The 57,671-nt window shown below is 71.5% G+C and carries 45 protein-coding genes and 3 pseudogenes (2 of these 48 running past the window's edge); 33 read left to right on the top strand and 15 right to left on the bottom strand.

All coding sequences use genetic code 11. The features are described 5' to 3' along the window. Window positions 1-217 carry the beginning of a LysR family transcriptional regulator gene (locus CP981_RS36165; RefSeq protein ID WP_085926063.1) on the bottom strand. It extends 737 nt beyond the left edge of the window, so 217 of the gene's 954 nt are visible here — the first part of the coding sequence; its start codon is at window positions 215-217; its stop codon lies off the left edge, out of view. Between the two features lie 71 nt (window positions 218-288). Here CP981_RS36165 and CP981_RS36160 point away from each other — a divergent pair, with 71 nt between their 5' ends. Beyond that, window positions 289-1,203, top strand: a complete 915-nt coding sequence (locus CP981_RS36160) for a 4-hydroxy-tetrahydrodipicolinate synthase family protein (protein WP_085926064.1) — start codon at window positions 289-291, stop codon at window positions 1,201-1,203. 124 nt (window positions 1,204-1,327) lie between these two features. On the opposite strand, the gene CP981_RS36155 is transcribed toward CP981_RS36160, so the two are convergent. Then, on the bottom strand, window positions 1,328-2,068 hold the full coding sequence (locus tag CP981_RS36155) for a class I SAM-dependent DNA methyltransferase (RefSeq protein ID WP_167536187.1): 741 nt from the start codon (window positions 2,066-2,068) through the stop codon (window positions 1,328-1,330). A 107-nt stretch (window positions 2,069-2,175) separates the two neighbouring features. On the opposite strand from CP981_RS36155, the gene CP981_RS36150 reads away from it, so the two are divergent. After that, complete coding sequence (locus tag CP981_RS36150; protein WP_085926066.1) at window positions 2,176-2,724, top strand: GNAT family N-acetyltransferase; 549 nt, start codon at window positions 2,176-2,178, stop codon at window positions 2,722-2,724. Between the two features lie 317 nt (window positions 2,725-3,041). Here the strand turns inward: CP981_RS36150 and CP981_RS36145 are convergent, their stop codons facing one another. Then, window positions 3,042-5,315, bottom strand: coding sequence for an MMPL family transporter (locus CP981_RS36145; protein WP_085926067.1), 2,274 nt, complete (start codon window positions 5,313-5,315; stop codon window positions 3,042-3,044). A gap of 114 nt (window positions 5,316-5,429) precedes the next feature. Next, complete coding sequence (locus CP981_RS36140) at window positions 5,430-6,005, bottom strand: TetR/AcrR family transcriptional regulator (RefSeq protein WP_085926068.1); 576 nt, start codon at window positions 6,003-6,005, stop codon at window positions 5,430-5,432. Between the two features lie 502 nt (window positions 6,006-6,507). On the opposite strand from CP981_RS36140, the gene CP981_RS36135 reads away from it, so the two are divergent. Further along, window positions 6,508-6,729 carry a DUF7489 domain-containing protein gene (locus CP981_RS36135; protein WP_143658940.1) on the top strand — a complete coding sequence of 74 codons (222 nt, stop codon included), beginning with the start codon at window positions 6,508-6,510 and terminating at the stop codon, window positions 6,727-6,729. A gap of 84 nt (window positions 6,730-6,813) precedes the next feature. On the opposite strand, the pseudogene CP981_RS36130 reads toward CP981_RS36135, so the two are convergent. From CP981_RS36130 to CP981_RS36120, 3 genes and pseudogenes are all read right to left on the bottom strand, one after another. Continuing rightward, window positions 6,814-7,643, bottom strand: a pseudogene (locus CP981_RS36130) (IS5 family transposase). A 44-nt stretch (window positions 7,644-7,687) separates the two neighbouring features. After that, window positions 7,688-8,437 (bottom strand): DsbA family protein, encoded by a 750-nt coding sequence (locus tag CP981_RS36125; protein WP_244329952.1) that lies wholly within the window; start codon window positions 8,435-8,437, stop codon window positions 7,688-7,690. Window positions 8,438-8,829: 392 nt separating this feature from the next. After that, window positions 8,830-9,063, bottom strand: a complete 234-nt coding sequence (locus tag CP981_RS36120; protein WP_085926602.1) for a hypothetical protein — start codon at window positions 9,061-9,063, stop codon at window positions 8,830-8,832. Window positions 9,064-9,872: 809 nt separating this feature from the next. On the opposite strand from CP981_RS36120, the gene CP981_RS36115 reads away from it, so the two are divergent. From CP981_RS36115 to CP981_RS36095, 5 genes and pseudogenes are all read left to right on the top strand, one after another. Next, window positions 9,873-11,738, top strand: a complete 1,866-nt coding sequence (locus CP981_RS36115; protein ID WP_085926601.1) for an ABC transporter ATP-binding protein — start codon at window positions 9,873-9,875, stop codon at window positions 11,736-11,738. Between the two features lie 282 nt (window positions 11,739-12,020). Further along, complete coding sequence (locus CP981_RS36110) at window positions 12,021-12,461, top strand: catabolite repressor/activator (protein WP_244329951.1); 441 nt, start codon at window positions 12,021-12,023, stop codon at window positions 12,459-12,461. A gap of 231 nt (window positions 12,462-12,692) precedes the next feature. Further along, window positions 12,693-13,067: pseudogene (locus CP981_RS36105) on the top strand (MerR family transcriptional regulator); the annotation flags it as partial. Window positions 13,068-13,075: 8 nt separating this feature from the next. Next, window positions 13,076-13,915 (top strand): hypothetical protein, encoded by an 840-nt coding sequence (locus CP981_RS36100; protein ID WP_085926610.1) that lies wholly within the window; start codon window positions 13,076-13,078, stop codon window positions 13,913-13,915. Window positions 13,916-14,759: 844 nt separating this feature from the next. Next, on the top strand, window positions 14,760-16,097 hold the full coding sequence (locus CP981_RS36095; RefSeq protein WP_085926609.1) for a sugar transferase: 1,338 nt from the start codon (window positions 14,760-14,762) through the stop codon (window positions 16,095-16,097). A gap of 70 nt (window positions 16,098-16,167) precedes the next feature. On the opposite strand, the gene CP981_RS36090 is transcribed toward CP981_RS36095, so the two are convergent. Then, a complete protein-coding gene (locus tag CP981_RS36090) occupies window positions 16,168-17,112 on the bottom strand; it encodes a GDP-L-fucose synthase family protein (protein WP_085926600.1) in 945 nt (314 codons plus the stop codon). A 178-nt stretch (window positions 17,113-17,290) separates the two neighbouring features. Here CP981_RS36090 and gmd point away from each other — a divergent pair, with 178 nt between their 5' ends. Genes gmd through CP981_RS36075 form a run of 3 tightly spaced genes read left to right on the top strand, consistent with a single transcriptional unit; the run spans window position 17,291 to window position 19,958 of the window. Further along, window positions 17,291-18,304, top strand: coding sequence for a GDP-mannose 4,6-dehydratase (gmd, locus tag CP981_RS36085; protein WP_085926599.1), 1,014 nt, complete (start codon window positions 17,291-17,293; stop codon window positions 18,302-18,304). Beyond that, on the top strand, window positions 18,301-18,837 hold the full coding sequence (locus tag CP981_RS36080) for a DapH/DapD/GlmU-related protein (protein WP_085926598.1): 537 nt from the start codon (window positions 18,301-18,303) through the stop codon (window positions 18,835-18,837). The genes gmd and CP981_RS36080 overlap by 4 nt, the downstream gene beginning before the upstream one ends. Next, on the top strand, window positions 18,834-19,958 hold the full coding sequence (locus tag CP981_RS36075; RefSeq protein WP_244329950.1) for a glycosyltransferase: 1,125 nt from the start codon (window positions 18,834-18,836) through the stop codon (window positions 19,956-19,958). Before CP981_RS36080 ends, CP981_RS36075 begins: the two co-directional genes overlap by 4 nt. Window positions 19,959-19,995: 37 nt before the next feature. Here CP981_RS36075 and CP981_RS36070 read toward each other — a convergent pair whose 3' ends face one another. Continuing rightward, entirely contained in the window at window positions 19,996-21,240 is a 1,245-nt protein-coding gene (locus tag CP981_RS36070; RefSeq protein ID WP_425282194.1) for a glycosyltransferase, read from the bottom strand. A 153-nt stretch (window positions 21,241-21,393) separates the two neighbouring features. Between CP981_RS36070 and CP981_RS36065 the strand changes: the two genes are divergently transcribed. From CP981_RS36065 to CP981_RS36045, 5 genes are all read left to right on the top strand, one after another. Continuing rightward, entirely contained in the window at window positions 21,394-22,899 is a 1,506-nt protein-coding gene (locus CP981_RS36065; RefSeq protein WP_085926597.1) for a hypothetical protein, read from the top strand. Continuing rightward, window positions 22,896-24,572 carry a polysaccharide biosynthesis tyrosine autokinase gene (locus CP981_RS36060; RefSeq protein WP_085926596.1) on the top strand — a complete coding sequence of 559 codons (1,677 nt, stop codon included), beginning with the start codon at window positions 22,896-22,898 and terminating at the stop codon, window positions 24,570-24,572. Before CP981_RS36065 ends, CP981_RS36060 begins: the two co-directional genes overlap by 4 nt. Next, a complete protein-coding gene (locus tag CP981_RS36055; protein ID WP_085926595.1) occupies window positions 24,569-26,140 on the top strand; it encodes an oligosaccharide flippase family protein in 1,572 nt (523 codons plus the stop codon). Before CP981_RS36060 ends, CP981_RS36055 begins: the two co-directional genes overlap by 4 nt. A 118-nt stretch (window positions 26,141-26,258) precedes the next feature. Next, a complete protein-coding gene (locus tag CP981_RS36050) occupies window positions 26,259-27,767 on the top strand; it encodes a hypothetical protein (protein WP_085926594.1) in 1,509 nt (502 codons plus the stop codon). Window positions 27,768-27,789: 22 nt separating this feature from the next. Continuing rightward, window positions 27,790-28,218 (top strand): FAD synthase family protein, encoded by a 429-nt coding sequence (locus CP981_RS36045; protein ID WP_042158396.1) that lies wholly within the window; start codon window positions 27,790-27,792, stop codon window positions 28,216-28,218. Window positions 28,219-28,262: 44 nt separating this feature from the next. Here CP981_RS36045 and CP981_RS36040 read toward each other — a convergent pair whose 3' ends face one another. Next, window positions 28,263-28,994 carry a CDP-alcohol phosphatidyltransferase family protein gene (locus CP981_RS36040; RefSeq protein WP_085926593.1) on the bottom strand — a complete coding sequence of 244 codons (732 nt, stop codon included), beginning with the start codon at window positions 28,992-28,994 and terminating at the stop codon, window positions 28,263-28,265. A 40-nt stretch (window positions 28,995-29,034) separates the two neighbouring features. Here CP981_RS36040 and CP981_RS36035 point away from each other — a divergent pair, with 40 nt between their 5' ends. The 4 genes from CP981_RS36035 (at window position 29,035) to CP981_RS36020 (ending at window position 33,020) form a co-directional block, all read left to right on the top strand. Next, a complete protein-coding gene (locus CP981_RS36035; protein WP_244329949.1) occupies window positions 29,035-30,333 on the top strand; it encodes a glycoside hydrolase family 55 protein in 1,299 nt (432 codons plus the stop codon). Window positions 30,334-30,535: 202 nt separating this feature from the next. Continuing rightward, window positions 30,536-31,597, top strand: a complete 1,062-nt coding sequence (locus tag CP981_RS36030) for an HpcH/HpaI aldolase/citrate lyase family protein (protein ID WP_085926591.1) — start codon at window positions 30,536-30,538, stop codon at window positions 31,595-31,597. 5 nt (window positions 31,598-31,602) lie between these two features. Next, a complete protein-coding gene (locus tag CP981_RS36025; RefSeq protein WP_268256974.1) occupies window positions 31,603-32,475 on the top strand; it encodes an HpcH/HpaI aldolase/citrate lyase family protein in 873 nt (290 codons plus the stop codon). Between the two features lie 176 nt (window positions 32,476-32,651). Next, a complete protein-coding gene (locus CP981_RS36020) occupies window positions 32,652-33,020 on the top strand; it encodes a hypothetical protein (RefSeq protein ID WP_085926590.1) in 369 nt (122 codons plus the stop codon). 81 nt (window positions 33,021-33,101) lie between these two features. Here the strand turns inward: CP981_RS36020 and CP981_RS36015 are convergent, their stop codons facing one another. Together CP981_RS36015 and CP981_RS36010 are read right to left on the bottom strand one after the other, a co-directional pair. Continuing rightward, a complete protein-coding gene (locus tag CP981_RS36015; RefSeq protein WP_085926589.1) occupies window positions 33,102-33,503 on the bottom strand; it encodes a hypothetical protein in 402 nt (133 codons plus the stop codon). A gap of 164 nt (window positions 33,504-33,667) precedes the next feature. Next, window positions 33,668-34,951 (bottom strand): PAS domain-containing protein, encoded by a 1,284-nt coding sequence (locus CP981_RS36010; RefSeq protein WP_085926588.1) that lies wholly within the window; start codon window positions 34,949-34,951, stop codon window positions 33,668-33,670. A gap of 341 nt (window positions 34,952-35,292) precedes the next feature. Here CP981_RS36010 and CP981_RS36005 point away from each other — a divergent pair, with 341 nt between their 5' ends. From CP981_RS36005 to CP981_RS35990, 4 genes are read left to right on the top strand one after another with little or no spacing between them, the layout of a single operon-like run. Next, a complete protein-coding gene (locus CP981_RS36005) occupies window positions 35,293-36,669 on the top strand; it encodes an ATP-grasp domain-containing protein (RefSeq protein WP_085926587.1) in 1,377 nt (458 codons plus the stop codon). Further along, window positions 36,666-38,681: a PEP/pyruvate-binding domain-containing protein gene (locus CP981_RS36000; RefSeq protein ID WP_085926586.1), complete on the top strand. Its 2,016-nt coding sequence runs from the start codon at window positions 36,666-36,668 to the stop codon at window positions 38,679-38,681. Before CP981_RS36005 ends, CP981_RS36000 begins: the two co-directional genes overlap by 4 nt. Further along, window positions 38,678-40,009, top strand: coding sequence for an MFS transporter (locus CP981_RS35995; protein WP_085926585.1), 1,332 nt, complete (start codon window positions 38,678-38,680; stop codon window positions 40,007-40,009). Before CP981_RS36000 ends, CP981_RS35995 begins: the two co-directional genes overlap by 4 nt. Window positions 40,010-40,031: 22 nt before the next feature. Next, window positions 40,032-40,853 (top strand): class I SAM-dependent methyltransferase, encoded by an 822-nt coding sequence (locus CP981_RS35990; RefSeq protein WP_085926584.1) that lies wholly within the window; start codon window positions 40,032-40,034, stop codon window positions 40,851-40,853. Between the two features lie 86 nt (window positions 40,854-40,939). Here CP981_RS35990 and CP981_RS35985 read toward each other — a convergent pair. After that, window positions 40,940-41,104, bottom strand: a pseudogene (locus tag CP981_RS35985) (agmatine deiminase family protein); the annotation flags it as partial. Between the two features lie 541 nt (window positions 41,105-41,645). On the opposite strand from CP981_RS35985, the gene CP981_RS35975 reads away from it, so the two are divergent. From CP981_RS35975 to CP981_RS35945, 7 genes are all read left to right on the top strand, one after another. Next, window positions 41,646-42,953, top strand: coding sequence for an MFS transporter (locus CP981_RS35975; protein WP_085926583.1), 1,308 nt, complete (start codon window positions 41,646-41,648; stop codon window positions 42,951-42,953). A 104-nt stretch (window positions 42,954-43,057) separates the two neighbouring features. Next, window positions 43,058-44,353: a condensation domain-containing protein gene (locus CP981_RS35970; protein WP_085926582.1), complete on the top strand. Its 1,296-nt coding sequence runs from the start codon at window positions 43,058-43,060 to the stop codon at window positions 44,351-44,353. 143 nt (window positions 44,354-44,496) lie between these two features. Further along, a complete protein-coding gene (locus tag CP981_RS35965) occupies window positions 44,497-47,697 on the top strand; it encodes a non-ribosomal peptide synthetase (protein WP_085926581.1) in 3,201 nt (1,066 codons plus the stop codon). Further along, the gene (locus tag CP981_RS35960) at window positions 47,694-49,619 is read left to right on the top strand and encodes a non-ribosomal peptide synthetase (RefSeq protein WP_085926580.1); all 1,926 of its coding nucleotides are present in this window, start codon (window positions 47,694-47,696) and stop codon (window positions 49,617-49,619) included. The genes CP981_RS35965 and CP981_RS35960 overlap by 4 nt, the downstream gene beginning before the upstream one ends. A gap of 58 nt (window positions 49,620-49,677) precedes the next feature. Then, window positions 49,678-51,534, top strand: coding sequence for a non-ribosomal peptide synthetase (locus CP981_RS35955; protein WP_244329948.1), 1,857 nt, complete (start codon window positions 49,678-49,680; stop codon window positions 51,532-51,534). Next, window positions 51,524-54,376, top strand: a complete 2,853-nt coding sequence (locus CP981_RS35950) for a condensation domain-containing protein (protein WP_085926579.1) — start codon at window positions 51,524-51,526, stop codon at window positions 54,374-54,376. Before CP981_RS35955 ends, CP981_RS35950 begins: the two co-directional genes overlap by 11 nt. A gap of 195 nt (window positions 54,377-54,571) precedes the next feature. Then, window positions 54,572-55,081: a mycothiol transferase gene (locus CP981_RS35945; protein WP_085926578.1), complete on the top strand. Its 510-nt coding sequence runs from the start codon at window positions 54,572-54,574 to the stop codon at window positions 55,079-55,081. A 28-nt stretch (window positions 55,082-55,109) separates the two neighbouring features. Here CP981_RS35945 and CP981_RS35940 read toward each other — a convergent pair whose 3' ends face one another. Next, complete coding sequence (locus CP981_RS35940) at window positions 55,110-55,613, bottom strand: metallophosphoesterase family protein (protein ID WP_085926577.1); 504 nt, start codon at window positions 55,611-55,613, stop codon at window positions 55,110-55,112. Window positions 55,614-55,955: 342 nt separating this feature from the next. Here CP981_RS35940 and CP981_RS35935 point away from each other — a divergent pair, with 342 nt between their 5' ends. Both CP981_RS35935 and CP981_RS35930 read left to right on the top strand, forming a co-directional pair. Next, entirely contained in the window at window positions 55,956-56,459 is a 504-nt protein-coding gene (locus tag CP981_RS35935; RefSeq protein WP_085926576.1) for a C40 family peptidase, read from the top strand. A 92-nt stretch (window positions 56,460-56,551) separates the two neighbouring features. Further along, window positions 56,552-56,944: a thiol-disulfide oxidoreductase DCC family protein gene (locus CP981_RS35930; protein WP_085926575.1), complete on the top strand. Its 393-nt coding sequence runs from the start codon at window positions 56,552-56,554 to the stop codon at window positions 56,942-56,944. A gap of 7 nt (window positions 56,945-56,951) precedes the next feature. Here the strand turns inward: CP981_RS35930 and CP981_RS35925 are convergent, their stop codons facing one another. Continuing rightward, window positions 56,952-57,671 carry the 3' portion of a L,D-transpeptidase family protein gene (locus CP981_RS35925; protein ID WP_085926574.1) on the bottom strand. It continues 12 nt past the right edge of the window, so only the last 720 of its 732 coding nucleotides appear in the window; the start codon falls outside the window, past its right edge — the gene reads right to left on this strand; it ends in the stop codon at window positions 56,952-56,954.

Genomic DNA, 57,671 nt, shown 5'->3' with positions numbered 1-57,671 from the left:
GTACGGCGTCGGCGTGTGCGACGAGGGACCGGCCCGCAGGCGTGAGGATCACCCGCCTGCCGCTGCGTTCCAGCAAGGCCACGCCTGCCTCGCGTTCCAGCACACCCAACTGCTGGGAGACGGCGGACGCGGTGAAGGTCAGCGCCTCGGCCACGGCCGCGATCGTGCCCCGCCGGTCCAGCTCGCGCAGCAGGTGAAGACGACGAACATCAAGCATTAGCTCAGCTTAGCTATACAGGTAGAAATCAGAAATGGATCTACCGGATCAGTGTGAGCCAGGGTGGGACCATGAAGCCCAACCCCCTCTTCAACGGCCTGTACGTCCCCTTGGTGACTCCGTTCACCAACGACCTGCGCCTGGCCCCCGATGCGCTGGCCCGACTCGCCGACGAGGCACTGTCGGCCGGCGCCTCCGGACTCGTCGCCCTCGGTACCACCGCGGAATCAGCCACGCTGACCGCGGAGGAGAAGCGGACTGTGGTGCGCATCTGCTCGGCCGCCTGCCGGGCACACGCCGCCCCGCTGATCGTCGGGGTCGGCACCAACGACACCGCCGCCGCCATCACGTCGCTGCGCGAACTGGCGGCCACCGGCGACGTAGCCGCGGCGCTGGTTCCCGCACCGCCCTACATCCGACCCGGTGAAGCGGGGACACTCGCGCATTTCACCGCGCTGGCCGAAGACGGTGGCCTACCGCTGATCGTGTACGACATCCCCTACCGCACCGGCCAAACTCTCAGCGCCGACGCGGTCGCCGCACTCGGCCGCCTACCAGGGATCGTCGGGATCAAGCACGCGACCGGCGCGATCGACGCGACCACGATGGAGTTGCTCGGCTCCCCACCACCCGGCTTCGCCGTGCTCGGCGGCGACGACGTCGTCATCTCACCGCTCGTCGCGGCGGGCGCTCACGGCGGAATTGTCGCCTCGGCAAACGTCCGCACCGCCGACTACGCCGAACTGATCTCGCTGTGGCATCTCGGCTCCGCCGCCCCCGCCCGCAAGCTCGGAGCCGAGCTGGCGCGGTTGTCGGCTGCCCTGTTCGCCGAACCGAACCCAACAGTGATCAAGGGAGTACTGCACGCCCAGGACCGCATCCCCAGCCCCGCCGTCCGGATGCCACTGCTGGCCGCCTCCACCAGTACGGTCCACCGAGCAGCCCTCCTGGCCAACAGCCGTGTACGGCAAGCGTCCACGACCTGACCGGCGCTGCTCCCGGCGGCCGTCGAGATCGTCTGGTACCCCCAGCCAGTGATGTTCGGATCGCGCTCGACCAGCTCGGCGATGCCGGGCACGACGTACGTTGACGGCGGCCCGGTGGTCAGCCTCAGGCTGGCTTGCGCCACACGGAGACGTGCTTCGCGGAGTCCTGGGTGAACGGCGCCCCGTCCCAGCCCGCGACGCGACGTTCCAGCTCGAGCCCGGCGATCCGTGCCATCAGGTCGAGCTCTGACGGCCAGGCGTACCGGTGCCGGGAGTTGCCGCGGCGGTAGCGGCCGTCGTCGCCGTCGCGGGTGAAGTGGTGCGAGACGAGAATCTGCTCGACCAGGTCGAAGGTGTCGAAGCCGAGATGGTGCTCGGAGACGTCGAATGGCACCGCGACCTGGCCGGGGGGCAGGAACCGCAGCGGCGGCACGCCCAGCTCGATGACGAATCGGCCGCCGGGCCCCAGATGACGTGCCGCGTTGCGGAAGCACTCGACCTGCTCGTCCTGCGTGAGCAGGTTGGTGATGGTGTTGTAGACGAGATAGACCAGGGTGAACTCACCGGGGACGACGGTGGTGGCCATGTCCCCGATGGCCACGGGAAGCGCATCCTCGTCGATCTTGCGCCGCAGGACCGCTGCCATGTGCTCGGACAGTTCGATGCCCACGACCGGAACGCCGCGCTCCCGCAGCGGAACACCCACTCGTCCGGTTCCGATGGCGAACTCCAGCGCCCGGCCCTCTCCGGCAAGCTCGGCGAGGAAGGTGAGAGTCGGATCGAGAACGGCGGCCGAGGACATCTCGCTCTCCTCGGCGTCATAGCGGTCGGCGGTCGCATGGGTCCACAGCTCACTACTCGTCACGGGCAGCCACTGTGCCGGGTGTTGAAGGTGCTGTCGACGCATTTACCTTCCACCGGCTCGGAACACACTTCGGATTACTCTCACGGGCGCGCGATAGGTTGCCCGGCATGACCGAACTCGGCCCCGTCGCCTGGCCACCTGCCCCGATCAGAACCGAGCGGCTCGTGCTCCGTGAGCCCGAGGCCCGAGATCGTGCAGCGTTCATCGAACTGCTCGCCTCACCGGAGGTGCATACCTACCTCGGTGGCCCTCGACCGCGTGATGAGCTCGAGCGCGCGGTGCCCGAGATATCCGGACGGCGGCCTGGCCTTTTCGTGATCGATCTTGACGGAGCGATGATCGGCATGGTCAGGCTCGATCGGCACGACGCGGAGAGTCCAGGGCACGTCCGTCCGGATGTCGGGGACACCGAGCTCGGCTACCTCCTCCTGCCGGAGGCGTGGGGACGCGGGTACGGCAGCGAGGCGTGCACAGCGGCACTCGGCTGGTTCGCCGACGCGCTTCCCGGCGAGCCGGTGGTGCTGCGGACCCAGACCGCCAATGAGCGCTCGATGCGCCTCGCGGCGAAGCTGGGGTTCACCGAGGTGGAGCGGTTCGAGGCCTACGGCGCCGAGCAGTGGTTCGGCGTGTGGTCCTCCGTCACGCCGCCCGGTTGAGCCGGCCGTTTCTGTGCCGCCGCAAGGGGGGTAAGAACGCGGGAACGAAGCTCACACCCAGCCGCGCCGTGCGCCCCGAGGCCCGGCGCCCTCACACGCACCGGGCCCGGCGACGGCCCCGTCCCCACGGGAGGCCGTCGCCGGGCCCTTGGTGCGCCGATCCCGTCCCCACGGGCGGGCACCGGCTCCGGGCTGCCGCTCCGCTCATACAGCGGTCCCGGAGGTCTTGGTGCAGCGGCCGACGACACAGAGGCCGGAGGCCGGTGTGGTGGCCGAGAGCCGGTGCGGTGGCCGGCGCTCGACCAGGTGACGGACCGTCAGACGTCCGCCGGTTCACGTGCGTTGTCCGCGTCCGCCGCTCCGTCGGCGGCATGAGTGTCGGCGAGCTGCGTACGCAGGCCCTCGCCCTCGACATCCACGTTCGGCAGGAGCTTCTGGAGCCACCGCGGGAGCCACCAGGCGGAGCGGCCCAGCAGTGCCAGGACCGCGGGGACGATGGCCATGCGGACGAGGAAGGCGTCGAAGAAGACGGCGATGGCGAGGCCGAAGCCGATCATCTTGATCATCGAGTCCGAGGAGCCGATGAAGCCGGCGAAGACGCTGATCATGATGACCGCGGCGGCGGTGACCACCCGCGCTCCGTGCCGGAACCCGGTGACGACGGCCTCTCCCGGGCGCTCCCCGTGGACGAAGGCCTCGCGCATCCGTGTGACGAGGAAGACCTCGTAGTCCATCGCCAGGCCGAAGACCACGCCCACCATGAAGATCGGCATCATGCTCATGATCGGGCCGGTCTGCTCGACGCCGAACACGCTGCTCAGCCAGCCCCATTGGAAGACCGCGACGACCGCGCCGAGGGCCGCCACCACCGACAGCAGGAAGCCGAGTGCCGCCTTGAGCGGGACGAGCACCGAGCGGAAGACGACCATCAGCAGGAGGAAGGCCAGGCCGACGACCAGCGCCAGGTAGGGCACCAGCGCGTCGTTCAGCTTCTGCGAGACATCGACGTTCATCGCGGTGGTGCCGGTGACCAGGGTCTTTGCCCCGGTGTCCTGGGCGATGCCGTGCGTCGTGGACCGGATGTCGTGCACCAGGTCCTCGGTCTCGACACTGCTGGGCTTCGACTTCGGGACGACGTTCAGCATCGCGGTGTCGCGGGCCTTGTTGAAGGTGGGCGGGGTGACGACGGCGACATCGTCCAGCCCGCCGACCTTCTTGGCGACCCGCGCCGCGGCGGCCTTGACGCTCTCCCCGGCGTGGGCGTCCCGGCCGTCGACGACCAGCATCAACGGGCCGTTGACGCCGGCGCCGAAGCCGTCCGACAGCAGGTCGTAGGCCTTGCGCTGGGTGGTGTCGGTGGGCTGGGAGCCGTCGTCCGGCAGGCCCAGCTCCAGCGAGGTGGCGGGGATCGCGACGACACCGAGGCCGATCACGGCCGTGAGGAGTACGGCGACGGGGCGGCGCAGCACGAAGTGCGCCCAGCGGGTGCCCATGTTGGGCCGCTCCCCGGCACCGGCCTGCCGGCCGTGCACCTGGTCGGTCTCGCTCCCCTTACGGGCCTTAGGGGCCTTTCGGGCCTTACGGGGCAGCGCCCGCGCCCCCGCGAAGCCGAGCAGCGCCGGAATGAGGGTGAGCGCGATGAGCACGGCGATGACGACGGTGCCGGCCGCGGCCAGGCCCATCTTCGTCAGCATCGGGATGTTGACGACGGTGAGGCCGACCAGTGCGATCACCACGGTGAGGCCCGCGAAGACCACCGCGGAGCCCGCGGTGCCGACCGCGCGTCCGGCGGCCTCCTCGCGTTCGCGGCCCTCGGTGATCTCGGCGCGGTAGCGGGAGACGATGAACAGGGCGTAGTCGATGCCGACGGCGAGGCCGATCATCGTGGCCAGCGTCGAGGTGGTGCTGGAGAGATCGAGTGTGCTGCTCAGCGCGGTGATGGTGGAGACACCGATACCCACGCCGATCAGCGCGGTCAGCAGCGGCAGTCCGGCCGCGATCAGCGCGCCGAAGGTGATGACGAGGACCACTGCGGAGATCGCGATACCGATGACCTCGGTCGCACCGGTCTCGGGGATGGCCTGGAGTGCGTTGCCGCCGGTCTCGACGGTCAGCCCGGCGTCCCGGCCGTCCTCGGCCGCGTCCTTGAGTGCGTCCTTGGAGGCGTCGCTCAGCTCGAAGCCGGTGACCTTGTAGGAGACCTGGGCGTAGGCGGTGCGGCCGTCCTTGCTGAGGGCCTTGGCGGCGTACGGGTCGGCGACCCGGTCGACCTGCGAGGAGCCCGATCGCAGGGCGTGGACGGTGCGTTCGACGGCCGCCTTGTTCGCCGGGTCCTTCATCGTCTCGCCCTCGGGGGCCCTGAAGACCACCCGGGCCGTGGCGCCGTCGGCGTTCGCGCCGGGGAAGCGCTGGTCGAGGAGGTCGAAGGCGCGCTGGGCCTCCGTGCCGGGGATCGAGAAGGAGTCGGCGGCAGGTGCGGAGGCGGTGGCGGCCCCGACGCCGGCAACGGCCAGCAGGGCGACCCATATCAGGGCGACGAAGCGGCGTCGCCGGAAGGCGAAGCGTCCGAGTTTGTAGAGGAAAGTGGCCATGAGACCGGGGGCTCCCGTCGAATGTGGGACGTACAGGGGCGTGCGCCATCGCCCCGGCGACGAGGCGGCGTTCCGGGTACGAGGGCTCGGATGAAGGGGAGTCGGGCGGGCGGATCAGACGCCGAGGGCGGGGAAGACCACGGCGTCGAGATAGTCGGAGAGGAACGCGGCATCGGCGCAGCGGTCCTCGATGAGCTGCCGGGCGACGTACGCGCCGACGAGCAGGTGCGGGATGTACCGGAGTGCGGGACAGTCGGCCGCGATCTCGCCACGGTCGATACCGCGCCGCAGCATCGCGTTCAGTCCACTCACCTCGGGGTCGAGGAGGACTTCGCGGAGAGCCTGGTGAAGATCGGGGTTGGTGTGGATGGCCATCCCCAGGCCCCGCATCAGGGCAGCGTCCTTCGCCATCTGACCCTCGTCGTCGGCCCGGCGCACCAGCTCGGCGAAGTCGCCGCGCAGGCTGCCGGTGTCGACGTCCGCGGTACTGACCGGCTTGCAGTGCCGCAGCGCCCTCGCCACCAGCTGCGGCTTGCCCTGCCACTGGCGGTAGAGGGTGGCCTTGCTGGAGTGGGTACGGGCGGCGACGGCGTCCATGGTCAACGCGTCGTAGCCGACCTCACGCAGCAGATCGAGCACGGCATCGAAGAGCTCGGCCTCCCGCTCGGGAGTCAGCCGGCTGCGTCCCATGACACGCACCTCCTGGTTGGACCGTACGGACGCTGCCACCCTACCGGCAGTAGCGAACGAAACGGTTTCGTACACCTCGAAGCTAAGGGTACGCCGAGCGAAACGGAAGCGTTTCGATGGTGGTCTGCGTCACGCGTCGCGGGGCCCGTCGTCGGCAGGGCGACGGTGAGCCGTTATGCGATGCGGCAGGGCGGCGCCAGGATCCAGCCCTCCGGCGGGCGGAGCTCTGGGGCCGCCCCCGGCTTGGGCCGCACTACGTACACCAAGGGCCTGCACCCAATAGCCCTGAGCGGAACATGCAGGCTGCCCCTGGGGCATCACCGGCACCAGAGCGGGTCGATTGGGCGACATTCCACCCGTCTCACCGGATCACGCCGAGTGTGGCCGCCTGCCGATAGCCCCGCACCAAGGCCGCTGAGCGCCCCGGCAGGACATATGTCATCCCCAGACGGTGACTCACGGCTCTGCACGGTCGACTGCCGGCCCTCGTAGGCTCCACACCATGTTCACATCTCACAAAGCCGGACGAGATGATTCCTGGGAAGGCGTCGTCATCGATAAGTCCCGGGGCATGCTCGACGGCTCGAATATGTATCACTTCGTCGAGGTCCGTCTTGCCGACGGCGAATCCGTGAAGGTCCGGATCAGCCGCCGGCTCTGGAAGTCGATCGCGGTCGACGATCGGATCGTCAAGCGACCGGGAGCCGACCCGGCCAGGGAGTAACCCTTCTGATCGACCTCGCCGCCGCCCTCATCCGACTCGACACGTGATCGACAGGGCGCGCGCCCTAGGAGTTGTCTTCAAATGTCACGCCCACATCAGAAGCGATGCGAGGGCGACGGCTGCTTGGTAGGACTCGGCGGTCTTGTCGTAGCGGGTGGCGATGCCGCGCCACTGTTTCAACCGGTTGAAGCAGCGTTCCACCACGTTGCGCTGCTTGTAGAGCTGCTTGTCGAAAGCCGGCGGGCGTCCGCCGCGGCTGCCGCGGCGGAGCCGGTTGCGGATCTGGTCGGCTCGTTCGGGGATGGTGTGGCTGACGCCCCGCCGCCTGAGCCAGGTGCGGATGGCCTTGGAGCTGTAGCCCTTGTCGCCCAGGACATGGGCCGGCCGGACCCGGGGATGTCCCGGGCCGATACGCGGCACCCGTATCGACTCCATCACGGTGGTGAACTGGGTGCAGTCGTTGGTGTTCCCGCCGGTGACAGTGAAGGCGAGCGGGCGGCCCGCCGCGTCGCAGGCGAGATGAATCTTGCTGGTCAGGCCGCCCCGGGAGCGTCCGAGTCCGGGGCTGCGGATCCCCTTTTTCGGGCTCCGGCGGCGTGCTGGTGGGCGCGGACGACGGTGGAGTCGACCGACACCAGCCAGTCGATGTCCCCGACCGCGTCTGCCTGCGCCTGGGCGGCCCTGAGTATCCGCTCGAAAGTGCCGTCCAGTGCCCAGCGCCGGAAGCGGGTGTGCAGCGTGGCCCACGGGCCGTACCTCTCGGGCACATCCCGCCAGGCCGTGCCAGTACGGAACTTCCACACGATTCCGTTGAGCACGGTGCGGTCATCCAACCGCTTCCGGCCCCGCGAGGACTCGGGCAGCAGCGGCCGGACGAAATCCCACTCAGCATCGGACAGTTCATGGCGACGTATCACCCCACCATGATCCACCACGCAAGATCATTTGAAGACACCCCCTAGGACGGCCATTGCCCCGGCTGATACCTCATCAGCCGGAGGAACCGGGTGAACGCCTTCCGGTCGAAGAGCATCCCGAAGTACTCCTCGGGCATCTGCACGCCGTTGATCACTGCGGCGGGCGTGCCGAGGCCGCGGGGGGTATCTGCACCGGCCCGATCGTAGGCCCGCTCGGATCGGTCGACGAACTCGCGGTACTTCATGGTCTTGACAGCGGAGTCGAATGCCGGGCCACGCAGTCCTGCCACCTTGCCGGCAAGCTTCAGCAGCAACGCGTTGGTGTAGCCGTCAACGGCTTCGGCCGGCTGGTGCCGGTAGAGCACGGCGTGGTACTCGGCGAACTTTCCGGCTTCCAGCGCGGCGCGCAGCGCGTTGACGGCCCTCTTCGAGCCGCCGCCACCCACTTTCCCGTCAAGGAAGGACGCGAAGGTGTACTCGGTCTTCGTCTCACGCCGCTGGGTCAGGGCGCGGAGGGCCGGTCCACCACCGGTCACCTCGAACTCCTGGCAGACGGGGCAGCGCGGGTCCTCGTAGAGATGCACCGTGACCGGGGCCTTCGGATCCCCGACGACGATGGTGGTGCCGTCCACGTCAAGCTTCTCGGGCGGCTTCGCCGGGCCGTCATACGCGGCCTTCTTCGGCGACGGCTGCCGTGGGGTGCGTTCACCGCATCCGCTCGACAACAGCCCCGGCAGAACCAGCATCAACGCTAAGGCGGCCAGCCGTCTTCGGCCACGTCCCACTCTCATGTATCCCTCCCCGGATCAGGGAGACATTAGAATAAAAGTACGAGGACGGCAGGAAATTACCCGCATTGGTGGAGTCCGCACGGAAATCCCAGGCCGGCCCACCCTTCGCACCGACCTCGGCCGCGCAGTCGCTCCTGAATCCACTGACGGCCCGTCACGCTGTCGGCTCCGGAGCAGGAGGGAGACACGCGCTCACACAGCCTCGTAGTCCTTGGCACATCCGCCGCGGCGCACTGATCTGGACCAGCCCACGCATGCCGTCGATCAGCTGCCGCCGCATACGCATCGGCGACCGCCCCGGCTTCCCCACTCGCGGCGGCCACGGCACATCACACCCCTGATTGCCCGTCAGATATCCGCACCCAAGGCTCTTGCCCGTCCACGGACTTGATCTACTTTCGCGACAAGCCCTGGCCCTGCCCTTCCATCCGCTTGATCCAGGAGCACGACCATGAGTGATACCGGTCCGGATGCCTGTACGGCTTGCCGCGTGCGCTGTCGGTGGTCGGATGCGGTTCTGCTGCCATCGCGCGCAGCCGGGCCTCCAGCGCGTGCGCCTCGGCGTCGGTGAGCCAGAGGTGACGCAGCGCGGTGTGCGAGAGGTGGTCGGGCCGGCTCGGCAGCATCTCGCCGAGCGCGGCGTTGTGCCCGCGTCCTTTTGCACGCCGGCTCGCGCAAGCGCACGCCAACCGTGCACGAGATGCCGGTGCTGCCCACAACTGCCCCCGGCCCACTACCGATCCGGTAGCCTCATCGTCGTCCGCGCCGCGGAAACCCGGCAGCGCCCCGGCCTGTGGCGCACCGGAGCCACCGTGCATGACATCGACTCGCCCACCGCCCAGGCCGACTCCCTCACGGCCTTCGCAGCACTGCGCGAGGGCCTGCACCTGGACACTGAGCAGACCACCGGCTCGGGGAGGGTTGTATCGGCCTCCCGCCCGCCCCCGACCTCTACCGCTCCGTACCGCTGGATCGCTTCGTCTGCGGCGGAGCTCTCTCTACGTACTAGGGCCACGCTTGGGCGAGGACGAGGGAGCCGAGGCGGCAACAGGGCAGATTTTGGACGCCCAAGCGGCAGAGCAATGGCTCTGGTTCCACCCGACCAGCAGTGTGCCTCTAGAGCATCAGTCCACTTCGCCACCCACACGGAGGACGCCATTCATCCCGCTCCCCCGGACCAGCCCCGTGGAAACGAACGGCAACTCACCACGACCGTACACAGCGTTCGCGGCACCGGCAGCTCAGCACGACCGGATACGAGGTGGGCGGCATGAGCGAGCCCACCGATACATCAGCTGACCACATCCCGGAGCCGCGCACCGCCGCGTCGCCGCCCCCGCCCGCGGCACCCACCGCCGGGTCGATGAACAGACCGGGCATCCCCCTTGGCGCCGAGTCGGGCGCCGCCGGAGACGTGAACGCTCCCGGCGCGCAGATGCGATATGTGGACCTGACCGGCAGCCGCGAGGCGGCCGGCCGCTCGATCCGGCTGCGTGACATGGCCAGACGCCTACCGCGGTTGGTACGCCGATCGCTGGCTCTGGCCTGGCAGGTCGACCGGTCAGCGACCGTCGGCCTCCTGCTGTGCCAGCTCGTCGCCGGCGTGATGCAGGCCCTGGGCCTGGTCGCGGTCAGCGGCACCCTGACCGCGCTGCTGACCAGCGGGGACGTCTACCAGCGGCTCCTGCAAGCGTGGCCGTCCGTGGCTCTGCTGGCGGGGGCATCCGGCGTGCGCGCCCTCCTGGGGATCACCGTCAACTGGCTCTCCTCCCGACTGGGCCCGCTGATGACGCGGGAGGCCGAGCAGATGTTGCTGACCGGCTGCGCCGAGGTGGAGTTGTGTGCCTACGACGAACCGGACTTCAACCGCGACCGCGAGGCCGCCGACCGCGGAGCAACGGTCACCGGAGACCTGATCGACGAGGGGCAGGACCTGATCGCGTCGTCGGCGTCCTTCCTCGCCGGAGCCGTCGTGCTGGCCGGGGTGCACCCGCTGCTCCTGCCGCTTCTGGTGGCCGCCAGTCTTCCGCAGGCGCTGGCTCAGGTCAGCGCCGCGCGGGTGCGCTACCTGGCGAACCTTCGAAGCAACGGTGACAACCGGATGCTGTCGGTGCTGCGATGGCACATCTACACGAGAGAAGCCGCCGACCAGATCCGTGCCGGCACCATGGCCGCTTTCCTGTCCGGCCGGTACCGGCAGACGGTCGCCCGGATCAACCGCGAGGACCGGGCCGCAGCCGACAAGGGAGCCCGCATGTCCCTGGCCGGCGCGCTGTGCGGCGGGCTGGGGTCGGCGGTCGTATGGGCGGCGGTCGTGTGGCTGCTGGCCACTGGCCGCATCAGCGTCGGGCTCGCGGGGACGGCCGTCTTCGCGTTGCAGACGGCGGGGCAGTCGGTCCGCGGCCTGGTGGCCGTGGGAGCGCGGGCCGTACGCACGGGGTTGTATATGGACGACTGGAGCGGATTCCTGGACAAAGCCGGCGGGTTCCGCATGCGCCGCGGCCCGCACTGTCCCGAGCCGCCGAAGACGATCGAGATCAAGTCGGTCTCTCATCGCTACGCGGGCAAGGACCACGATGCGCTGTCCGACGTCTCGCTCACCTTGCGACGGGGTGAGGTCACCGCCCTGGTTGGCTTCAACGGCTCGGGGAAGTCGACGCTGTCGAAAGTGGTCAGCGGTCTGTACCTACCCACTGACGGACAGGTGTTGTGGGATGGCACCCCCACCGGTGACGCCGACCCTCAGGCGCTGTGGCAGCAGGTGGCTCTGGTGCCACAGGACTACGCACACTGGCCGCTGACAGTGCGCGAGAACATCACCCTCGGACAGCCCTCGCCGCGTGGTGATGCGGCGGTACGCGAAGCGTGCGAGGCCGCCGGCGCCGACGAAGTCGTCGACAAGCTCGGCGCCGGCCTGGACACCCTTCTGGCCCGGGAGTGGCTCAACGGCGAGGAGCTGAGCGGCGGTCAGTGGCAGCGCATCGCCCTGGGGCGCGCGTTTTTCCGCCAGGCCGGACTGCTGGTCCTAGACGAGCCGACCGCGAACCTCGATCCCCGTGCCGAGTACCGGATCTTTCAGCGGCTGCGGGACCTGGCCCGGGACCGGGTGGTGCTGCTGGTGACCCACCGCATCACCAACGTCGCCGTGGCCGACCGGATCGTGGTCCTCGACGAAGGCGTCATCGTGCAGGAGGGCACATACACACAGCTCGCCCAACAGCCGGGCCTGTTCCAGCAGTTACTGTCCTATCAGGTGGCCACCTCCAAGACGGGCGGCAAGCAACACGGGACAAGCGCATGAGCCGCCCCGTAAACGGCTTCGCCGCCGGGCGGCCGCTCACGTGCTCAGGCGGCTGTTCATTCGCTCCCACGGGGGTCGGGAGCCTCGGTTTCGGCGTCTTCCAGGGTGGGAGGCAGCCGGCGAACGCGGGGCGACCGGGACTGGCGACTCGCACGCCCCTCACACGGTTCTCCTGCGGCTGGTCCTCCCCCACACACAGAGGACTCCGGTAGGCACTGTCCTGGCGATCATCCCGTAGGGCACATCGATGGTACTTTCGCCGGAATCGTGTGAGGGGGACAGGTGGACACTGACCTGCGGCATGCAGTTGTCGTGGCACTAGGCGATCTCGGGCGAAGTCATGATTACCGTGACCGGGCGGATGCCGGTCACGGCCTGGCCGCGTTCGCCGAGATGCAGGAGGCCCTCGTACCGCTGCGGGAGCTTGTGCTCGACCCTGGTGACACCTTCGTCACCCGGAGGACCGCGGAAGCATTGCTTCGGCGAAAGGACAGGGTCGGGTTGACCATAGTCGCGTCCGCACTGGCAGTCGCCAACTCGAATCACAGCGATTGGATCCACTCCGCAATCATCGATGTTTTCAGCGTCTTCTCCGACGACCGGGACGATGCGATGCGGCTGTGCGAGGAGCTGTTGAGGGACACCGGCGACCATGTTGCACCGGGGGCCCGCCAGCTACACAAGGTCCTGGCAGAGATCGATCCCGTTCTTCGTCCCGTATAGCCCTGGGCGAACGCCGTCGTGGCCAAGCAACCCGCTGCCCGGCCCCAGCTCCAGCACCCAGGCCCACCGCCACCGCCACCGCCACCGGCGAGTTCCCGCCGTTCCCATCGACCGCGGGACAGCGCCCGCGTGCCTGCTGCGGTGCGGTGGCGGACGTCGCCGTCGAGGATGACACCCAACGTCACTGCCAACGCTTGACCTTGACGTAACGGCAGAGTTTCTACTGGCGGCATGAGAACCGGAGAGATCGCCGCGCTCGTCGGGCTCACCACCCGGGCGATCCGGCGCTACCACCACGTCGGGCTGCTCCCGGAACCGGAGCGGCGCCCCAATGGCTACCGGGCCTACAGCATCCGCGACGCCGTCCTGCTCGCCCGGGTGCGCCGGCTCATCGAACTCGGCCTCAGCCTCGATGAAGCGCGCGACGCCCTCGCCGACGATGCCGGGCGCGAACTGATCGAGGTGTTGGAGGAGCTCGACGCCGACCTGTCCCGCCAGGAAGCCGGCATCCGAGAGCGCCGCCGCCAGCTCGGCGCCCTGCTCGCCGAGTACGCCCCCGCTCAAGCGGAAGCCGTGAGCCGGCTCATGGACGCCTTCGTGGAGAGGGGCCGGGGATGAACGGCGGACCGCGGGGCGTACGGGCGGCGCGGGTCGCGGCGGCCGCCGTGCTCCCGGGGGAACTGGCCCTGACCGTCTGCTTGGTGGCCGGGGCACGGTCGCCCGGGTGGGTGCTGGCGGGCGCCGAGGCGCTGGTCCTCGCGGTGCTGCTGCTGGAGGCCTGGGTGCTGCGCTCGCTGTACGTCGCCGCGCGCGCCCGCGGCGCGGACCGCCGGGCGGCGCGGCAGGCCACTGTACGTGCGGTGGTGCCGGTGACGGTCCGCCGCTTAGTCCTCCACGAGCTGCGCGCCCTCGCCTCCCTGGGGCGGTGGGTCCGGCGCGGCACGCACGGGGTGCGCCGCGGGGACCTCGCCGCCGCGTACACAGGGCCCCAGACCGCGATGATGTACGGGCTGCTCTTCGTGTCGGTCATCGAGACAGTGGGCCTGGCCTTCCTCATCCCTTGGCCCGCGGTCCACCGAGTGCTCCTGGTACTCGACCTGTACGGCGTCGTCCTCGTGCTGGCCCTCCATGCCGCCTGCGTCACCCGGCCGCACGTCGTGCACCCCGACGGCTCGCTGCGGATCCGCTACGGAGCCCTCTTCGACCTCGCCGTACCGCCGGACGCGGTCGCCTCGGTCCGGGTCGATCGGCGATACCCCGAAGGCCGCCTGATCGCCCTCTCCGAGGACGGGGTCCTCGACCTGATCGTGGGCAACCAGACCTCGGTGACCTTGGAGCTGAACCGGCCACTCCCCTTCACCCGCCCGCTCGGTAGAACGGAAGAGGCGCACACCATCCGCTTCCACGCCGACGACCCACGCGCACTGGTCAGCGCACTCCGGCAGCCCACCTGACATGCCACCGCGGGCCGTTGTCCCGGTCCACGGCTTCATCGCCCGATACGGCCTCGACCACCGGCACCGCACCCTGCTCGCGCGCATCCCCACACCGCCGAGCGCGAACCCGCCGGCCACGACCCGACCGGCGGCTCGCCGGTCAGCCGGGCCTCGCTCCAGCCCGACCTGGCAGCCGCCCCGAAGCGGGACCTCGGGACAGCGTCGATAGCCCGTCCCTTCGACCGTTCTGTGCAGTAGCCCGGGACGCACCGGCCCACGACGGAGGCGGGTGCGCCCCGGGCCGACTGCCGTGCATCCGGCCGGTGTCCAGCCATCGCGGGCACAGGGCCGGCCCGCCGCTGAGGCGACGGGCGGTTGAAGAGGGCGGTTCGTGAGGTGATGTTCGTTTCTCGGACGATGGTCGTGTCTCTGGGTGCCGCCGCACTCTCTCGGCGAGCAGCAACAGGCCGTCCGTGGGGGTCCCCGGCCCCAGCCCCGTGTCACCCCCAGCACATTGGCTGAGACCGGACCACCCGCTCGTCCGGTTGTAAACAATCGGACACAAGAACACTCAAAATAGGTAAACCACAGCAGTCGGGCCCAGCGTGCTCTAGCGTCACGTCCGACACGGGGGCGGTTGTGGGGCCGGGGGGCTCCAGCCGCGCCGGAAGTGAAGGGGACGACCAAGTGGGGGGCCATGGGGTTGTTCGAAGCTGCCGGAGCAAGGGTGATCGATTCACCTGCCGGGACAGCCAAGTGGGACCGCGTACCGGAACGCGACGACGAAAGCAGGCACAGGCCGACGGAACGGCGGTTGCGGCAGTTGGCGCCGGCCGTCGATGCCGTGGGTGTCCTGATACCGGTGGGGCTGCTCTGTGCCGTGACACAGCAGCCCCAGCCTTTACTCACGGCGGTGCTGGCCGGCGCCTCATGGCTGGCCGTGGGGGCATCGAAGAATCGTTACAGCCGGGCGGAGCCGGCCGGTGACGGCGCCGCGCTGCCCGTCTTACGGGACTGGCTGACCATGCTGGGCGTACTGGCCATCGTCTGCGTCGTGGCGCGGGTCGAGGTCTCGCTCCAGATCTGCGTGCTCGCCCTGTTGCCGTGCCTGGCGCTGGGTGTGGCCCGGCGCCGGCTCGTGCACCGGTATCTGGTGGCTGCCAGACGCCGTGCGCAGGCGCTGCGCCGGGTGCTGATCGTCGGGGAGGCGGGCACCGTTGATGTGGTGCTCGCGGAGCTGGCACACCGTACTGATCATGAATATGTCGTGGTCGGGAGCTGTCTCGTCGGCGAGGAGGCCATCGACTCGGCAGTGCCGGTCCCGGCCCGGCTCGCGTCGGACGGGAGCACTCCCGAGGCGGCACTGGACGGCGAGACCGTGCTCCGGTGTGCCGCCGACCTCGACGCCGATCTCGTCTTCGTGGCGCCGGGCCGTCGGCTGCCCGCGGCGCGCATACGGCGGCTGGCCTGGGCCCTGCACGACGGGGGGCGGAATCTGGCCATACTTCCGGGCCTGATCGATGTCTCGCAGCACCGGGTCCGGCTCGCGAAGGCGGGGGGCCTGACGGTGATGCATATAGACCCCGCGGCGCGGCGCGGGGTGCCGGTTCTGCTGAAGCAGATCACGGACCGGCTGGGGGCGCTGCTGCTGCTGGCGCTGCTCTCCCCGGTGTTCGCCTTGGTGGCGGCGGCCATAAAGCTCTCCTCCGCCGGGCCGGTGTTCTACTGGCAGATCCGGGTCGGCCAGGATCTGCGGCCGTTCCGGATGTGGAAGTTCCGCACGATGGTGGTCACCGCCGACCGGATGCGGGCGGCGCTGGAGACGTCGAACGAGCACGACGGGGCGATGTTCAAGATCCGGCGGGATCCGCGGGTGACGCCGGTGGGCCGGCTGCTGCGCCGCTTCTCGCTGGACGAACTGCCGCAGCTGTTCAACGTCCTGACCGGCCATATGTCGTTGGTCGGACCGCGGCCGCCACTGCCCGAAGAGGTGGAGAGGTATGACGGGACCGAGCTCCGCCGGTTGTCCGTCAAGCCGGGGCTGACGGGGTTGTGGCAGGTCAGCGGGCGGTCCGATCTCTCCTGGGACGAGACCGTCGCGCTGGATCTCAGCTATGTGGACAACTGGTCCTACGTCCGTGACATCAGTGTGTTGGCCCGTACCGTGCGGGCCGTCGTGGACGGGCGCGGTGCGTACTAGCGCGCCACGGTGTGCGTCCGGCGCCTCGCCGAGAGGCGGGCGCCGGGTGCACGGTACGGATCCAGGGCGGTCACACCGCGGCCGGCGCCGCCCGCCAGGCCTGGTAGGTGCGGGCGATGCCCTCGGCGAGCGGGATGGTGGGCGTCCAGCCCAGGGAGCGCATCTTGCTGATGTCGAGCAACTTGCGGGGGGTGCCGTCGGGGCGGGACGGGTCGAAGGCGATCCGGCCCTCGTATCCGACCGCGGCGGCGACACAGGCGGCCAGGTCGGCGATGGTCAGGTCACTGCCGCAGCCGACGTTGACGGTGTCGTCGCCGTCATAGCGGCGCAGCAGCACCTCGCAGGCGGCGGCCAGGTCGTCGACGTGCAGGAACTCTCGCAGCGGGGTGCCGGTGCCCCACAGGGTGAGCTCCGGCAGCCCCTGTTCCTTCGCCTCGTGGAAGCGGCGGATGAGCGCGGGCAGGACGTGCGAGGTCTCGAGGTCGAAGTTGTCGCCCGGCCCGTAGAGGTTCGTCGGCATGGCGGAGATGAAGGAGGCACCGTATTGCCGGCGGTAGGAGCGGATCTGGACGAGGCCGGCGATCTTGGCTATCGCGTAGGCCTCGTTGGTGGGCTCCAACGGCCCGCTCAGCAGGGCGTCTTCGGTGATCGGCTGGGCGGCGTGCTTGGGGTAGATACAGCTCGATCCGAGGAACAACAGACGGCGGACCCCGGCCTGGTGCGCCCCGGCGATGACGCTGAGCTGGATGCTCAGGTTGTCTTCCAGGAACTGTACGGGGTAGGTGCTGTTGGCCATGATTCCGCCGACCTTGGCGGCCGCCAGGACGACGGCGTCGGGCCGCGCCGAGCGCAGATATGCCTCGGTGGCCCCGGCATCCCGCAGGTCGAGTTCCGCGCGGGTACGGGTCAGTACGTCATAGCCCTGCGCGGACAGCCGCCGGGCGACGGCGGATCCCACCAGGCCTCGGTGGCCCGCGACGAAGACGCGAGCGGGTGTGGGCAGCAAGTCATCCATGGGGCGGATTGTGTCAGTCAACCCGATACGTCCACCGGTTATTTCAGGAAATATCTGCCGCTCCTCGCTCTCGACCGGCGACGGCGGAGCGGGTAGCGTCCACGCCCCGCGGTCCGCCGGCGCGTGGGTAATCCAGCAAGTCAGAACCGATGCACATCACTTCTCGTGGGGGGAAGCCATGCCGAAAACCGCGGTCATCACCGGAATCACCGGTCAGGACGGTTCGTATCTCGCCGAATTGCTGCTGAGCAAGGGCTATGAGGTGCACGGGCTGATGAGACGCTCATCCAGCTTCAACACCGAGCGTATCGACCACATCTACCAGGACCCGCACACCCCCGACCGGCGGCTGCTGCTGCACCACGTCGATCTGTCGGACGGGGTGGCCCTGGTGAATCTGCTGCGCGATGTGCAGCCCGACGAGGTCTACAACCTCGGGGCCCAGTCCCATGTCCGGGTCTCCTTCGACGCTCCGCTGTACACCGGCGATGTGACCGGGCTGGGCGCCGTACGACTGCTGGAGGCGATCCGTGCCAGCGGCGTGCAGACCAGGCTCTACCAGGCCTCGTCCTCGGAGATGTTCGGCGCCACCCCGCCGCCGCAGAACGAGGCGACGCCCTTCCACCCGCGCAGCCCGTACGGCTGCGCCAAGGTCATGGCGTACTGGTCCACGGTCAACTACCGCGAGGCGTATGACCTGTTCGGGGTCAACGGGATTCTCTTCAACCACGAGAGCCCGCGGCGCGGTGAGACCTTCGTGACCCGCAAGATCACCCGCGCGGTGGCCCGCATACAGGCGGGCCTTCAGGAGCACCTCTACCTCGGCAATCTCGACGCCGTCCGCGACTGGGGATACGCCCCGGAGTACGTCGAGGCCATGTGGCTGATGCTCCAGCAGGACGAGCCCGACGACTATGTGGTGGCGACCGGAGTGGCCGCGACCGTACGGGACTTCCTCCAGGCCGCCTTCGACGCGGTGGGGCTGGACTGGGAGCGCTATGTGCGCTTCGACGCGAAGTACGAGCGGCCCTCCGAGGTGGACGCGCTCATCGGTGACGCGTCCAAGGCCAAGAACCTGCTGGACTGGTCGGCGAAGGTGCAGTTCGACGAACTCGCCCGGATCATGGTCGAGTCGGACACCCGGCAGCTGGCGGACGAGCTCTCCGGTCACCGGGTGCGGGTGGACCGATGACGGCCACCGCCACCGACCGCCAACTGCGCGGTTTCACCGGCGCCGGCTACGACAAGGGCCGGGGGCTGCTGACCCAGGTCGCCTGGTTCGTCGTGCTCAACGTCCTGTTCATGAAGTGGTGGTGCCCGCCGCGGCTGCGGCCCGCGCTGCTGCGGCTCTTCGGCGCCCGGGTCGGCGAACGGGTGCTCATCCGGCACCGGGTGCGGGTGCAGTGGCCGTGGAAGCTGACGGTCGGCGATGACGTCTGGGTGGGTGAGGACTCCTGGCTGATCAACCTGGAGCCGATCATTATCGGCCATGATGTCTGTGTGTCCCAGGGTGCCGTGCTGTGCACCGGGAGCCACCAACGCCGGTCGCCCACCTTCGAGTTCGACAACGCACCGATCCGGCTGGAACCCGGGTCCTGGGTGGCCGCCCGTGCCATGGTGCTGCGCGGTGTCACCGTCGGCGCGGATGCGGTGGTCGGGGCCGGCGTGGTCGCTCACCGCGATGTGCCGCCGGGGGCCGTGCACACCACCGGAGGTGCCGTATGAGGATCACCCATGTGGTGACGCTGGTCAGCGACGACGGGGCCTACGGCGGGCCGGTGAGCGTGGCCACCGGGCAGCTGGGGGAACTGGCCGCGCGGGGGCACCAGGTGGAGCTGGTCTCGCTGTGGCGGGGCCGGAGCGCGCCCCCGCGGTCGGTGGACGGGGTGCCGCTGCGCGCCCGTACGGCCCGCACGCTGGTGCCGGGACAGGGCTTCCTCGGCCTGTTCCACCCGGGGCTGCTGCCCACGCTCTGGCGGCGGGTCGGCCGGGCCGACGCCCTGCATCTGCACGCCGGGCGGGACCTGGTGTCCCTGGCCGCGCTCGCGGTGGCCGTGGTGCGCCGCCGGCCCTTCCTCGTGCAGACCCATGGCATGGTCCAGCCCCGCGGCTCGGCGGTGGCCCGGCTCTTCGACCGGGTGTATGTCCCGCTGCTGCGGCGAGCGGCCGCGGCCCTGGTGCTCACCGACGAGGAGGAGGCCGGACTGCGGAAGGTGCTGGGCCCGCGCGGACCGCGGCTGGTCAGACTCCCCAACGGGGTCCGCTCCCGCCCGGCCAGCGGGGAGCGCAGCGAGACCGATGTGCTCTTCCTCGCCCGGCTACAGAGCCGCAAGCGCCCCGAGGCCTTTGTGCGGATGGCGGCGCTGGTGCACCGCAAACGGCCCGAGGTGTCCTTCACCCTGCACGGTTCGGACGAGGGGCGGCTGGCGGAGGTGCGGCGGCTGATCGCCGAGGAGGGGCTGGGCGAGGTCGTGACGTACGGCGGGGCCCTCGACCATGACGCCGCGGTGCGGCGCACGGCGCAGGCCACCGTGTATGTGCTGCCCAGTGTCGACGAGCCGTTCCCGATGAGTGTGCTGGAGTCCCTGGCGGTCGGCACTCCGGTGGTCTGCACCGGCAGCTGCGGGATCGCGGGTACGCTCCGCCGGCGGGAGGCCGCTGTGGTGACCGACGGTTCGCCGGAGGAGCTGGCGGACGCGGTGCTGCGGCTCCTGGAGGACCGTCCGCTGCGGGAGCGCGTCACCCGGGCCGGCCAGGCGGCCGTCGAGGAGGAGTTCTCGCTGGCGGCCGTGGCCGACCGGCTGGAGGGGTGGTACGGGTCCCTCGCCCGGCCCGGCGCACGATGACCGGGGCGGCGGGGGCCGGTGCCCCCGCCGCCTGCGGCTACCGGCCGGCTGCCCGGGCGATCCGCAGCAGTTCGGTGATCCGCTCCAGACCGGCCCGGCTGCTGAGCCGCTGCTCGACGTACTGCGGGCCCCGCTCTCCCAGCTGCGCCGCCCGCCCGGGGTCGTCGGCGAGCGCCCGGACCTCCGCGAGGAGCGCCTTCGGGTCCTCCGGTGCGAGGACCGTCCCGGCGCCCGAGCGCAGGACCTCCTGGGCGGTGCCCCCTTCGGCGGCCACCGAGGCGATCACCGGCCGGCCCGTCATGAAGTACGAGGTCAGCTTGGACGGCAGGCTCATGTCCAAGACCGAGGCCTTCTGAGTCACCGCGAGCACATCGGCGGCGGCCAGCACCTCGGGGAAGTCCTCGGTGTCGGCGGGCGGCAGGAAGGACAGCGCGGGGACGTCCGCGGCGAGCCGTTCCAGATGTGCGCGCTGGTTGCCGTCCCCCATGAGCACGAACCGCACGGGCGCGGCTTCCTGACCGGCGAGCCGCGCGGCCTCGACCAGTACCTCCAGCCCCTGTTTGAGGCCCATGTTGCCGGCGTGCAGCACCACGGTCTCCCCGGCGGACCAGCCCAGTCGCGCCCGGGTGCGGTCCCGGTCGCCGCTCGGTCCCCGTACATGGGTCCAGTTGGGCACCACATGCACCCGTGTACGCGGCACGCCCATCGCCGTGACCCGGTCCACGAACGATTCATGCACCACGCCGACGACGGCCGCCTGGCGCAGCACCCGCGCCTCCACCGCTCCGGCCAGAGCGGCGGCCCGGCCCCCGCCCTGGATGCCGCTCTGTTCGGCGGCGGCCCCCATCAGGTCCTGGACGACCACGACATGCGGTACCCCGGCCTGCCGCGCCAGCCGCCCGCCGAGCACGCCCCCGGCCAGACTCGGCATCTGGGTGAGCACCACATCGGGTCGGATGCGCGGTGGTGTCAGGGCGCCGTGGGCCAGGATGCTCGCCTCGAACAGGGCCCGGCGCAGGGCAGTCTGATGCGGCGGAACGGTGTGCCGCCGGCGGTGCACGGTCACCCCGCCGCGGCGTTCCCGTACGCGCCACCGGCCGCGGTAGCCGTCCGCCACCCGCCAGGCGGGATAGTGCGGCATGCCCGCGAGGACATGGGTGTCGGCGCCGGATGCGGCCAGGTGCTCGGCGATCTGGGTCGAGTACGGCCCTATGCCGGTGTGTTCGGGTGCGTAGTTGGTCGAGACCACGAGCACGCACCGGCCCGCGAACGAGTCTTCCACGAATGGCCCCCCTCTGGATGTGCGGTCATCGTAGGAGGCTGCCGGGGCCCGCGGGCTGTGAATTGGGTTGCGATTGTGTCCCGAAGGCGACCTTGTTTTCCCGATGTCCCTTAGATTGTGGTCGCTGGTGGGGAGTTGGGGGGAGGTGGGCCGATGCTGCGCGGAAAACGTCCGGGCACCGCGGTGCCGGTACGGGGCATCGCCGCACTGTGCTGCTGGGCGCTGCTGCTGGTGGTGCTGCTTCCGGTGTTGATCCTTCAGTCGCTCGACGCCCGCTTCGGTGCCGCGCTGGCCGTGCAGTGCGTGGTGGTGGTGCACACGGGTGCGGCGCTGGCCCGGGTGCTGACGGATGTCCGGGCGCGGCTGATCGCGCTCGGTTTCTGGCTCTTTTCCTATGTGTGGCTGGGACTCGCGCCGCTGGCGATGCTCGCGACGGACGCCTACCCCCGGGGATTCGTGGTCGACGCGAACACCGCGTTCCTGACAACGACCGTGGTGGAGGCGGGACTTCTCGCCTACAGCGCCGGGTCGGCGGTGGCGTCCTGGCGGTCGTCGCGCGACTCCGTGGTCCTCGAACCGCTGCTGGCCCGGCGGCTGTCGCCGGGGCGGGTGCTGCTGCTGTGTGGTCTGGCGCTATTGCTGGCGGTCGTGCTGATCCCGGGTCAGGGCGGGCTGTCGGCGTTCTTCCTCAGCCGTCAGGCCGCCAACGAGGCCGCGGCGCAGGCCGCGCCGGCCGGGTCGGCGGACCGGGCGATGGCCGCCTGGGCCCTTTCGGTGCCGGCTTTCTGGGCGCTGGTGGGGCTGGTGCACGTACCGCGGTTCACCGCCGGCGACCGGACCCTGCGCGGCTTGCGGTGGCTGCTGCTGCCGCTGCTGATCGCGGTGAACGTGGTCGTCAACAACCCGATCAGCCAGCCGCGTTTCTGGGCCGGTACGGTCCTGCTGGCGCTGGCCTTCAGCGCCTCCTGGCTGCGCGGGCCGCGGGCGTTCCGGATGGGCGCGGCGGCCGTGGCGGCCGTGGTGCTGGTGGTCTTCCCGTACAGCGACTACTTCCGCTACGACAAGCGGGAGCCGGTCCATGTCGTCTCGCTGGCCGAGCAGTTCACGTCCAACGGTGACTATGACGCGTTCCAGCAGGTCGAGACGGGGGTGGACTATGTCCGTACGCATGGCTTCACACCGACGGCCGCGCTGGGGCCCCCGCTGTTCTTCGTGCCGCGTGCCGTGTGGCCCGGCAAGCCCGATGACGCGGGCATCCTGCTCGCCCGGCATGCGGGCTACACCTTCGAGAACCTCTCCGCACCGTTGTGGATCGAGACGTACATGTGGGCCGGTTTCCCGTCGGTCATCGCCGTCTTCGGTCTGATCGGCGCGGTGGGACGGCGCATCGACGACCTCCGGCACCGGCTGCGCAAGCGCCCGGGGACCCTCGCGGCGCTTCTGGTGCCGGCCTTCGGCTTCTACCAACTGGTGCTGCTGCGCGGCAGTTTGATGGCCATCGTGGGCCCGCTCGCCCTGCTGGTCTGCATCCCGCTACTGATCACCCGTAAGCCGGGGCGGCGGACCCTTCCGCCGTCCGCGGCGGACCCCGCGGGCGCCCCGGCGTCCCCCGCGCCCCGCGCCGCCTTGCCGCTACCCACAGGAGGAGCACGTACGTGAGCGTCTTCGACGAGCCCGCGGAGGAGCCGGACCAGATCCGGGACCAGCTGCGCCAGCTCTTCCGGTATCGGGCCCTGGTCGTGCTGGGGCTGGTGCTGGGCATGCTCGGCGGTGGCGCCGTGTCCCTGCTCGGCGGCTCGACCTATACCGCGACCGGCGAGGTCGTGGTGCATGCGATCAGCACGGCGCCCTTCGAGGCCGGCGGCGTCTCGGTGGACAAGCAGATCAGCATGGGCACCGAGCGGCAGATCGCGCAGAGCGCGTCGGTCGCGGCCGGTGCGGCCAAGGCCCTGAAGTTGGACACCGATCCGGCCCGGCTCCAGCGGGATCTGCGGGTGAGCAATCCGCCCGAGACCCAGACCCTGATGTTCGAGTACGACGCGGACTCCCCCGACCGGGCGTCCGCGCTCGTCAACGCCTTCGTGCACGCGTATCTGGACTACCGGCAGGACGCCGCGACCCAGCGGATAGACAAGACCGTCAGCAAGCTGAGCACCGAGCTCAAGCCGCTCCAGGAGCAGCGCAAGGTGCTGGACCGGCGGATCGCGGCCGGGAGCGGGGGGCGGTCCACCGATGAGTCCGAGCGCAGCAATCTGGTGTCGGAGATAGCGGATCTGCAGGGGCGGATCTCCAGCCTGAAGTCCCTCGACACCACGCCCGGCGACATCGTCCGCAAGGGCGACCCGCCGGCCTTCCCGTCCAGCCCCGGGCTCGTCGTGCTGCTGCTCGCCGGGGCCGTGGTCGGGCTGGTACTGGGCATTCTGGCGGCCTGGGTGCGTTCGGTGCTGGAGCCGCGGGTCCGGTCGGTGGCGGATGTGCAGGACAATCTGCGGGCACCGGTGCTCGGCATCCTGCCGCGGCGGCAGGGCGGTGCGGAGCTGCTGGAGGTCGGGCGGACCGGCCGCGGCAACCGAGCGGAGGCCTACCGGACGATCGCGTTCCGGCTGGTGCACGACCAGCGTTTCGCGGGACGGGGCAGTCTGCTGGTCGTCTCCCCCCGGGAGCACGCGGAGGCGGTCTCGGTCGCGGTCAACCTGGCCGGTGCGTTCGCCGAGATCGGTAACGACATCCTGCTGGTGGAGGCCGATCTGCGGACTCCGCAGCTCGCCCGGCGGCTGCCGCTGCATCACGGTCACGGCCGTCCAGTGCCGGGCAGTTGGGCGGACGGCGAGCGGCTGGCCGTGGACGCGGGGGTGGACGGGCGGTTCGATCTGCTGCCCGGCCGGGAGGTGCCCAACCCGGCGCGTGCCCTGTCCTCACCGCAGTTCGCGCGGCTGCTGAACGCGCCGTCCGGCCCGAACGAGAATGTCGTGGTCGTCACCGGGCCGCTGCTGTCGCACGCGGACGGGCTGGCCGTCGCCAAGCAGGCGGCCGGTGTCGTGGTGGTGTGTGATCTCAACGAGGTCCGCCGGGACGATCTGGACCGGGTGTGGGAGCTGATCACCGGCGCCGGCGGGCACATCCTGGGGGCCGTCCTGGACAAGGGCAGCCGCGGGACATCGCTGCGCCGGCTGACGGACGGCGGACCGACCCACCGCAAGCGCGGCCGGGGCCGTGCGCGGACGGCCCCGGTGGCACCGCCGCCGCGGCCGGGCCCGCCGCCGCCTCTTCTCGGACCGGCCCCGCAGGACGGCGCGTCCGTCGACGCCGACACCACCTCGCTGCGCGGATGACAGCCATCCGTCCGGCGGGGGCGGGCGGGCGGCCCTCGTCACCGGCGGCGGGCGGGGCCGGGGCCGACGGGGGCGGGGTCGGCAGCACCGCCCGCGGCAGCATGTTCGGCCTGGCGGGCTCGGCCGCCAACGCGCTGTTCGGGTTCGTCCTCGTCGCCGTGATCACCCATGGCCTCGGGGCCCGCGGGGCCGGTGCGGTGTTCACGGGGGTCGCGGCCTTCACCATCCTGAGCAACGCGCTGAAGCTGGGCGCCGATACCGCGCTGGTCCGCTTCGTCTCCCGGGACCTGGAGCTCAGCGGCGGCGCCGGGGTACCGGCCCTGCTGCGGATCTCGGTCCTGCCGACGCTGCTGGCGAGCGTCGCGGGTGCGGCGGTGCTGCTGTGCTCCCCCGGGCTCGCCGGTCTGCTGCTGCCCGAGCTGGATCCGGGCCAGGCCGTCGCGCTCATCCGGCTGTTCGCGGTGTTCCTGCCGGTGACGACGGTGGCGCTGGTGCTGCTCGGGGCCACCCGGGGCTACGGCTCGGTGGTGCCCTTCGTGGGCGTGGAGCAGATCGGCAAGCCGGCCTTGCGGGTGCTGCTCGCGGTGCCGCTGGTGCTGGTCGCACCGAGCGTGACCGGGCTCTCGGTGGCCTGGCTGGCGCCCGGGGTGCTGGGTGCGGTGGCCGCCGGCGTCTCGCTGCGCCGGTCCCGCCGTACGCATCCGGGCTCCGGGCAACCGCCGTCGCAGGCACGGGAGTTCTGGGCGTTCGCCGGACCACGGGCGGTCTCCTCCGTCTTCGACATCACCGCGGTGTGGATCGGGGTGATCCTGCTGTCGGCGCTGGGCACCGGCACCGACGCCGGCATCTACACGGCGATCGGGCGGCTGGTCACCGCGGGCAGTCTGCTCCAGCTGGCGATCAGGCTGGCGGTGGCGCCGCAGATCAGCCGGCTGCTGGCGGGTGGCGACCGGCACGGGGCGCGGCATCTGCACCGGTTGTCGACCCGCTGGATCGCGCTCTTCTCGTGGCCCGTGTTCCTGGTCCTCGCCGCCTTCCCCCGGACCGTGCTGTCGCTCTTCGGGCCCGGCTTCGACGGGGGCGCGGCGGGGCTGGTGGTCCTGGCGGCCGCCTGTCTGGTCAATGTCGGCGTCGGCAATGCGCAGACGGTCATCCTCATGGCCGGGCGGAGCGTCTGGAATCTGGTGGTTGCCGGCACCGCGTTCGTGGTCCAACTGGGCAGTGGGATCTGGCTGGTTCCGCGCTACGGGGTGCTGGGTGCGGCGGTCTCGTGGGGTCTGGCGATCGTGGTGGACAACGGCGCCTCGGCGCTGCTGGCCCGCTACCGCCTGGGCTTTCGCACCGTTGACCGGGGCTATCGGTGTGCCGCGGTGCTCGGCGTCGTGACGGTGGCGCTCCCGGTGTTCGCTCTGCGAACGCTATTCGGGGACACCGTACCCGGCGCGCTTTTGGGAATTGTTTTAGCCATTGGGGCTTTCGGCGCCGCCGTCTGGCGCTATCGTTTGCCGCTGGGGGTAGGGGAGTTCTTCGGGGCGCTGCGCAAGCGTGGTTCGGGAAACTCACCGTGAACACCGGTCCCATTTCCGCACAGAACTCGTCGCGTTCCCACGTCCTACCCTGACAATTCCGATCGCGCCATGCTTCCAGGGGGGACCTGTGCGCCAAAGAAGTAAACCAGTCCATCTCTTGCTCGCTGCCGCGGTGCTCGGCACCGCGGCCACGGCCCTTTCCGCCGGCCCGGCTCAGGCCACCGGCGAAACCACCCTCACCGCCGATCCGCTGCGTACGTGGCAGACCGACGGCATCGTGTGGGCCATGGCCTATGCCAAGGGCATCGTCTATGTGGGAGGTACCTTCAGCCACATCCGGCCGCCGGGCGCCGCCCCCGGCACCGGTGAACTCGCCCGTACGAACTTCGCGGCCTTCGACGCCAAGACCGGCGAACCGCTCTCGTGCGCCCCGGCGTTCACCGGCGGCACGGGCACGATCCGGGCCATGAAGGCCTCGCCCGACGGCTCGACGGTCTACATCGGCGGCTCGTTCGGGAAGGCCGGTCCGGTGGGCCGGTCCAACACGGCCGCCCTCAACACCGATGACTGCACCATCGGGGCGGACTGGAAGCCGACGGTCAGCTCGACCGTCCGGGCCCTGGACGTCACCGCCGACACGGTCTACATCGGCGGCGGGTTCGACACCGTCCAGGGACAGACCCGTGAGCGGGTCGCCGCGCTGCGGCCCGACGGCGAGCTGCTCCCGTTCAGGGCGACGATCCGTGGTTCCTCGGTCGGCAACGACCCCACCCCGGCGGTCAATGCCCTCACCGTCGCTCCGCAGCTCAACAAGGTCATCATCGGTGGCCGGTTCACCTCGGTGAACGGCAGCTTCCTGAGCGTGCACGCACTGGCCGGGCTGGACGCGACCACCGGCAGAGTCGTCAACTCCTTCACCGGCTGGATTCCCCAGAGGTCGGCGGTCAAGTCGCTCGTCAACGACGGGACCAACTTCTATCTGGGCGCCGAGGGCACCGGCGGCGGGGTCTTCGACGGCCGCGCGGCGGGCCGGCTGTCGGACGGCGGGCAGCTCTGGAAGGACACCTGTCTGGGCGCCACCCAGGCGGTCCTGCCGTACAAGGGGGTCCTCTACAGCGGCTCCCACGCGCACGACTGCTCCAACACCCCGGGCGGCTTCACCGACATCAACAACCGCCAGCACTTCCTGGCGCAGTCGATCTCGGACAAAACGATCCTGCCGTGGTTCCCGGACACCAATGACGGGATCGGCGAGCAGATCGGGCCGCGGGCGCTGACCATGGCGGACGGCGTCCTGTGGGCGGGCGGTGAGTTCACCACCGTCAATGACGCGCCGCAGCAGGGCCTGACCCGGTTCACGGCGGCGCCGGACACCGGGGCGCCGCAGGTGCCGCTGCTCAGCGGTGCGAGCGGGTCCCGGGGCAAGATCACGCTGAACTGGAAGGCCTCGTGGGACCGGGACGACGGTGTCCTGACCTACAAGATCTACCGGGACGGCGAGTATCTGACCTCGCTCAACCAGGATTCGCGCTACTGGAACCGGCCCAACATGAGCTACACGGACACCGTGGAGCCCGGGGCCCGGCACCGGTACTCGATCGAGGTCACCGACGGCACCAATGTGTCCGGGCGCAATGGCCCGGTCTATGTGACCGCCAGAAACTGACCGTATGCCGAGTGGGGGGTAAATGACGCACCGAGTAGGTTATGCGCCCGGGGTCTACGACCTATTCCACGTCGGGCATCTGAATATTCTCCGGCACGCCAAAAGCCAGTGCGACTATCTGGTGGCCGGTGTCGTCTCGGACGAAATGGCGGTGCAGGCGAAAGGGCAGGCACCGGTCATTCCGCTGGCCGAGCGGCTGGAGATCGTACGCAGCGTCCGATTCGTGGACGCGGCGTTCGTCGAGACGGTGCCCGACAAATTGGAAACCTGGCAGCAGGTACGGTTCGACGTCATTTTCAAGGGCGACGACTGGCGGGGGACGAGCAAGGGCGACAAGCTCGAAAGGGATTTCGCGACGGTCGGGGTCGATGTGATCTATTTCCCCTACACCGTGCACACGTCGAGCACCCTGCTGCGCAAGGTGCTCGACGGGCTCGCGAATTCCGCGTGACCGGCCCGGGCCGTCTGCCCTGGTGAGTGTCCGTCCCCGGCCGGTCAGCGGCCGGGGGCGGACAACTCCCGGTACCACTTCACCAGGAACGCCACCATGAACAGCAGATGGGCGACGAGCAGGCAGCAGTACAGCACCAGGAACACATCCCGGCTGCCGAACACCAGAAACAGGGCGCAGAAGACCCCGTAGTCGACCGGAAGCAGGGCGACGGAGCGCAGCGTGGAGGCGGGTGCCGCGGGTGCCGGCCCGCCCGCACCGCTCCGCAGCCGGTCGGCGCGCTTGAGCTGTTCGGTGAGGATGCCGCCGAAGAAGACCATCACCGCGGCGAACTGGAAGGCGACGGGTACGAACAGATACCGAGGGTCGGAGAGGCCGAAGTGGCGGTAGAACGAGACGAGTACGGCCATGTGCAGGGCGAGCATCTTCGCGCAGTCGACCACATGGTCCAGCCACTCCCCCGCGGCGCTGCCCGTTCCGGTCAGCCGGGCGAGCTGCCCGTCGGCGGAGTCCAGGGCGAAACCGAGGACCAGCGCCGCGAAAATAGCCACCGCCGCGGCGGGCGAGGGGCGGAGCACCGCAATCATGACCACGCCGGCGAAGGTGAAAACCCCGCTGATCATGGTGACTTGATTGGGTGTCAGTTTGATGCTGTAGCCCACGGCGGCTAACACCCGGCCGGCCGGCCGGTTCACATAGCGCGAGTACAGGGACACTCCCTTCGCGGATTTCTGGGCCGCAGACAGCTGTCTGATCGCATATCCGAACTGGCTCATGTCCCCCACCTGATGAATGGACCCCCGAAGGAGCAACATCATGGCAGGCAGGACCTCTTCGTCAACCGGTGGCGCCGATCGCCGGACGGTGCTGGCGGGTACGGCCGCGGCGCTGGCGGCCGCCCTCACCGGATGCGAGTCGGCGGCCCCCGCCTCCCGGCAGACGTCCGACGACGCCAGGGCCCCCGTGGTCACCGGCCACAAGCCCAAGGGCAAGGACGTCATCGATGTGGTCGCGGATTTCGGGGCCAAGGGGGACGGACGCACCGACGACAGCCGGGCGTTCGCCCGCGCGTACTCCTACGCGGCCGGCCGGGTCTGGGACCACATCGGCCGGACCGTGATCGACATACCGGCCGGCACCTACCTCATCCGCAAGCCCCATGCGCTGCTCAACGCCACCGGGGGCAAGCTCAAGGCCAACGGCTTACGGTTCCGCGGGGCCGGCAAACGGATGACACAGCTGCTCTTCGCACCACCCGAGGGCGACACCACCTATCTGTGCCGCAACGAGGACAGCTGGGCGAATGTGATGTTCGAGCAGCTGGGCTTTGTCGCCGCCACCCCCGGCGCCTCGTTCTTCTACTCCTACTCGACCGGTCAGGCACAGGACTACCGCTTCACCGAATGCGAGTGGACCGGCGAGTGGACCTACGGTCTGGCCCTCGACGGCAGCAACACCAACTCGGAGATGCGATGGGACGCCTGCCGGGTGGGCGGGGCGTACCGCAAGGCGTTCCTGTATTCCGGGCTGTCCGAGAAGTCGGTGAGCCACGGCCAGCAGGACCAGTTCCTCAACTACTGGTTCAACGACATGAAGGTCGAGTACGCCTGGGGCAACTTCCTGGAGTTCCCCTACGGGGGTTCCATCACCTGCCGCGGCGGTTCCTATATCGTCACCGGCCGCCGCCCCGAGGACTCCGGCGACTACGGGCGCACCAGCACCTTCTTCCGTTTCCCGCGCGGACCGCACCACGACTCCGTGCAGCGCTTCCACGCCGAGGACATCCGCTTCGAGGTGCGCGACCCGGACACCGTCGTGATCGACTGCGCCTGGGACAGCGGCACGGTGCACTTCAACGACTGTGACGACACCGCGAACGCCTTCAAGTCGTTCGCCGAGGAGAGCAGCCCCCATCGCTACCGCATCGGGTCTCAGGGTCCGCTCGTGCGGTACGACTCCTGCCAGCTGTCCGGGCAGCACTCCTACGAGCAGGACGGCGGCGGCGCCGGCCCCCGGGCCCGCTATGACATGTGCCGGTTGCGCAATCACTCCCCGCAGGACTTCATCAAGGGTGCGGGCGACCGGGTGAAGTTCGTCGACTGTCTGGGGTCCTGAACGGGCCACGGAGGGCGGGAACCCGGGGGTCCGGAAACGCCGCTGACGCCCTGTGCGTCCGGCGCCGTCCCCTCGCCGACGGTGACCAACGGCACACGTACTGGTCAGTAGTATCCCTGCTGGTCGGGCCTAGAGTGAGGGCCGCAAGGGCGCCGCCGGGCACCGGCGGCGATCCTCCCTCCGAGCCGACCAGGGAGACTGCATGCGTTCTCCGAAGGACTTCTTCCGCCCGCTGGCAGTCGGGGCGCCCACACCGGTACGCGAGGTACCGTTCCGGCCGTCCCGGATGATCCACTTCTTCGACCCGGGCAACGAGAAGATGGCCGCCAAGGTGCCGGCCATCGCGCCCACCGTGGACGTACTGCTCGGCAATCTGGAGGACGCGGTCGCCGCCGACCGCAAGGAGGCCGCCCGGTCGGGTCTGGTGAAGATCGCCAAGGCCACGGACTTCGGCGACACCCAGCTGTGGACCCGGATCAACAGCCTGGACTCCCCGTGGGCGCTGGACGATCTGCTGACGCTGGTCACCGAGATCGGCGACAAGCTCGATGTGATCATGGTGCCCAAGGTCGAGGGCGCCGAAGACATCCACTACGTCGACCGGCTGCTCGCCCAGCTGGAGGCGAAGGCGCAGATCCAGCGGCCGATCCTGGTGCACGCCATCCTGGAGACCGCCACCGGCGTCGCCAACGTCGAGGAGATCGCCGGGGCCAGCCCCCGGATGCAGGGCATCTCGCTCGGCCCCGCCGACCTCGCCGCCAGCCGCCGGATGAAGACCACCCGGGTCGGCGGCGGGCACCCCGGCTACCTGGTCCGGGAGGACCCGCACGGCGCGGACACCGACGCGCCGCGGGCCACCTTCCAGCAGGACCTGTGGCACTACACCCTTGCGCGGATGGTCGACGCCTGTGCGGCGCACGGCATCCTGCCGTTCTACGGGCCGTTCGGCGACATCAAGGACGTCACCGCCTGCGAGGACCAGTTCCGCAACGCCTTCCTGCTGGGCTGCGTCGGCGCCTGGAGCCTGCACCCGGTGCAGATCGCCATCGCCAAGAAGGTCTTCTCCCCCGCACCCGCCGATGTCGCCTGGGCCCGCCGGGTCATCGAGGCGATGGGCGACGGCACCGGCGCGGTGATGATCGACGGCAAGATGCAGGACGACGCCACGTACAAGCAGTGCCAGGTGGTCGCCGAACTCGCCGACGCCCTCGCCGCCCGCGACCCCGAGCTGCGCGACGCCTACGCCGCGGCCGAAAAGGAGTAACACCCGTGTCCGACGCGATCCTGCGACCGCGCCGCTCCGTGCTCTACATGCCCGGTGCCAATGAACGCGCCCTGGAGAAGGCCAAGTCCCTTCCCGCCGACGCGCTGATCCTCGACCTGGAGGACGCCGTCGCCCCTGACGCGAAGGCCGACGCCCGCAAGCGGGTCGCGGCCGCCGCGGCCTCGGGGGAATACGGCTACCGGGAGGTGACGATCCGGGTCAACGGGCCCGGCACCGCCTGGCACGCCGACGACCTCCGGGCCGCCGCCGAGGCCGGCCCGGACGCGGTGGTGGTGCCCAAGGTGGACTCCGCCGACACCGTGCGGGAGGTCGAGCGCGCCCTCGAAGCCGCCGGCGCTCCGGACCGTACGGCCATCTGGGCCATGGTCGAGACCCCGCGCGCGATGCTGGACGCCCGTGCCGTCGCCGCCGCCAGTGAACGCCTCACCGTGCTGGTGATGGGCACCAACGACCTGGCGAAGGAGTTGCACGCCGAGCATGTTCCCGGCCGGGCCCCGCTGCTGACCGGGCTGTCCCTGGCACTGCTGGCGGCGCGCGACACCGGCAAGGCGATCCTGGACGGCGTCTACAACGATGTGAAGAACGCCGAGGGCTTCGAGGCCGAGTGTGTGCAGGGCCGGCAGTTCGGGTTCGACGGAAAGACGCTCATCCATCCGTCGCAGGTCGAACCGTGCAACCGGCTCTTCGCCCCGTCCGCCGACCAGATCGCCCATGCGCGCAAGGTCATTGACGCGTTCGACGAAGCCACCCGCGAAGGGCGCGGTGTGGTCACCGTCGACGGCCGGATGATCGAGAACCTGCATGTCGAGGACGCCCGCCGGATTCTCGCCGTCGCCGAGGCGATCGCCGGACGTTGAGGAACGCGCGCCCTTCCCGCGGCCGCGGGAAGGGCGGCGCCGTTCCAGGGCCGTCACGGTGAATCCCATAATCGGACAGGGTGAACAATCGGGACCGGCCGTTGCTCAGGCTTGGTGGTGCGGGGCATCCGGGATAGCAAGATCCCCGGTTCCCACTCTGAGCGCAGGAGCACACAGTGAAGAAATCGGCACGCGTCAATGTCGTGATGGCAGGAGCCTGCGGTCTGTTCCTGGCCGCGGGTACGCTCTCGCCCACCCTGGCCTGGGCCGCGCCGGCCGGCGGCGACGGGGTCTCGAACAGCGACACCGTCGCCCGCTTCGACGCCAGGTTCCGCTGTGCGCACCGGGCCCGCTTCTGCATCAACGGGCCGGTGCTCAGCGGAAATCCGCGGAGATCGCAGAACGTCCATGTCGTGGGGACGGTCAGCAACAGCGGCAGCCCGACCAACACCAACGCGAACACCAACGACGACACGGGCGGCACGACCGGCACGGCAACCAAGTCCGGCAACAACGAGCAGCACATCCACCACCACCGCGACTGAGACGGTGCGGGTGCGCTGAGCCGCTCCGGTCCCGGGAACTCCGTGGCCGGAGCGGCCGTGCCGTACCTCCGTCGGCGCGGATCAGTGGCGGAAGAGGCCCAGTCCGAGGATGCGCTGGACGTTGTTGCTGCTGCCCGACGAGGCGCCCGTGACGGAGTTGGCGGCGTTGGTGGTTCCGTTGGTGTTGGAGAGGTTCCCGCTGTTGTTCGGGTTCCCGTGGTTGATGAAGTTGCCGCTGTTCAGGCTGTTGCCGCTGTGCACCGGCCCGTTCACACAGGCGTGGGGCGACGCCAGCACCGGTGACCTGAAGTGGATCTGGCCCAGGCGGTTGTTGCAGACCACCCCGTTGACCGTGCCGTTCAGCGTGCCCACATCGGCGTCCGCCACCGCGGAGAGCAGCGACTCCGGGAGCGTCACGGCCTGGGCCGCCCCGCCGCCGAACAGCACCAGCCCGCACGCCCCGACGACCGTTCCCGCCTGCACAATTCTTCTCACGACGCTCCTCGCCTCTTCAGCCTTCTGATGCCAGAGGTATCGTGCTGCCGCGGTCGGCCCACATCGGCGTTCAACCCGCGGGCAGCAAACCCGCGGCGGCCACAATCAGCCGGGTGGCCCACACTCCGCAGGTGACTGCGGCCGCGGGGCCGTCAGGTGACGCTGTGCGGATGGCAGGCCGTCGCCGAGCGGGGCGGCCAGGCCTGGGGGGCCAGGATGCCCAGGACATAGGCGCGGGCGACCAGGGCGGGTCTGGTCGGGGCGTCCAGGAGGTCGCGCAGACGGCTGAGGTGGTAGTCGACGGTCTGCCGGGAGAGGTGCAGGGACGTGGCGATCTCCGCGTTGCTGTGGCCGGCGGCCAGCAGGGACAGGATGCGTACCTGAGTCGCCGTCAGCGGTGGATGCGGCTCATGGGCGACCCCCTGGTGGGTGACGACCGCCCAGACACTGGTGGCACGGTCCGCGCTCCGGCCCACCGTCGTCAGATGCAGCCGGGCGCGGCGCTGCTGACCGCGGGCGTCCATGAGCACCACGGTCGTCTGGATGCGCCGGCTGCGGCGGGCTATGAGATCGAGCCAGCTGCGGTGCAGCCCCGGTAATTCCGGCGTCGGGCCGAGCACGGTGTGCGCGCGGCGGCCGACGAGGTCCGAGAGCCGGGTGCGCAGCAGGTCGGCGGCCGCGGCGCTGGCCTGCTGGATGCGTCCGCCCGCGGAGATCAGGGCGCACGGCAGACCGCTGTGATCGCGCAGCGCGTGCAGGCTCTCCTCGGCCTCCCGGCGCTGGCGCAGCGCGCGGGTGTAGTCGCTGATGTCGATGTAGATGCCCGCCACGCACCGCTGGCTGCCTTCCCGGACGGGGAAGCGGTGGCCGACCGCCTGGCCGCCGGTGCCGTCGAAGCGGTGGTAGGTGAGGGTGTGCCGGACCGGTTTGCCGCGTTCGAGCACCTCCCGGTCCAGGCTCAGGACCTGGGCGGCGTCGGCCGGTCCGTCGACGTCGGCGACGTCCTTGCCGATGATGTGTTCCGGTGTGGTGCCGTACAGATGGGCGTAGGCGTGGTTCGCCCAGAGGTAGCGCCCGGTCGCGTCCCGGATGAAGGCCGCGGCGGGGGCGAGGTCCGCGAAGGCGTCGTAGCGGCGGGAACCGGCCGTTTGGGGGCCGACTTCCACCGCCAGTCCTCGGGAGCGGCCCTGCCGGGGCACGCCGAGGGGCCAGTTCACATCGAAGACCCGGCCGTCGAACTGGGCCTGCCAATGGCTGATTTCGGGTGCCTCGGCCGGACCGGCGAGTTCCTTGCGCACGGTGTCGAGGAACCGCTGGGCGGTCACCGTGTCGTCGAAGGCGCCTCCGCCGCTGTCGATCACGCGTAGCTCACGGTCGGCCTCCCACCAGGACACCGGAAGGTGTTCGAGCAGCGATTTCAGACTGGTCTCGTCCACGACGGGCCCCTTAGTGGTGAGGAGATCTACGGGTTTCGGACGGCGCGCCACCGCCATGCGTATCCCCCGCCGCGGGCAGGCATGCCCGGTTCTCGGCCGATCTGGCGACATCCGCTCGTTCACATCTGCGGTGGCGCGGGGACGCCATACGGCATCACAGAACCTTCACGACGGAATGACGGTATCCACAACTCTGGCATTTGCCTGAGCGGTTGCGGCCCGAAGAGGGGAACGGTGGGCCGCACGGCTGCTTCGCTAGAGGGAACGGCGTTCGGATCCGGGGGGCCGGGCGTTGCCAGCCGTTCCGATGGTTCCCACGTATGAAAAGGAGTCGGATTCCAGTGAGCAAGGTGCTGTTCGTGTATGCCAAGGGTGGTCCGCCCTTGGGGTACGCCCTGTCACGGGTCGCCGCACGGTCGGCAGTGCACCTGCTGGCGCTCAGCTCGCTCCCTCCCACCGTGGCCGCGTCCGCGGACCGGATATGCGCTTCGGTGCTGTGCCCTGCCGAGTCCGAACGGCGCGACCTGGTGTCCCTGATCGTCTCCCGGGCCCAGGCGGTGGGCGCGGACGCGGTCGTCACGTTCTCCGAGTACGCCGTCGTCGCGGTCGCCGAGGCCTGCGAGAAGCTGGGCCTCGCCGGGGCGGGCGGCAACTGCGCCCTGGCCCGCGACAAGCGGATGATGCGGCGCACCTGGCAGGAACAGGGCATATCCCAGCCCCGGTTCCGGCCGGTCGCCACCGCACAGGATCTGCACGAAGCGGCCGCCGCGCTCCGCTTCCCCCTGCTGCTGAAGGCCGCCTGGAGCGCCGGCTCCACCGCCCACCGGACCCTGCGCTCCGCCGAGGACGTACCGGCGGCCTGGGAACGGGCGCGGGAGGTGATGGCCGAGTCCGCGCAACTGGGTTATGCCGAGCTGCATGTGGCCGACGCCGGGGCCGACTTCCTCGTCGAGGAGATCGTGCCGGGCACCGCCACCGGGTGGTTCGACCAGGAGGGCTGGGGCGACTACGTCAGTGTCGAAGGCGTCGTCGTGAACGGCGACTTCCGTCCGGTCTGCCTCAGCGGGCGGATGCCGACGGTGGAACCGTTCACCGAACGCGCCGGTATCACCCCGGCGGCGCTGCCGGACGACGCCCAGCGGCGCATCGTGACCCTGGCGCGCGAGGCCGTCGACGCGCTGGGATTGCAGAACTGCGGTACGCACACCGAGATCAAGCTCGGCGCGGACGGGCAGATGTGGGTGATCGAGACCGCCGCCCGGTTCGGCGGGGCGATGACCGTCCCGCAGATCGAGGAGGTCTTCGGCCTGGACCTCATCGGCATGCTCACCGACCATCTGCTGGGGCGTCCGGTCTCCTGGCCCGCCGAGGTGCGCACTCCGCAGGAGGCGCACGGCGCGGCCGGTTCCCTGGTCGTGCTGGCCGTCGACGGCGCCGGTGAGGCCTGGCCGGACCAGCGGGTCTGGGACTTCCCGACGGTGCGGGACGCGGTGCCGCTGAGCGCCGGCAGCCATCTGTCCGTGGTCGCCGAGAACTCGCTCCCGGACGGGGCGCCGGTGCCGGTGTACGACCCGGCCGCGGGCGCCAACACCATGGCGGCGCTGTGCCTGTTGTCCGCCACCGCTCCGGAGACCGTGATCCATGACTTCCGGAACCTGGTGGACGCCCTGCCGCGGGTGCTCCCCACGGCCGGTCCCACCACGGAGGTGCGCGCATGACCACCACCGCCGTTCTGCCCGCCGGTGCCCCCGGCCCGGTCACCGACCGCACCGTCATCGGTGAGAACCTCTCCCTGCCGCTGTTCCGCACGCTCTCGGGGGTGCTGGCCGGTCACCCGTACCTCAAGGTCGTGGTGGACCGGATCGAGAACACCTGGCATCTGCTCGACACCGCCGTCCATCCCTTCCACGTCAACTACATCGCCACCCGCGTCCTCGGTATGGAACTGGCGGAGCTGGACTCCTGTCTGGACGCGTTCAACGCCTCGGTCTACATGGACCCCGAGCGCCGCTTCCTGCTGGGTGTGCTCTCGCTGCACACCGATGAGGACGCCGAGGGCCGGGATCGGCCCTTCCTCGTGCTGGAGACCACCGAGGCCGACACCATGAACGGCCGCCTGCTGGAGGAGTTCTACACCTTCGTCCGGCACCGGGTCGACGGCCGCCTGCCGCTGCTGCTGAAGCCGGCGAACCACGGGCAGGAGCACGAGCTCGCCGCGATCAGCGACGTACGGGTGCCGCGGATCCTCGGCCATCAGCTGTTCGGCAACCGCACCCGCACCCCGCTCAACCCCGGGGAGGCCGTCGGCCGGCTCCGCTACTTCCGGACCCTTGAGGAGTACACGGCCGAGGCCGACGGGCTCGGCTGGTCCGACATCGTGGCGATGCCGTGTCTGCCGGACGATGTGCCGCGGGTGGCCGGCTTCCTCAACACCTCGCCCGGCACCCCGCTCTCGCACACCAATGTCCTCGCCTCCGGCTGGGGCATCCCCAACGCGATCGTCCGTGACCTGGAGCGGATGGTCGACGCGGACGTGCTGGACGGCGCCTGGGTCCGCTACCGGGTCGAGGACGACGAGATCACGATCGTCCCGCTGGCCCATGCCCCGACGCTGGACGCCCCGGCCTGGCACCAGCAGCGGATCCGGATGGAACCGCCGCTGCTGGAGGACGTGCCGGCGCTGTGGCTGCACCGGCTGCGCCGCGCCGACGGGGACCGGTACGGGACCAAGGCCGCCAACCTCGGCGAGCTCCATCACGTCCTCGACAGCCGCAGCGCCGACCTCACCGCCTTCTACGGGCAGCCCAGGCCGCCGCGCGCCGACCTCTACGGCCACCTCGCGGCCCGCCTCGGCGCCAAGGACACGACACCCGAGGAACTGCGTTCCCTGGCGGCCGACTTCGTGGCCGGGGTCATCGCGGCGCCCGACGGGGTCGCCCTCCCCTTCGCCCTTCAGCACCGCTTTCTGACGTCCTCGCCGGCCGTGCAACAGGGCCTGGGCAAACTCAAGATGGCGCTCGAACTCGACGCCGTCGACGTGCTGGACGCGCTCTGTTTGCATTTGCAGCAGCTCATCCGGAACACCCCGCTGCCCGAGGACGTGAGCCGCCAGATCACCCAGGCGCTGCCCGGCGGCCCGGCCACCGGCAGGCGTCTGGTGGTGCGGTCCTCCTCCAACGCCGAGGATCTGCCCGGGTTCTCCGCGGCCGGGGTCTACGAGTCGATCACCACCGTTCACGGCGCGGACGAACTCCTCGACGCGGTACGCCAGGTGTGGGCTTCCCTGCTGTCGCCGCGCAGTGTCCGGCTGCGTCACCAGGCGGGCATCTCCCTCGACGACACCTATATGGGCGTGATCATCCAGGAGTATGTGCCCGCGGACCTCGGCGGTGTGCTGGTCACCTGCAATCCGACCAGGCGCGAGGACTTCCGCAACGTCTACCTCAACTGCTCGCCCGGCTCGCCCGAGACGGTCGTCGACGGGACGACGCTGCCGCTCCAGTACCTGTACAACACGGTGGAGGGCGGCGGCCGTACCGTCGCGCTCGGTTCGTCCGGCCAGGATCTGCCCGTCGCCACCCGGGACAAGCTGGCGCGGCTGGCGCTGACCGGGCGGCTGCTCCAGTCCCACTTCAGCGACACCGACCTGGACCATCCGCTCGACATCGAGTGGCTGATGACCGATCAGGGGGACTTCCGCCTGGTCCAGATCCGCCCCTACGCGCTGTGATCCGCCGGTTCACCGGCCCGCTGCGCACCCGCCGGTCCCGCCCGGCGGGTGCGCCGCTGCCACCGCGGGCCCGACGGATCATCCGGCTGAACAACGGCTTCCAGCTGCTGTTCAACCTGCTGTGGTGGATGCCGGTCTTCTACGCCTACCAGCGGGAGGCCGGGCTCTCCGACGGGGAGATCTTCGGCATCCAGAGCATCTACTACGTCGCGTTCTGCCTCTTCGAGATCCCGACCGGGATGGTGGCCGACCGGATCGGTGCCCGCAACTGTCTGCGGGCCGGGGCCGTCGTGATGACCGCGGCGAACCTGGCGCCGGTCTTCGCGCCCAGCTACACCGGCTTCCTGGTGCACTTCCTGGCCATCGCCGCGGGCCGCTCGCTGACCTCCGGCGCCGCCAGCGCCTATCTCTACGACGGCCTGGAGGCCGAGGGCGCGGGCGAGCACTATCTGAAGGCCGAGGGGCAGGCGCGGGCGCTGGGGCTGGCGGCGAAGGTGCTGTGCTGGCCGCTGGTCGGACCGCTGATGGCCGTCGCGCACCCCACGCCGTATGTGCTGAGCGCCGCGAGCGCGGCGGGTTCGCTCGTCTGTGCCGTGGTGCTGCCGCGGCAGACGACGGTCCGGAGCAGCGGCCCCGGCCGTGGCAAGGGGACGTCGCGCGGCGGGCCGGTGTTCCTGCGCGATGCCGTCTCCGCGCTGCGCTGGGTGTGGGCCACCCCGTGGCTCGCGCTGCTCATGGTGCAGGGCGTCGCGGTGTTCACGCTCTCCCGGATCTGCCAGGTCAATCTCTTCCAGCCGATCCTGATGGACCACGGCATCCCGGAGAGCTCGCACGGTGGTGTGCTGGCCGCGATGACGGTCGCGGAGGCGGTGGCCTCGGCCCGTCCGCAGTGGCTCGGCAGACGGCTGTCACCGGTGGCCTGGGTGTCGCTGCTCAGTCTGGCGATGGCGGGCACTCTGGCGGGCAGCACCCTGGGCGGGCCGTGGACCGTGATCGCCCTGCTGTGCGTGTTCGCCGCGGTGACCGGCTTCGCCTATCCGCTCCAGCGCAAGCTGGTGAACGACGCCATCCCGGCGGGGGCGCCCCGGGCCACCCTGCTGTCCGTCGAGAGCATCGTGGACCGGGGTGTGTGTGCGCTGGCGGCGGTGGCCGCGGGAGCCTATCTCTCGGCCGGCCGGCTGGACGCGCTGCTGTGGCACAGCGCGCTGGCCACCGGTGTGGTGATGGTGGTCCTCCAGCTGGTCCTGCGGCGTGCCCCGGGCCGACGCAAGGTCGCTCCGGTGGCCGAGCCGGAAACGGAGCTGGTCACCACGGCAGGAAACCCCTGAGCGGCACCGTCATACTGGGCACGTGCGGGGTACCGAAGCCGGGCGTTACGGCGAAGGCCTGTTCCGCCCGGAGGAGACCGGCGAGGCCGACCGTATCGACCTGGGCGCGCTCGCCTATGACGAGGTGAGCACGGCCCGGCTGGCGGCGCTGGGCGCCGGGCCCGGGTGGTCCTGCCTGGACGTGGGCGCGGGAACCGGCACCCTCGCGCGCTGGCTGCTGGAGTCGGCGGGTGTCACGGCGGTCCTCGCGGTCGACCGTGACACCCGGTCCCTGGACGCCGACCGGACACCGGGGCTGTCGACGCTGACCGCCGACATCACCGCGCCGGACTTCGACCCCGGCCGGTTCCAGCTGGTGCACACACGGTTCGTGCTGATGCATCTGCGCTCCTGGCGCCGGATGATCACCAAGCTGGCCTCGCTGGTCGCGCCCGGTGGTGTGCTGGTGCTCAGCGACGCCGTGGACCTGACGACCGCCGGGGCACCGGCCACCCCGTACACCACGGTCATGCGGGCGATGTGGCACGGGCTCCGGCAGTCCATCGGCACGGACATCTCCTGGGTGCCCGACTCTCCGTATCTGTTGCGGGAGGAGGGCCTGAGCCGGGTGGCCGCCGAGATCCATGTCCCCCCGCTGGTTCCCGGCAGCCCCCTCAGCCGTTTCTGGGCCGATACCTGGGACCGGGCGCGGGACGCCATGCTGGCGACGGGGCAGGTGGACGCGGCACGGATCGAACGGGCCGGGCGAGAGCTGTCGTCGGACGACTGCGCCGGTCTCTCCCCCGGGATGCTCACCGCGTGGGGCTGGCGGACCGAGGAGGCCGTCCGCGACGGGCACCTCTGACGTGCCGCCGCCGGACGGTCCGGTCCGTCAGCCGGCGGGGCACGGTCAGCGGGACCGCGCCGGTCCGCTGACCGCCCGTCCGCCGTGGGGAGTTGCTGGGTGGAGCAGTGGATGCCGCCCCCGCCCTCACCGATGTTGTCGACCGGCACCTGTACGACCTTCCGCCCCGGATACTGCTCGCGCAGAATGGCGGCCGCCCGGCCGTCGGCCTTCCGGTCGCCGAAGCGGGGCATGACGACCGCGCCGTTGGCCGGACGGAGCCGGGGCCGACCCGTATGCGGCGGCCGAGCGGCTCACCGCGCTCGTCGAGGGCCTGAGCGAGCGCTGGCTGAGCGGCACCACCTCGCTCCAGCGGGCCCATGAGCTGCTCCGGGGCGCCGTCGAGACGGAACTCCGGCCGGTCTGACCGATCTTGCACCCTGGCTGCCCCCGCCCCACGGCGGGGGCAGCCTCGTGTTCAGAGAGGTGAGAGGCCCCGCCACCGCACGGTTTACCGCGTGGGCGCGGCTTGCCATAGCGGATGAACTCAGCGCTTCGGTGAATAAGCGGACATCAGCGACTGTTTTCGGTCGGAGTCCGGCACGTGACGCTCTGCGCGTGATCTCCCGTTCTCACCCGGTCCCCACCATGGGATTCCGCAGCCACCAGGGGCGCGACAGGTGGCGTTCATCCGGCAGATGGCCGTTTCTGGCGGAAAATTTTCTGTCTTGGTGGGTAAATAGTGAAGAAATGCGACCGAAAGTGGGCATCGGTTTTTGACCATCGATCGGCCGCTCAGCGATGGTCCATGGCATGCCCGTCATACCCCGACCCGCGGCCAGCGGCCCGCTGCGCCTGCGCGATTTCCGTCTTCTGCTCGCCGGTGCCGCGGCCGGCCAACTCGGCGCCCAGGTCACCCTGGTCGCCCTGCCCCTCGTCGCGGTATTGGAGCTCAACGCCCCCGCCTTTCAGGTGGGGTTGCTCACGGCCGCGGAGACCGCCGCGTTCCTGCTGGTCGGACTGCCGGCCGGGGCCTGGGTCGACCGGATGCGCAAGCTGCCGCTGATGATCCGGGCCGATGTCGTACGGGCCGTGGCGATGGCCAGCATCCCGCTGGCCGCCGTCGCCGGGGTGCTGACGATGGCTCAGCTGTATCTCGTCGCCCTGGTCACCGGTGTGGCGACGGTCTTCTTCGACGTGGCGCACCAGAGTTTTGTGCCGCACCTGCTGCCCAAGGATCAGCTGGTCCCGGGCAACGGGGCGCTGGAGACCATCCGTTCCTCGGCGCAGGTGGCCGGTCCCGGGCTCGGCGGCGGTCTCGTCCAGCTGCTCGGGGCCTCACTCGCCATCGTCGCCGACGCGGTCGGCTATCTGCTCTCGGCGCTGTTCCTGTGGGGGATCAAGCAGCCCGAGAGCCGACCGGAGCGCGTCGCGGGGACGTCCCTGCGCCAGGACATCGGTGAGGGACTGCGGTTCGTGTTCGGGCACCGCCTGCTGCGCGTGATCGCGGTGACGACGGGCCTGGCTAACTTCTTCACCGCGACACTGATGGCCACCCAGTCCGTCTTCCTGGTCCGGGTGCTCGGGCTGGCGCCGGGTGTGGTCGGTCTGGTGCTGGCCGCCTCGGCGGTGGGCGGGCTCGCCGGGGCGCTGTGCGCGGGGCGGCTCGCCGCCCGGTTCGGCCAGGCCAGGATCATCTGGCTGTCCGCGCTGGCCACCGGCCCGTTCGCGCTGTTGTGGCCGCTCGCCGGGCGGGGTGCGGGCGCGGCACTGTTCGCGGTCGGCTCCGGTGTGGTGTTCTTCGGCGCGGTCGTCTACAACGTGGCGCAGGTGAGCTTCCGTCAGGCGCTGTGTCCGCCCCGGCTGCTCGGCCGGATGAACGCGACCCTGCGGTTCCTGATGTGGGGCACCCTGCCGCTCGGCGCCCTGGCCGGCGGTGCGCTGGCCGAAGCGTTCGGCGCCCGCACGGCGCTGGCGTGGTGCGCGGCCGGATTCCTGGTCGTGCCGCTGCCGCTGCTGCTCTCCCCGCTGCGCCGGATGCGGGACCTGCCGGCCGCCGGGGCGGCCGAGGACGCCTCCGCCGACACCACGGACCCGGCCCAGCCCGCGTCCGTCAGCTGACAAGCCGGCCGCCGTCTCCGGCCCGGCCCTTCTCTCTCCGCGCACGGCTTTCCCACCCGCATCACCTCCTGGCGATGCGCGACCGTCACGACAAAGAGGATCACGTGCTCAGCATCACGAGCCAGTACCTGGCCCGTTTCCGGCGGCTCGACGCCGGTGACGGCACCCCGGTCCTGCTGCCCGTCACGGGCGCCCAGCGTCGCTTCGCGCTGGTGCGTGCCATGGACCCCCACGGCCGGCCGGATCTCGTGCCGATGTTCTTCGCCTTTCCGCGCGGCACGGTGGACCCCGTACGCCTCGCGGCGGCCGCGAACCGTCTCGCCGCCCGGCACCCCGTGCTCCGTGCCCGGCCCACCGTGCTGCGCGGCACCCCCGTACTCCGCCTGGAGCGGCCGCAGGTCCCGGTGATCCAGGAGACCTGCGCGCCCGGCGAGGACGCGGCCACGGTGCTGCGCCGGGCGCTGGGCCGGTGGGCGCCGGAGGGCGCACCGCTGCGGCTGTTCCTGGTGCCGGACGGTCCGGAGGGCACGGAGGAGGTGCTCGCTGTCGTTCTGGACCACAGTGCGTGTGACGGCCAGTCGCTGGCCCGGCTCGTCGAGGAACTCGGCGCCGGCTACGACGAGGGCGCGAGTGCCGAGGGCCCCGCTCCCGCCGATGTCGCGGCCGAACTGGCCGCCTACCAAGACGCCGTGCTGCGGCAGCTCGACGCGGAGGAGCGCGCGGGGGCGCCGGAGGCCATGGCGTATTGGGGCGAGCGCCTGCGCACGGTGTGCGAACAGGACCCCGTGGCCCGGCCGGAGCCCCTCTCCCCCGGTGCGCCGCCGAGCGGCTCGGCCACGCTGCGGATACCCGCGCCCTCCGACGGGGTGCCCTTCCCCGAGCTGCTCAACGCCTGTCGCGCGGCGGCCGCGGTGCTGTACGGAGCGGGCCAGGTGGTGCCGCTCGGCTACCCGTGGGGCGGCCGGCCGGCCGGTGCCGCACCCGTACTCGGCTGCTTCCTCAACACCGTCGTCTTCCCGACCGCCACGGGCGACGCACCCACCGCCTCGGCCACGGCGGCCGCCTGGTGGGACGACCTGGACCATGCCGCCACCCCCTTCGACGCCGTGGTGCACGCCGCCCGCGCGGCCGGCTCCGGCTGGCGCGGCCGGCTCGACGGCATGCTGACCGTCGACGACACCCGGCGCCAACCCCCGCTCCGCCTGGGCGGGGTGACCGGCCGGGAGATCCATGTCGACGGCCGGGCGGTCCGCGGACCCTTCGCGGTCTCCGTCTCCCAGGGCCCGGAGCTGCGGCTGCGCATGGTGTGGGACCGCGCGGCCCTCCCCGATCACGCGGCCGAGCGCGCCTTCGCCGCCCTTGCCGACGCGGTACGGACACCCGTGCCGACGGCCGGCTGACCCGGGGCCCCGCCCCGCACCCTCACCTACCGACCCCGCCGGACCCGCCGCGCGATCCGCGGCGCGGTCCGCGCACCCCACCGGCCGGGCCCGATCATGCCCCGGCCGAGCACACCAAGACCCGACGACCTCAGGGATCGCCCATGCTTCCGCTCTCCTCCTCGCAGGAGATCGTCTGGCTGCACGAACAGGTGCAACCGGGCAGCCGCGCCTACAACTTCACCGCCGCCCTCGACCTGTGGGGCCCGCTCGACACCGACGCGCTGCGCGACGGACTCGCCGCCACCCTCGACCGGCACGCCGGTCTGCGGCTGGAACTCGTCGCCGTCGCCGGGGCGATGCCGGGACAGCGGGTCGCCGCGGCCTGTGCGCCGCGGCTGCGCACGGTGGACCTGAGCGGGGCGGCGGACCCGGAGGCCGCGTTCCAGGAGCTGCTGCGCACCGAGGCGGAGACCCCGCTCGACACCTACGAGGCACCGCTGCTGCGCTGGACGCTGGTCCGGCTGGCGGACGAGCGGCACCGGCTCATCCACGTCGAACACCATCTGATCCACGACGGCCACTCGTTCGCGATCCTGCTGCGGGACGTGTTCACCGTCTACCGGGGCCGCGTCCTGGGTGAGCCGGTGGAGCTGCCGACCGCTTCCTCGTACGCCGACCATGTCCGGGCCCGGTCCGGGGACGAGGCGACCGCGGAGCGCCGGGACGGTCTGGAGTTCTGGGCCGAGGCGCTGCGGGACAAGTCCTACGACCTGCCGCTGCCCGGTCTGGCCCGGCCCGGTGCCCGGCGGCGGCACCACGGCGGCCAGTTGCGCCAGTCGATCGGGGCGGATCTGGCGGAGCGCCTGCGTGCCCACGCCCGCGACCGTGGCCTGACCCCGTTCGCCACCCTCCTCGGGCTGTTCGCCGAGCTGCTGCGCCGGCACAGCGGCCGCGCGCAGATGGTGATCGGCACCGCGGTCGGCAACCGTCCGCGCGGTTTCGAGGACGCCGTGGGGATGTTCGTCAACACCATCCCGCTCCCGCTCCGGCTGGACCCGGCCGCCCCGGCCGAGGAGTCCATGGACGAGGTGACCGACACCCTCATCCGTGCGCTGCCGCACCAGGAGGTGCCGATCCAGGAGCTGACCCGCGCGCTCGGGCTGCACACCTCGGGGGCGGACAACCCGCTGTTCGACGTGATGTTCAGCGCGCACGACGCCGAGCTGCCCGACATCGAGGTGCCCGGCCTGGACATCACCCTGTTCGAGGGCTTCAACACCGGCACCACCCGGTTCGACCTGGACGTGGTGCTGCTGCCGGACGACCGCCGCGGCGTCGGTCCCCGGCACGGCGCACCGGGCATGACGCTGGTCTGGGACTACGACGCCGACCTGTTCGGCGAGGATGTGGCGAAGCTGCTGGCCGGGCGGTTCCTCGACCTGCTGCGGGCGTATCTCGACGCGCCCGGCACCGCCCTGGCGGACCTGGCGCCGCCGCCGGTACCGGCGGCCCTGCCGGCCGCCGCTCCGCAGGCGCCGGGTCACGACCCGCTCGACCCCGCCACCGCCCACGACCGTTCGCTGCCCGCGCTGCTCGTCGGCGCCCGCCGGCTCACCTACGGCGACCTGGCGGACCGGGTCGCGGCGCTCGCGCAGCGGATGCTGGCGGCGGGGGTGACCGCCGGTCAGCCGGTGGCCGCCGTGCTGCCCCGCGGTGCCGACTCGGTCGTGACGCTGCTGGCTTGTCTGCGGACGGGGGCGGTGTACTGCCCGCTCTCGCCGTCCGATCCGCCGGCCCGGCTGGCGCTGCTGCTGGAGCGGCTGCGCCCGGCGCTGGTGCTGACCTCGGCGGACGCCCCCGTCACCGTTCCCGAGGGGTTGCCGTCGGCCGCCGTCGACGCCGCGGTCCTGCCGCCGGCGCGGGCGGCGGAGACCGTGCCCGGTGCCGCGTACCTCATTCACACCTCCGGCTCGACCGGCATCCCCAAGCCCGTCGCCGTCGGCCGCGCGGCGCTGGAGAACCATCTGACCGGCGCGGCCGAGCGGTTCGGCCTGGGTGCGGGTGACCGGGTGCTGCTGTTCGCCCAGCCGTCGTTCGATGTGGCCCTCGAAGAGGTGCTGCCGTCGCTGTACGCCGGGGCCTGCCTCGTCGTCCCCGAGCGCGAGGTGCCGACCGGCACCGAGCTGGCCGAACTGCTGGTCGCCGCCCGGGTCACGGTGGCCAATCTGCCCACCAGCTACTTCCTGGCCACCCGTCAGGAGATGCGCCCGGCACTGCGGGACGGTCACTGGGCGCCGCGGCTGCTGGTGCTCGGCGGGGAGCGGATCCCGGCGGATGCGCTGCGCGCGTTCCTGGCCGACACCGACAGCACCGTGCTCAACGTCTACGGCGTCACCGAGGCAGCGATCAGCTCCACCGTCCACGAGATCACCCGGGACGGCCTCACCGAGGGTGCGGAGATCCCGCTCGGCACCGAGCTGCCGGGCGAGCGGGTCCATGTCCTGGACGCCCACCAGCGGCCGCTGCCGGACGGCGCGGTCGGTGAACTGGCCATCGCCGGGGCGGGGTTGGCCGAGGGCTATGTGGGCAACGCCGAGGCCACCGACGCCCGGTTCCGCCGCGTCGAGGCGCTCGGCGGGGAGCGGGTCTACCTCACCGGTGACCGTGGCTACCGGGGTCTCGACGGGCTGCTGTACTTCCTGGGGCGCCTGGACAACCAGATCAAGCTGCGGGGTTACCGCATCGAACTGGAAGAGGTGGAGGCGGCCGCCTCGGCCGCGCTCGGCGGGCGGTCCTGCGCCGTCGTCCTGGACCGCGAGGCCCCCGGCGGGCCCCGGCTGGTCGGCTTCCTGGAGGGCTCGGACGACGACGGGCCGTGGGACGAGCAGGCGTTGCACACGGAGCTGAGCCGACGGCTGCCGAGCGCCCTCGTCCCGGGGCGCTGGGCCCGGCTCGACGTCATGCCGCGGCTGGCCGGCGGCAAGCCGAACCGGACCGCGCTCACCCGCAGCGCCGCCGCGCTGGAACCGGCCGCCCCCGCCGGGGAGTCCGGCGCCGGGCAGCCGGTGGAGCCGGCCGATCCGATGACCGCGCTGCTCGTCGAGGGCTGGCGCGAGGCCCTGGGCCACGAGCGCTTCGATGTGTCCTCGGACTTCTTCCGGTCCGGTGGCCACTCGCTGCTCGCCGCGCAGCTGGCCTCCTGGCTGGAGCCCCGGCTGGGACAGCGCCCGCCGCTGCGGCTGCTGTTCCAGAACCCGGTGCTGACCGACCAGGCCGCCGCGCTCGCCGCCGTCGGCACCGCTGCCGCCGGCCGCCCCTCGCCCGTTCCCGCCGCCTCGACCACCGTGACGGAGTCCCGATGACCACCCAGCCGATGACCGCCCGGACGGCGGCCCCGACGACCGCCGGTGCGCTCAGCATCGCGCACGGCGCGCGTCCCGCCACCGACGGCGCGACCGAGGTCCTGGCCCGCTTCGAGGAGTGGGTCCGCCGCTCCCCCGACGCGCCCGCGGTGATCGACGGGGCGCACAGCTGGACGTACCGGCAGATCGGCGCCGCCGCCGACGAGGCCGCGTCCGCGCTGCGTGCCCGGGTACGGCCCGGGGACCTGGTCGGCGTCTGCCTGGACCGATCGGCCGCCCTCGTGGTGACCGCCGTCGCGCTCGCCAGGATCGGCGCCGTCTATCTGCCGCTGGGGCCCCGCCCCGGGGAGCGCCGCACCGGCGCCGTCACCGAGGATCTGAACGTCGGCTGTCTGATCGGCGATCCGGAGCTGCTGCCGCCCCGGCACCGGGCGGGCGACCGGCTGGATCTGGCGCTGCCCGGCGAGGGAACCAATGCCACCACCACGGTCGTGGCGGCCTTCGCCGCACCCGGTGCCACCGCGCACTCCGCGCCCGCCGGGGCGTTCTACGCCGTGCTGACCTCCGGCTCCACCGGCCGCCCCAAGGCCGTGGCCGTCGGTGAGCCCGCGCTCGGCGGACTGCTGGACTGGTACCGCGCCACAACCGGGCTCGGCCCCGGTGACCGGCAGTCGCTGCTGATCGGCGTCGCCTTCGACCCTCATCTGCTGGAGCTGTGGGCCGGGCTGACGTCCGGAGCGGCGCTGGTGCCCGCGCCGGACGAGGTCCGCTGGGACTCCGTGGTGCTCGCCGACTGGTGGCGCACCGCCGGGCTGTCGGTGGCGGTCGCGGCGACCCCGATGGTCGAGCCGCTGCTGGACCGGCCCTGGCCGCAAGATCTGAGGCTGCGTCATCTGTTCGTCGGCGGTGACCGGATGCGCCGCCGCCCCGGCGCCGAGGTGACCGCCACCGTCCACAACGCCTACGGCCCGGCCGAGGCGACGGTGGTCGCCACCACCTACGCCATGCACGGCACGGACAGCGTGGCGGGCACGGACTCCGCGCCCCCGATCGGCCACCCCGTACCGGGCGTGACCGTGCTCGTCGCCGATGCGGACGGCCGGCCCGTCGAGCACGGTACGGAGGGCGAACTTCTCATCGGCGGCAGCGGGCTGGCGCTCGGCTATCTGGACCCCGAGCTGACCGCGCGCCGCTTCATTGCCGTGCCCGAGGGCCTCGAACTGCCGGGTGTGGAGCGGGTGTACCGCACCGGGGACCGGGTGCGGATGGCGGCCGACGGGCAGCTGGAGTTCCTCGGCCGCCTCGACGACCAGGTCAAGGTCAGCGGGGTGCGGATCGAACCGGCCGAGGTGGAGGCCGCGTTCGAGCAGGACCCGGCGGTCCTGAGCGCCGTCGTCACCGCGCCGCGCACCGCCGACGGCCGGGCCCGTCTGGTGGCGTACGTACGGGCGGCGGCCGGTGCCGTGCTCACCGCGGACGCGCTGCTGCCGGCCCTGCGGACCTGGCTGCCCGAGCAGGCCGTTCCCTCGGACGTACGGATCGTGGACTCCTTCCCGCTGGACGCCAACGGCAAGGTGGACCGCGCCGAACTCACCCGTCGGGCGGCCGAGTCCCTCGCGTCCCGTCCCGGCGCCGCCCCGGACGGGAGCGCCCCGGACGGTGACGAGCCCGCCGGCGCCACCCCCGGTGAGCGGCTCGTGCTGAGCGCCGCCCGCGATGTGCTCGGCCGGCCCGGGACCTCCCTGGCGGACAACTTCACCGAGGCGGGCGGCACCTCCGTGCTCGCCGCCCGGCTGCTGACCGTCATCGAGAAGGACAGCGGAATACGGCTGCGCGCCCCCGAGCTGCTCCGCCAGCCGGATCTGCGCGCCGTGGCCCGGCTCGTCGATGAGCGTGCCGCCCGGCAGCCGGCGGGTGCCTGAGATGACCGCCCGCACCCCCGCGTCCTTGTCCTTGCCCGACACCCGGAAGGAAGGCCCCGTGCCCACCGAAGGCACCCCGTCCCCCGCACACCGCCCGTCCGGTGAGCCCACCGCGGCCGGCCGGCCCGCGCCCTCGGCCGGTCTGCCGGCCCTCGTGGCCTGGCACGCCGCACGGACCCCGCACGCCCTGGCCGTGGCGGACGGCGACAGCACGCTCACCTATGCACAGCTGGTCACGGCGGGCCGGGCGCTCGCCGCGCACCTGCGGACGCACGGTGTGGGGCCGGGTGACTCCGTCGCCCTGCTGATGCCCCGCTGCGCCCGGACGGTCGTCGCCCAGCTCGCGCTGTGGTGGGCGGGCGCCGTGTGTGTGCCGCTCGACCCGGCGCATCCGCGTGCCCGTTCCGAGGCCCTGGCCGCCGAAGCGGGCGCGACGCTGACCGTCGGCGACAGCAAGCTCCTGGAGTCCGCGGCACTCACCGGCGCCACTCTCGCGCTGCCCGGTGAGCCGCCGGTGGACGGCGACTGCGCCCCGGCGGCCGAACCGGGCCCGGACGCCACCGCGTTCATCATGTTCACCTCGGGCTCCACCGGCCGCCCCAAGGGCGTGGCGGTGCCGCACAGCGCGATCGCCGAGCTGGTCTCCGACCCCGCGTATCTCACGCTCACCGCCCGCGACCGGGTGCTCTTCCACTCCCCGATGACCTTCGACGCCTCGACGTTCGAGGTGTGGGGCGCCCTGGCCAACGGCGCCGCGGTCGTGGTGTGCACCGACGAACGGCCGTCGTTCGAGGACCTGGCCCGGCATGTGGAGCGGCACGGCGTCACCGTCGCCTTCTTCACCACCGCGCTCTTCCACCAGCTGGCCGGCCGCCGCTCCCGGATCTTCTCGGCGCTGCGCACGGTGATCGTCGGCGGCGAAGCCATGTCCGCGCACCATGCCCGCGCGGTCCTGCGGGCCTTCCCCTGGCTGGAGCTGGTCAACGGCTACGGGCCGACGGAGGCGACGACCTTCACCACCACCCACCGGGTCACCGACGCCGACTGCGACGGCCAGGTGCCCATCGGCCGTTCGATCGCCGGGGCGGCCGTGCATCTCCTCGACGCCACCGGCCGGCCGGTCGAGGACGGTGCGCAGGGCGAACTGTGGATCGGCGGCAGCCGGCTGGCGCACGGCTACACCGGCCAGCCGGAGCTGACCGCCGAGCGCTTCGTCCAGCACCCCGAACTGGGGCGCCTCTACCGCACCGGCGACCTCGTCTCCCGGCGCCCGGACGGGCTGCTCGACTACCACGGGCGCACCGACGACCAGGTGAAGATCCGCGGCTTCCGGATCGAACCGGCGGAGATCGAACACGCCCTGCGGGAGCGGCCCGAGGTGGCCGACGCGGCCGTGACCGTGCACCGCCCCTCCCCCGACGACGCCCGGCTGGCCGCGTTCGTCGTGGCCGCGTCCGGGCCGGTCCCCCGCCCTGACGCGCTGCGCGAGCGGCTCGCCGCCGTCCTGCCCGCCCATCTGGTGCCCGATGAGGTGCGGCTCATCGACGCGCTGCCGCTCACGCCCTCCGGCAAGGTCGACCGCCGCGCCCTGACGGACCTCGTCGCAACGGACGCGCCCGGCGCCCCGGCCGGTCCGCTCGGCCCGCTGGAGCAGGCCGTCGCCGAGATCTGGAGCCGTTCGCTGGGCCGTGAAGTCGCCCGCGCGGACGCCGACTTCCTCGCGCTGGGCGGCCACTCGCTGCTGGCGCTGGCCGTCACCGACGATCTGCGCGAGGAGCTCGGTGTCGAGCTGACCCTCGCCGACTTCTTCGCCACCCCCACGGTGGCGGGACACGCCACGCTGGTCGAGCGGGCCCTGCTCGCCGCGCACAGCGATCTGCGCCCCGGCGCCCCGGAGGACACCGATGCCCACTGACACCCCCACCGCAGCGGCGCTCCAGGAGGAGCTGCTGCGCCGGGCGCGCTCCCGCGCCGCCCGCCCCGCTCCCGCCCCCGAGGCCGTCCACCACGGGCCCGCACCGCTCTCCCACGCCCAGCGCCGGATGTGGCTGATGGACCGGCTGGGCCAGGGCGGCGCCTCGTACAGCGTGCCGTTCGCCACCCGGCTGCGCGGTCCGCTCGACCTGGACGCGCTGGCCTCCGCGCTGACAACCCTGGTGCGCCGCCACGAGATTCTGCGCACCCGGTACGGGCAGCGGGACGGCGAGCCCTACCAGGAGGTGCTGCCCGCACCCGAGGCGATGACGCTGCGCGTCGTGGAGACGGCCGCCGACGGCACCGGCGCCCTGCTGGCCGAGGAGGCGCACCGCCCGTTCGACCTCGCCGCCGGCCCCGTACCGCGCGCCTTGGTCCTGCGGCACGGACCGCAGGACCACACCGTTCTGCTGACGTTCCATCACATCGCTCTGGACGGCGCCTCGCTGGAGACGGTCGCCGGGGAACTGGCCACGCTCTACGCGGCCGCCACCGGGGGCCCCGCCGCCGAGCAGCCGGCTCCCCCGCAGTACGCGGACTTCGCCCGGCGGGAGCAGGCCGCCGCCGACCGCCTCGAACAGGGCCTGCGCCACTGGGAGGCCCGCCTCGACGGCATCTCCCCGCTGCGTCTGCCCCGCCCCGCGCAGCCGCCCGCCGACAGTGGCGCCCGGTCCGCCGGAACACACACCGCCCCGCTCGACCCGCGGGTGCCGGCGGCCCTGCGGGAGCTGGGCCGGGAGCACCGGGCCACCCTGTTCACCGTGGCCCTGGCCGCGGGCTTCGCCGCCCTGCACCGCTTCACCGGCCAGGACGACCTGGTCATCGGCGTCGCGGGCAGCCACCGGCAGGGCGCGGAGATGCGCGGCCTGGTCGGCCTGTGCGTCAACACCCTCCCGGTCCGGGTGAACGCGGGCGGCGACCCGTCCTTCACCTCGCTCGTGGAGCGCGTACGGGAGGCGTTGCTCGACGCCCAGCAGAGCCGCGAGGTGCCCTTCGACCTCATCCTGGAACGGCTCGGGGCGGCCGCCCGCGACACGGACGGCACGGCCCTGATACGGGTCAGCGCGGACGTCCTGGGCGAGCCCACCACCCTGCGGCTGCCGGGCACGGTGAGTGAGTACGTCGAGGTCGGCGCCGACGAGGCCAAGTTCGACCTCTCCTTCGCGCTGGTGGACACCGACGCCCCCGCCGGCCTCGTCCAGTACGGCCGGGCCGCGCTGGACGAGGAAGCGGCGGCCGCTCTCGGTACGCACTACGGCGCGCTGCTCACCGCCGTCGCCGACGACCCAAACCTGCGGCTGTCCCAGCTGCCGGGTGCGATACCGACGCCGCGCAACGAGACCGACGCACATCCGGCCGAGGCCCTGCTGCGCGCACACCCCGGGGTGGCCGAGGCCGCGGTGCTCACACCGGCCGGCGGCCCCCTCCTGGCCTATGCCGTGCTGCGCGGGATCGGCGGCCCCACCCCGGCCGAGCTCCGCTCCCGTCTGCGGGCGGCGCTGGCTCCGGAGTTGGTGCCCGCCGCGGTGATGCTGCTGGACACGCTGCCGCGGACGGCCGACGGTGCACCCGACCCGGCCCGGCTGCCCGGTCTGCCGTCCGCGCCCGCCCCGGAAGGCGCCCGCGCCGAGGCCGTGACCGAGGGCTTCACCGCGCTGCTGGGCCGTCAGCCCGGTCCGGATGACGACTTCTTCCTCCTCGGCGGTCACTCGCTGGTCGCCGTGCAGCTCGCCGAGCGGCTGCGCCAGACGCTGACACTGCCGCTGACCGGCCTGGACATCATGCAGGCCCGCACCCCGCGCGCGGTCACCGCGCTGCTGGACGCCCGCGCGGCGGAGCGGGCCGCCGCGCCCACGGTCACCGCGGCCCGTCCCCGGCGCTCGCGCGAGGGCACCGTCCTGGTCACCGGCGGCACCGGCGGGGTCGGCGCCTTCGTGCTGCGCGAACTGGCCGCACAGGGCCGCCCGGTGCTGGCCCTGGCCCGCCCCGAATCCGCGCATCTGGTCGCCGGTGACGGGGTGGACGTCATCGAGGGCGACCTCACCGACGTGGACGGGCTGCGCAAGGCCGTCGAGAGCGCCGATGCGGTCATCCACGCGGCCTGTACGTTCACCCGCCCCGAGGTCGATGTGACGGCGATGGCGGCGATGGTCGGCGCCTGGTCGCGCGGTCCGTTCGTCTTCGTCAGCAGTGTGGACGCCTATGGACACCCCGCCGGTGAGTGGGTGGCGGAGGAGTCCGCCCCGGGGCAGCCGCTGAGCCCGTACGGGCAGGCGAAGCTCGACTGTGAAGCGCTGCTGCTGCGGGCCGCCGGTTCGCAGGGACGGGGCGGGGCGAGCGCCGTCCGCTCCCCCCTCGTCTGGGGCCCGCACCAGCGGCTGCGGGACCAGTTGCGCTGGGGTGCGACGGGTCTGCTCTACCAGGCCGCACGGGAGGGCCGGCCGCTGGTGCTGCCCCGGCCGGGTACCGGTGGCCATGCCTGGTACGGCGCGGCCTGGGTGCACGCCGCGGCCCTGGCCCGGTCCGTGGTCTCCTGCCTGGATGCCCCCGTGCACGGCGTCGCCAACGCCGTCAGCGGCCATGTCACCTGGCAGGACCTCGCCGCCACGCTGACCGGACTGCTCGGCAGTGACAGCGAGATCCTCGAAGCGGACGAGGTCCACCCGGACCTCGACCACCGCTGGCACTACCACGCCGACCGGCTGTCCCCGTCCCTGCGCCTCCAGCCGGGCGAGGACTGGCGCTCCGTACTGGCCGAGATGGCCGGCCCGTCCGAGCGATGACCCGATCGGTGTGACGACGCTGCGCCCGGTGGCCCCCTCGGCCACCGGGCGCAGCTGTCGTCACGCCTTGCGGGGACGGGGCGCGCCGGGAAATCACCACTTCCCCGGCCTGCCCCTCGCCGATTCCCGCGCTCGGCTTGCGACCATGGGCGGGCTGCCGGGCTGACGCCCTCCGTCGCCGCAAAGGAGCCCCCCATGAATGCCAGCACGGATCTGCTCGTCGATGCCTTCGGACGTATCCGGGAGAGCGTCGAGGACGCGGTCACCGGGCTCGACCCCGATGAGCTCGGTACCCGCCCCGAGGACGGCGGCAACTCGATCGGCTGGCTGGTCTGGCATCTCACCCGGATCCAGGACGACCACCTCGCGGGTGTGGCCGGCACCGAGCAGATCTGGATCTCGGACGGCTGGTACGACCGCTTCGGCCTGCCCTTCTCCCCCGACGACACCGGCTACGGCCACTCCGCCAAGGAAGTGGCGGCTGTACAGGACCTGACCGATGAGCTGCTGATGGGCTATCACGGCGCGGTCCACGACAACACCGTGCAGTACCTCGCCGGGGTCGACGACAAGGACATGAAGCGCGTCGTCGACCGCGCCTGGACGCCGCCCGTCACCCTGGGCGTCCGGCTCGTCAGCGTCGTCGCCGACGACCTCCAGCACGCCGGGCAGGCGGCCTATGTGCGGGGCCTGCTCGGCCGTTGAGCACCGGACCGGGCGGGCCGCCGCGCGCTCATCGTCTGCGGGGCAGGCGGTGCAGCTCCACAGCGGTGAGCCGGCCGCCCGTGATCTCCGCCGTCATATAGGTGCAGTACGGCTGCCGGCGGCGGTCGGTCGGCGAACCCGGGTTGAGCAGGCGCAGCCGGCCGCCGGCCGTGGAGTCCCAGGGGATGTGACTGTGTCCGAAGACCAGCACATCGAGCTCGGGGAACCGTTCGGCGCACCGGCGCTCCCGGCCCTGCGCGGGGCCGGTCTCGTGCACCACACCGAGCCGTACCCCCGCCAGTTCCGCGTACGCCACCTCGGGCAGCCGCGCCCGCAGTTCCGGGCCGTCGTTGTTGCCGTACACCCCGATCAGCCGCCGGGCCCTGCCCGCCAGCAGGTCCAGGGTGGCGGTGTCGACCCAGTCACCGGCATGCACGACGACATCGGCGCCCGGCAGCTCGTCGAGCAGCTGGGGCGGCAGCGCCTTGGCGCGCCGGGGCAGATGGGTGTCGGACAGGAGCAGGAGTCGCACGGGAACTCTCCTCGGGCCGTGCTCACGGACGCGGGCCGGGCGGTCAGCGTTCCTGGGCGGTGGGCCGCACGGTGAGCTCATTGATCGTCACATGGGGCGGCTGGGTGACCATGAAGAGGCGGAGCGGGCGATGTCCCCGGCCCGGAGCCGGCTCTCCGGCGGGAATCCGTACCCCGTCGCGCCGCAGAATTCCCTTCCCCCTCTGGTATCCGAATTCATCATCTGCCCCACAAGGAAAGCCGGATGGCAGGGAAATACGGACCGGCATTTTCCCGGACGCGGTGCGCACGGCCGGAGACCGGGTATGACATAGAGAACCCCTTGTGCTCCCGGGAGCTGCTCATGAGGCATACGCATCCTCTGCCCGGCGACATCGGACTCACCCGAATATCCGGCATCACCGGCCGGTTGATCCGCTTCGGACAATGGATCAACGGAGACGGTTTCGCCGACTATCAACACGCCTTTCTCGTCCTGCCCGACGGCCGGCTGCTGGAAGCCGAGCCGGGCGGGGCCGACATCAAACCGCTCACCGCCTACGACGGCACCCCGGTGTGCTACGTCTGCCCGGAAGGGCTCACCGAACAGCAGCGCACCGCGATCTGCGCGGCGGCCACCGCCTATGCCGGGGTGCCCTACAGCTTCCTCGACTATCTGGCGATCGCCGCGCACCGCTTCCACCTGCCCCTTCCGGGGCTGCGCCGCTATGTGGCGAGCACCGGGCACATGATCTGCTCCCAACTCGTCGACCAGACCTATCAGGACGCCGGTGTCCATCTGTTCGCGGACGGCCGCTGGCCGGGCTATGTGACACCGATGGCCCTGTACAACCTGCTGGCCGACTGACCCTCGCGCGGACGCACCCGACCGCACCCGGAATTCCTCCCGGTAGCGTGGCGCCTATCATTGATGCCACCGATGCGAGGGGTGACGGGACCATGCGGCAGCAACCCGTTCTTGTCTATGACGGCGACTGCGCCTTCTGTACGTCCTCGGTGCGGTTCGCGGAACGGCGGCTGCGTCCGCGCTGTGCGGCCACGCCCTGGCAGTTCACCGATCTCACCGAGCTCGGCATCAGCCGGCGTCGCGCCGAGCACGAAGTGCTGTGGGTGACGCCGACCGGTGCCGTGCACGGTGGCGCGCAGGCGGTCGCCAAGCTGCTGCTGAGCGCGCCCCGCGGGTGGCCGGTGGTGGGCGCGCTGCTCACCCTCCCGCCCCTCCGCTGGGCCGCCCATGGGGTGTACCGGCTGATCGCGCGCAACCGGCATCGGATGCCGGGCGGGACGGCGGCCTGTGCACTGCCGCCCTCCCCCGCCGCCCAGCCGAAGTGACGACCCGTCAGGTGCCGGACTTCCGGCCGTAGACGTAGACGTCGTCACCATTCTTGAGCAGCGACCAGTACTTCTTCGCATCGTTGCTGCGCATATTGACGCAGCCGTGCGAGCCGGGTGCCGACCAGACACTGCCGCTGATGGAGTGGAAGGCCTGCCCGCCGTCGAAGAACTGGCTGTACGGCATGGGCACGTCATAGAGGGTCGACACATGGTGCAGATGGCGCCAGTAGATCTTCTTGGCGCCGGTGCGGGTCTCGTAACCGTCGCGGCCCGTACGGACCGGGACCGGCCCGAAGACCAGCTTCCCGCCGTCCTGGATCCAGCTGAGCTGGCGGGTCAGGTCGACGCAGGCTATCCGCCCCTTGTTGGTGGGGCAGTGCCCCGCCTTGTTGGGGTTGTGCCCGGCCGCCTGCTGCTGTGCCACGACGCGCATCACGCCCCAGGTGACGGGTCCGGCGTAGCCGATGTTCGGGGTGATGCCGTGGCTGGTCTGGAAGGCACGGATCGCCCGGCAGTCGGCGGCCGACTGGCGGCCGTCCATCCGCAGGCCGAGGAACTTCTCGGCCTCCTTCTGGTAGGGGCCACGGCTCGCGGTGCACGAAGACGCGGCGGCGGCCTGAGCCGTGGAGCCGAAGGCCACCGTCAGCGGAACGGTCAGCGCCGTGAGGGCGAGCGCCGCGCCCGCCCGACGACCGGCGCCGGACCGCGGGACACGCAGGTTCAG

Source organism: Streptomyces platensis, assembly GCF_008704855.1.
Lineage (GTDB): Bacteria > Actinomycetota > Actinomycetes > Streptomycetales > Streptomycetaceae > Streptomyces > Streptomyces platensis.
This window is presented reverse-complemented; position numbering and strand designations above follow the sequence as displayed.

Excerpts from the sequence above, each read along its gene's own strand:
- CP981_RS36115 (WP_085926601.1), top strand. The coding sequence starts at position 9,873 with ATGCGATATGTGGACCTGACCGGCAGCCGCGAGGCGGCCGGCCGCTCG.
- CP981_RS36035 (WP_244329949.1), top strand. The coding sequence starts at position 29,035 with ATGGCAGGCAGGACCTCTTCGTCAACCGGTGGCGCCGATCGCCGGACG.
- CP981_RS36080 (WP_085926598.1), top strand. The coding sequence starts at position 18,301 with ATGACGGCCACCGCCACCGACCGCCAACTGCGCGGTTTCACCGGCGCC.
- CP981_RS35975 (WP_085926583.1), top strand. The coding sequence starts at position 41,646 with ATGCCCGTCATACCCCGACCCGCGGCCAGCGGCCCGCTGCGCCTGCGC.
- CP981_RS35950 (WP_085926579.1), top strand. The coding sequence starts at position 51,524 with ATGCCCACTGACACCCCCACCGCAGCGGCGCTCCAGGAGGAGCTGCTG.
- gmd (WP_085926599.1), top strand. The coding sequence starts at position 17,291 with ATGCCGAAAACCGCGGTCATCACCGGAATCACCGGTCAGGACGGTTCG.
- CP981_RS36120 (WP_085926602.1), bottom strand. The coding sequence starts at position 9,063 with ATGCTGCCGAGCCGGCCCGACCACCTCTCGCACACCGCGCTGCGTCAC.
- CP981_RS36090 (WP_085926600.1), bottom strand. The coding sequence starts at position 17,112 with ATGGATGACTTGCTGCCCACACCCGCTCGCGTCTTCGTCGCGGGCCAC.
- CP981_RS36000 (WP_085926586.1), top strand. The coding sequence starts at position 36,666 with ATGACCACCACCGCCGTTCTGCCCGCCGGTGCCCCCGGCCCGGTCACC.
- CP981_RS36125 (WP_244329952.1), bottom strand. The coding sequence starts at position 8,437 with ATGAGAGTGGGACGTGGCCGAAGACGGCTGGCCGCCTTAGCGTTGATG.
- CP981_RS35960 (WP_085926580.1), top strand. The coding sequence starts at position 47,694 with ATGACCACCCAGCCGATGACCGCCCGGACGGCGGCCCCGACGACCGCC.
- CP981_RS36055 (WP_085926595.1), top strand. The coding sequence starts at position 24,569 with ATGACAGCCATCCGTCCGGCGGGGGCGGGCGGGCGGCCCTCGTCACCG.
- CP981_RS35965 (WP_085926581.1), top strand. The coding sequence starts at position 44,497 with ATGCTTCCGCTCTCCTCCTCGCAGGAGATCGTCTGGCTGCACGAACAG.
- CP981_RS36160 (WP_085926064.1), top strand. The coding sequence starts at position 289 with ATGAAGCCCAACCCCCTCTTCAACGGCCTGTACGTCCCCTTGGTGACT.
- CP981_RS36135 (WP_143658940.1), top strand. The coding sequence starts at position 6,508 with ATGTTCACATCTCACAAAGCCGGACGAGATGATTCCTGGGAAGGCGTC.
- CP981_RS36150 (WP_085926066.1), top strand. The coding sequence starts at position 2,176 with ATGACCGAACTCGGCCCCGTCGCCTGGCCACCTGCCCCGATCAGAACC.
- CP981_RS36045 (WP_042158396.1), top strand. The coding sequence starts at position 27,790 with ATGACGCACCGAGTAGGTTATGCGCCCGGGGTCTACGACCTATTCCAC.
- CP981_RS36030 (WP_085926591.1), top strand. The coding sequence starts at position 30,536 with ATGCGTTCTCCGAAGGACTTCTTCCGCCCGCTGGCAGTCGGGGCGCCC.
- CP981_RS36075 (WP_244329950.1), top strand. The coding sequence starts at position 18,834 with ATGAGGATCACCCATGTGGTGACGCTGGTCAGCGACGACGGGGCCTAC.
- CP981_RS35945 (WP_085926578.1), top strand. The coding sequence starts at position 54,572 with ATGAATGCCAGCACGGATCTGCTCGTCGATGCCTTCGGACGTATCCGG.
- CP981_RS36145 (WP_085926067.1), bottom strand. The coding sequence starts at position 5,315 with ATGGCCACTTTCCTCTACAAACTCGGACGCTTCGCCTTCCGGCGACGC.
- CP981_RS36065 (WP_085926597.1), top strand. The coding sequence starts at position 21,394 with ATGCTGCGCGGAAAACGTCCGGGCACCGCGGTGCCGGTACGGGGCATC.
- CP981_RS35935 (WP_085926576.1), top strand. The coding sequence starts at position 55,956 with ATGAGGCATACGCATCCTCTGCCCGGCGACATCGGACTCACCCGAATA.
- CP981_RS36100 (WP_085926610.1), top strand. The coding sequence starts at position 13,076 with ATGAACGGCGGACCGCGGGGCGTACGGGCGGCGCGGGTCGCGGCGGCC.
- CP981_RS35930 (WP_085926575.1), top strand. The coding sequence starts at position 56,552 with ATGCGGCAGCAACCCGTTCTTGTCTATGACGGCGACTGCGCCTTCTGT.
- CP981_RS36040 (WP_085926593.1), bottom strand. The coding sequence starts at position 28,994 with ATGAGCCAGTTCGGATATGCGATCAGACAGCTGTCTGCGGCCCAGAAA.
- CP981_RS36140 (WP_085926068.1), bottom strand. The coding sequence starts at position 6,005 with ATGGGACGCAGCCGGCTGACTCCCGAGCGGGAGGCCGAGCTCTTCGAT.